59 protein-coding genes, 2 tRNA genes and 1 pseudogene (1 of these 62 cut by a window edge) are annotated in these 57,531 nt (G+C 40.4%); 23 read left to right on the top strand and 39 right to left on the bottom strand.

The genetic code is table 11. The features are described 5' to 3' along the window. The 3 genes in view from AOC35_RS02315 to AOC35_RS02305 are tightly spaced (at most 9 nt apart) and all read right to left on the bottom strand, a layout consistent with a single transcriptional unit that may run on beyond the window. Window positions 1-2,252: the 5' portion of a Z1 domain-containing protein gene (locus AOC35_RS02315; protein WP_108645586.1), read on the bottom strand. 637 nt of this gene lie to the left of the window's left edge; only the first 2,252 of its 2,889 coding nucleotides appear in the window; the start codon lies at window positions 2,250-2,252; its stop codon lies off the left edge, out of view. A gap of 9 nt (window positions 2,253-2,261) precedes the next feature. Further along, window positions 2,262-3,743 (bottom strand): ATP-binding protein, encoded by a 1,482-nt coding sequence (locus AOC35_RS02310; protein WP_245898399.1) that lies wholly within the window; start codon window positions 3,741-3,743, stop codon window positions 2,262-2,264. Next, the gene (locus AOC35_RS02305) at window positions 3,743-5,788 is read right to left on the bottom strand and encodes a sigma-70 family RNA polymerase sigma factor (protein ID WP_159077446.1); all 2,046 of its coding nucleotides are present in this window, start codon (window positions 5,786-5,788) and stop codon (window positions 3,743-3,745) included. The genes AOC35_RS02310 and AOC35_RS02305 overlap by 1 nt, the downstream gene beginning before the upstream one ends. A gap of 352 nt (window positions 5,789-6,140) precedes the next feature. Here AOC35_RS02305 and AOC35_RS02295 point away from each other — a divergent pair, with 352 nt between their 5' ends. Continuing rightward, the gene (locus AOC35_RS02295; RefSeq protein ID WP_108645583.1) at window positions 6,141-6,392 is read left to right on the top strand and encodes a transposase; all 252 of its coding nucleotides are present in this window, start codon (window positions 6,141-6,143) and stop codon (window positions 6,390-6,392) included. A 122-nt stretch (window positions 6,393-6,514) separates the two neighbouring features. Here the strand turns inward: AOC35_RS02295 and AOC35_RS02290 are convergent. The 9 genes from AOC35_RS02290 to thrS form a co-directional block, all read right to left on the bottom strand. After that, window positions 6,515-6,591 (bottom strand) — tRNA-Pro (locus AOC35_RS02290). Between the two features lie 17 nt (window positions 6,592-6,608). Beyond that, window positions 6,609-6,992 carry a MerR family transcriptional regulator gene (locus AOC35_RS02285; RefSeq protein ID WP_084283908.1) on the bottom strand — a complete coding sequence of 128 codons (384 nt, stop codon included), beginning with the start codon at window positions 6,990-6,992 and terminating at the stop codon, window positions 6,609-6,611. Beyond that, window positions 6,976-7,287, bottom strand: a complete 312-nt coding sequence (locus AOC35_RS02280; protein ID WP_084283907.1) for an integration host factor subunit alpha — start codon at window positions 7,285-7,287, stop codon at window positions 6,976-6,978. The genes AOC35_RS02285 and AOC35_RS02280 overlap by 17 nt, the downstream gene beginning before the upstream one ends. 37 nt (window positions 7,288-7,324) lie before the next feature. Then, window positions 7,325-9,808: a phenylalanine--tRNA ligase subunit beta gene (pheT, locus tag AOC35_RS02275; RefSeq protein WP_108645582.1), complete on the bottom strand. Its 2,484-nt coding sequence runs from the start codon at window positions 9,806-9,808 to the stop codon at window positions 7,325-7,327. A gap of 20 nt (window positions 9,809-9,828) precedes the next feature. Then, window positions 9,829-10,887: a phenylalanine--tRNA ligase subunit alpha gene (gene pheS, locus AOC35_RS02270; protein ID WP_108645581.1), complete on the bottom strand. Its 1,059-nt coding sequence runs from the start codon at window positions 10,885-10,887 to the stop codon at window positions 9,829-9,831. Between the two features lie 11 nt (window positions 10,888-10,898). Next, a complete protein-coding gene (rplT, locus tag AOC35_RS02265; protein ID WP_108645580.1) occupies window positions 10,899-11,264 on the bottom strand; it encodes a 50S ribosomal protein L20 in 366 nt (121 codons plus the stop codon). Window positions 11,265-11,287: 23 nt separating this feature from the next. Then, window positions 11,288-11,485, bottom strand: a complete 198-nt coding sequence (gene rpmI / locus AOC35_RS02260) for a 50S ribosomal protein L35 (protein WP_108645579.1) — start codon at window positions 11,483-11,485, stop codon at window positions 11,288-11,290. Between the two features lie 194 nt (window positions 11,486-11,679). Further along, on the bottom strand, window positions 11,680-12,201 hold the full coding sequence (gene infC / locus AOC35_RS02255; RefSeq protein WP_108645578.1) for a translation initiation factor IF-3: 522 nt from the start codon (window positions 12,199-12,201) through the stop codon (window positions 11,680-11,682). 100 nt (window positions 12,202-12,301) lie between these two features. After that, complete coding sequence (gene thrS, locus AOC35_RS02250) at window positions 12,302-14,230, bottom strand: threonine--tRNA ligase (RefSeq protein WP_108645577.1); 1,929 nt, start codon at window positions 14,228-14,230, stop codon at window positions 12,302-12,304. A 280-nt stretch (window positions 14,231-14,510) separates the two neighbouring features. Between thrS and AOC35_RS02245 the strand changes: the two genes are divergently transcribed. The 5 genes from AOC35_RS02245 (at window position 14,511) to AOC35_RS02225 (ending at window position 18,610) form a co-directional block, all read left to right on the top strand. Then, the gene (locus tag AOC35_RS02245; protein ID WP_108645576.1) at window positions 14,511-15,638 is read left to right on the top strand and encodes an ImmA/IrrE family metallo-endopeptidase; all 1,128 of its coding nucleotides are present in this window, start codon (window positions 14,511-14,513) and stop codon (window positions 15,636-15,638) included. A 172-nt stretch (window positions 15,639-15,810) separates the two neighbouring features. Further along, window positions 15,811-16,191 carry an HIT family protein gene (locus AOC35_RS02240; protein WP_108645575.1) on the top strand — a complete coding sequence of 127 codons (381 nt, stop codon included), beginning with the start codon at window positions 15,811-15,813 and terminating at the stop codon, window positions 16,189-16,191. A 10-nt stretch (window positions 16,192-16,201) separates the two neighbouring features. After that, the gene (locus AOC35_RS02235; RefSeq protein ID WP_108645574.1) at window positions 16,202-17,233 is read left to right on the top strand and encodes an HNH endonuclease; all 1,032 of its coding nucleotides are present in this window, start codon (window positions 16,202-16,204) and stop codon (window positions 17,231-17,233) included. Window positions 17,234-17,477: 244 nt separating this feature from the next. Further along, window positions 17,478-18,131 carry a DUF433 domain-containing protein gene (locus AOC35_RS02230; protein ID WP_108645573.1) on the top strand — a complete coding sequence of 218 codons (654 nt, stop codon included), beginning with the start codon at window positions 17,478-17,480 and terminating at the stop codon, window positions 18,129-18,131. Further along, on the top strand, window positions 18,128-18,610 hold the full coding sequence (locus AOC35_RS02225) for a DUF5615 family PIN-like protein (protein ID WP_108645572.1): 483 nt from the start codon (window positions 18,128-18,130) through the stop codon (window positions 18,608-18,610). Before AOC35_RS02230 ends, AOC35_RS02225 begins: the two co-directional genes overlap by 4 nt. A gap of 133 nt (window positions 18,611-18,743) precedes the next feature. On the opposite strand, the gene AOC35_RS02220 is transcribed toward AOC35_RS02225, so the two are convergent. The 6 genes and pseudogenes from AOC35_RS02220 to AOC35_RS02195 all read right to left on the bottom strand — a co-directional run bounded on the left by AOC35_RS02220 (window position 18,744) and on the right by AOC35_RS02195 (window position 24,661). After that, window positions 18,744-19,892 carry an ATP-binding protein gene (locus tag AOC35_RS02220; RefSeq protein ID WP_211307462.1) on the bottom strand — a complete coding sequence of 383 codons (1,149 nt, stop codon included), beginning with the start codon at window positions 19,890-19,892 and terminating at the stop codon, window positions 18,744-18,746. A 384-nt stretch (window positions 19,893-20,276) separates the two neighbouring features. Beyond that, window positions 20,277-21,010, bottom strand: a pseudogene (locus AOC35_RS02215) (fumarylacetoacetate hydrolase family protein). A 247-nt stretch (window positions 21,011-21,257) separates the two neighbouring features. After that, window positions 21,258-23,141: a DUF3857 domain-containing transglutaminase family protein gene (locus AOC35_RS02210; protein WP_108645571.1), complete on the bottom strand. Its 1,884-nt coding sequence runs from the start codon at window positions 23,139-23,141 to the stop codon at window positions 21,258-21,260. A 114-nt stretch (window positions 23,142-23,255) separates the two neighbouring features. Continuing rightward, on the bottom strand, window positions 23,256-23,585 hold the full coding sequence (locus AOC35_RS02205) for a hypothetical protein (protein WP_108645570.1): 330 nt from the start codon (window positions 23,583-23,585) through the stop codon (window positions 23,256-23,258). A 22-nt stretch (window positions 23,586-23,607) separates the two neighbouring features. Beyond that, window positions 23,608-24,099, bottom strand: coding sequence for a hypothetical protein (locus AOC35_RS02200; RefSeq protein WP_108645569.1), 492 nt, complete (start codon window positions 24,097-24,099; stop codon window positions 23,608-23,610). Window positions 24,100-24,172: 73 nt separating this feature from the next. After that, entirely contained in the window at window positions 24,173-24,661 is a 489-nt protein-coding gene (locus AOC35_RS02195) for a hypothetical protein (protein WP_108645568.1), read from the bottom strand. 313 nt (window positions 24,662-24,974) lie between these two features. Between AOC35_RS02195 and AOC35_RS02190 the strand changes: the two genes are divergently transcribed. The 6 genes from AOC35_RS02190 to AOC35_RS02165 all read left to right on the top strand — a co-directional run bounded on the left by AOC35_RS02190 (window position 24,975) and on the right by AOC35_RS02165 (window position 28,453). After that, the gene (locus AOC35_RS02190; RefSeq protein ID WP_108645567.1) at window positions 24,975-25,409 is read left to right on the top strand and encodes a hypothetical protein; all 435 of its coding nucleotides are present in this window, start codon (window positions 24,975-24,977) and stop codon (window positions 25,407-25,409) included. 84 nt (window positions 25,410-25,493) lie between these two features. Continuing rightward, window positions 25,494-26,036 (top strand): porin family protein, encoded by a 543-nt coding sequence (locus AOC35_RS02185; RefSeq protein ID WP_108645566.1) that lies wholly within the window; start codon window positions 25,494-25,496, stop codon window positions 26,034-26,036. Between the two features lie 127 nt (window positions 26,037-26,163). Further along, window positions 26,164-27,132, top strand: a complete 969-nt coding sequence (locus AOC35_RS02180) for a CsgG/HfaB family protein (RefSeq protein ID WP_108645565.1) — start codon at window positions 26,164-26,166, stop codon at window positions 27,130-27,132. Further along, the gene (locus tag AOC35_RS02175) at window positions 27,129-27,455 is read left to right on the top strand and encodes a hypothetical protein (protein ID WP_108645564.1); all 327 of its coding nucleotides are present in this window, start codon (window positions 27,129-27,131) and stop codon (window positions 27,453-27,455) included. The genes AOC35_RS02180 and AOC35_RS02175 overlap by 4 nt, the downstream gene beginning before the upstream one ends. Before the next feature lie 12 nt (window positions 27,456-27,467). Then, window positions 27,468-27,836 carry a DUF4810 domain-containing protein gene (locus AOC35_RS02170; RefSeq protein WP_108645563.1) on the top strand — a complete coding sequence of 123 codons (369 nt, stop codon included), beginning with the start codon at window positions 27,468-27,470 and terminating at the stop codon, window positions 27,834-27,836. Further along, window positions 27,833-28,453 carry a GNA1162 family protein gene (locus AOC35_RS02165; protein WP_108645562.1) on the top strand — a complete coding sequence of 207 codons (621 nt, stop codon included), beginning with the start codon at window positions 27,833-27,835 and terminating at the stop codon, window positions 28,451-28,453. The genes AOC35_RS02170 and AOC35_RS02165 overlap by 4 nt, the downstream gene beginning before the upstream one ends. Window positions 28,454-28,774: 321 nt before the next feature. Here AOC35_RS02165 and AOC35_RS02160 read toward each other — a convergent pair whose 3' ends face one another. After that, a complete protein-coding gene (locus tag AOC35_RS02160) occupies window positions 28,775-29,008 on the bottom strand; it encodes an antitoxin (RefSeq protein WP_108648672.1) in 234 nt (77 codons plus the stop codon). A gap of 431 nt (window positions 29,009-29,439) precedes the next feature. Beyond that, window positions 29,440-29,922, bottom strand: a complete 483-nt coding sequence (locus AOC35_RS02150) for a helix-turn-helix domain-containing protein (protein ID WP_108645560.1) — start codon at window positions 29,920-29,922, stop codon at window positions 29,440-29,442. 101 nt (window positions 29,923-30,023) lie between these two features. Between AOC35_RS02150 and AOC35_RS02145 the strand changes: the two genes are divergently transcribed. Then, complete coding sequence (locus AOC35_RS02145; protein WP_108645559.1) at window positions 30,024-30,347, top strand: type II toxin-antitoxin system RelE/ParE family toxin; 324 nt, start codon at window positions 30,024-30,026, stop codon at window positions 30,345-30,347. Continuing rightward, window positions 30,344-30,628, top strand: coding sequence for a helix-turn-helix domain-containing protein (locus AOC35_RS02140; RefSeq protein WP_108645558.1), 285 nt, complete (start codon window positions 30,344-30,346; stop codon window positions 30,626-30,628). The genes AOC35_RS02145 and AOC35_RS02140 overlap by 4 nt, the downstream gene beginning before the upstream one ends. Window positions 30,629-30,670: 42 nt before the next feature. Here AOC35_RS02140 and AOC35_RS02135 read toward each other — a convergent pair whose 3' ends face one another. Next, window positions 30,671-32,266, bottom strand: coding sequence for a Fic family protein (locus AOC35_RS02135; RefSeq protein WP_108645557.1), 1,596 nt, complete (start codon window positions 32,264-32,266; stop codon window positions 30,671-30,673). Between the two features lie 298 nt (window positions 32,267-32,564). Here AOC35_RS02135 and AOC35_RS02130 point away from each other — a divergent pair, with 298 nt between their 5' ends. Continuing rightward, entirely contained in the window at window positions 32,565-32,801 is a 237-nt protein-coding gene (locus AOC35_RS02130; RefSeq protein ID WP_108645556.1) for a type II toxin-antitoxin system Phd/YefM family antitoxin, read from the top strand. Window positions 32,802-32,987: 186 nt separating this feature from the next. Here AOC35_RS02130 and AOC35_RS02125 read toward each other — a convergent pair. From AOC35_RS02125 to AOC35_RS02095, 7 genes are all read right to left on the bottom strand, one after another. Then, a tRNA-Val gene (locus AOC35_RS02125) sits at window positions 32,988-33,064 on the bottom strand. A gap of 15 nt (window positions 33,065-33,079) precedes the next feature. Beyond that, window positions 33,080-35,056, bottom strand: a complete 1,977-nt coding sequence (locus tag AOC35_RS02120; protein WP_108645555.1) for a RelA/SpoT family protein — start codon at window positions 35,054-35,056, stop codon at window positions 33,080-33,082. Window positions 35,057-35,100: 44 nt separating this feature from the next. Further along, a complete protein-coding gene (locus AOC35_RS02115) occupies window positions 35,101-35,931 on the bottom strand; it encodes an alpha/beta fold hydrolase (RefSeq protein ID WP_108648671.1) in 831 nt (276 codons plus the stop codon). Window positions 35,932-36,337: 406 nt separating this feature from the next. Next, window positions 36,338-37,324 (bottom strand): cation diffusion facilitator family transporter, encoded by a 987-nt coding sequence (locus AOC35_RS02110; protein WP_108645554.1) that lies wholly within the window; start codon window positions 37,322-37,324, stop codon window positions 36,338-36,340. Window positions 37,325-37,350: 26 nt separating this feature from the next. Further along, entirely contained in the window at window positions 37,351-37,998 is a 648-nt protein-coding gene (locus AOC35_RS02105; protein ID WP_108645553.1) for a CoA transferase subunit B, read from the bottom strand. A gap of 34 nt (window positions 37,999-38,032) precedes the next feature. Continuing rightward, window positions 38,033-38,737, bottom strand: a complete 705-nt coding sequence (locus AOC35_RS02100; protein ID WP_108645552.1) for a CoA transferase subunit A — start codon at window positions 38,735-38,737, stop codon at window positions 38,033-38,035. 110 nt (window positions 38,738-38,847) lie between these two features. Continuing rightward, entirely contained in the window at window positions 38,848-39,639 is a 792-nt protein-coding gene (locus tag AOC35_RS02095) for an SDR family oxidoreductase (protein WP_245898398.1), read from the bottom strand. 164 nt (window positions 39,640-39,803) lie between these two features. On the opposite strand from AOC35_RS02095, the gene AOC35_RS02090 reads away from it, so the two are divergent. Then, window positions 39,804-41,498: an electron transfer flavoprotein-ubiquinone oxidoreductase gene (locus AOC35_RS02090; protein WP_108645550.1), complete on the top strand. Its 1,695-nt coding sequence runs from the start codon at window positions 39,804-39,806 to the stop codon at window positions 41,496-41,498. 132 nt (window positions 41,499-41,630) lie between these two features. Further along, the gene (locus tag AOC35_RS02085) at window positions 41,631-41,810 is read left to right on the top strand and encodes a helix-turn-helix domain-containing transcriptional regulator (protein WP_108645549.1); all 180 of its coding nucleotides are present in this window, start codon (window positions 41,631-41,633) and stop codon (window positions 41,808-41,810) included. 126 nt (window positions 41,811-41,936) lie between these two features. Here the strand turns inward: AOC35_RS02085 and AOC35_RS02080 are convergent, their stop codons facing one another. After that, on the bottom strand, window positions 41,937-42,341 hold the full coding sequence (locus AOC35_RS02080) for a hypothetical protein (RefSeq protein WP_108645548.1): 405 nt from the start codon (window positions 42,339-42,341) through the stop codon (window positions 41,937-41,939). A 308-nt stretch (window positions 42,342-42,649) separates the two neighbouring features. Then, window positions 42,650-42,898 carry a type II toxin-antitoxin system Phd/YefM family antitoxin gene (locus tag AOC35_RS02075; protein WP_108645547.1) on the bottom strand — a complete coding sequence of 83 codons (249 nt, stop codon included), beginning with the start codon at window positions 42,896-42,898 and terminating at the stop codon, window positions 42,650-42,652. A gap of 210 nt (window positions 42,899-43,108) precedes the next feature. Between AOC35_RS02075 and AOC35_RS15505 the strand changes: the two genes are divergently transcribed. Both AOC35_RS15505 and AOC35_RS02070 read left to right on the top strand, forming a co-directional pair. Continuing rightward, window positions 43,109-43,249 carry a hypothetical protein gene (locus tag AOC35_RS15505; protein ID WP_170107027.1) on the top strand — a complete coding sequence of 47 codons (141 nt, stop codon included), beginning with the start codon at window positions 43,109-43,111 and terminating at the stop codon, window positions 43,247-43,249. Window positions 43,250-43,379: 130 nt separating this feature from the next. Next, complete coding sequence (locus AOC35_RS02070; protein WP_108645546.1) at window positions 43,380-44,627, top strand: RidA family protein; 1,248 nt, start codon at window positions 43,380-43,382, stop codon at window positions 44,625-44,627. Window positions 44,628-44,706: 79 nt separating this feature from the next. Here the strand turns inward: AOC35_RS02070 and AOC35_RS02065 are convergent, their stop codons facing one another. The 4 genes from AOC35_RS02065 to AOC35_RS02050 all read right to left on the bottom strand — a co-directional run bounded on the left by AOC35_RS02065 (window position 44,707) and on the right by AOC35_RS02050 (window position 48,495). After that, the gene (locus tag AOC35_RS02065) at window positions 44,707-45,891 is read right to left on the bottom strand and encodes an MFS transporter (protein ID WP_108645545.1); all 1,185 of its coding nucleotides are present in this window, start codon (window positions 45,889-45,891) and stop codon (window positions 44,707-44,709) included. Continuing rightward, window positions 45,891-47,000, bottom strand: a complete 1,110-nt coding sequence (gene aroC / locus AOC35_RS02060) for a chorismate synthase (protein ID WP_108645544.1) — start codon at window positions 46,998-47,000, stop codon at window positions 45,891-45,893. Before aroC ends, AOC35_RS02065 begins: the two co-directional genes overlap by 1 nt. A gap of 42 nt (window positions 47,001-47,042) precedes the next feature. After that, a complete protein-coding gene (locus AOC35_RS02055) occupies window positions 47,043-47,498 on the bottom strand; it encodes a CBS domain-containing protein (RefSeq protein WP_108645543.1) in 456 nt (151 codons plus the stop codon). A 130-nt stretch (window positions 47,499-47,628) separates the two neighbouring features. Beyond that, window positions 47,629-48,495, bottom strand: coding sequence for a YhjD/YihY/BrkB family envelope integrity protein (locus AOC35_RS02050; protein ID WP_108645542.1), 867 nt, complete (start codon window positions 48,493-48,495; stop codon window positions 47,629-47,631). A gap of 44 nt (window positions 48,496-48,539) precedes the next feature. On the opposite strand from AOC35_RS02050, the gene wrbA reads away from it, so the two are divergent. Together wrbA and AOC35_RS02040 are read left to right on the top strand one after the other, a co-directional pair. Further along, window positions 48,540-49,145, top strand: coding sequence for an NAD(P)H:quinone oxidoreductase (gene wrbA, locus AOC35_RS02045; RefSeq protein ID WP_108645541.1), 606 nt, complete (start codon window positions 48,540-48,542; stop codon window positions 49,143-49,145). Between the two features lie 53 nt (window positions 49,146-49,198). Next, window positions 49,199-49,528 (top strand): DUF2069 domain-containing protein, encoded by a 330-nt coding sequence (locus AOC35_RS02040; protein WP_245898397.1) that lies wholly within the window; start codon window positions 49,199-49,201, stop codon window positions 49,526-49,528. Window positions 49,529-49,680: 152 nt separating this feature from the next. Here the strand turns inward: AOC35_RS02040 and AOC35_RS02035 are convergent, their stop codons facing one another. Then, a complete protein-coding gene (locus AOC35_RS02035) occupies window positions 49,681-50,097 on the bottom strand; it encodes a hypothetical protein (RefSeq protein ID WP_108645539.1) in 417 nt (138 codons plus the stop codon). A gap of 195 nt (window positions 50,098-50,292) precedes the next feature. Further along, entirely contained in the window at window positions 50,293-51,267 is a 975-nt protein-coding gene (locus AOC35_RS02030; protein ID WP_108645538.1) for a Bug family tripartite tricarboxylate transporter substrate binding protein, read from the bottom strand. Window positions 51,268-51,394: 127 nt separating this feature from the next. Between AOC35_RS02030 and cysK the strand changes: the two genes are divergently transcribed. Next, complete coding sequence (cysK, locus tag AOC35_RS02025) at window positions 51,395-52,366, top strand: cysteine synthase A (protein WP_108645537.1); 972 nt, start codon at window positions 51,395-51,397, stop codon at window positions 52,364-52,366. 26 nt (window positions 52,367-52,392) lie between these two features. Beyond that, window positions 52,393-52,959 (top strand): YggT family protein, encoded by a 567-nt coding sequence (locus tag AOC35_RS02020; protein ID WP_159077443.1) that lies wholly within the window; start codon window positions 52,393-52,395, stop codon window positions 52,957-52,959. Window positions 52,960-53,003: 44 nt separating this feature from the next. Here AOC35_RS02020 and AOC35_RS02015 read toward each other — a convergent pair whose 3' ends face one another. The 3 genes from AOC35_RS02015 to AOC35_RS15500 form a co-directional block, all read right to left on the bottom strand. Continuing rightward, on the bottom strand, window positions 53,004-55,784 hold the full coding sequence (locus tag AOC35_RS02015) for a sensor domain-containing protein (RefSeq protein WP_108645535.1): 2,781 nt from the start codon (window positions 55,782-55,784) through the stop codon (window positions 53,004-53,006). A 54-nt stretch (window positions 55,785-55,838) separates the two neighbouring features. Then, a complete protein-coding gene (locus AOC35_RS02010) occupies window positions 55,839-56,726 on the bottom strand; it encodes a transporter substrate-binding domain-containing protein (RefSeq protein ID WP_108645534.1) in 888 nt (295 codons plus the stop codon). A gap of 209 nt (window positions 56,727-56,935) precedes the next feature. Beyond that, window positions 56,936-57,085: a hypothetical protein gene (locus tag AOC35_RS15500; RefSeq protein ID WP_159077442.1), complete on the bottom strand. Its 150-nt coding sequence runs from the start codon at window positions 57,083-57,085 to the stop codon at window positions 56,936-56,938. Window positions 57,086-57,531: the final 446 nt, after the last annotated feature.

Raw genomic sequence — 57,531 nt, 5'->3', positions numbered from 1 at the left:
ACCCATAAATAACTATTACGTAATTCTTCGTTCCTACCACTAGGGCGACTCAACTTAATACCTTTCTGTGATGGCTCACCCATAGAGGTAATTAAATGATTTGAGGCCGCCAAATTCAAAAGCTGCTTATTCTTTTCTTTAAAGAATGCAATTGTTTGCAATAAGCTTCCGCTAAACGATAAATATAGTGTTTCGGCAGTCCTCATCTTCAGAGGTGATGTAACCATCAATACTGAGTGGGACTTCACCTTAAGACCATAATCAAGAGGTGATCCACCACTCTCAACCATAAGATCAAACTCTTCCCTTAACTCTTCAGCTGCATCGGTTATATCTGCAAACCATCCAATCAAATCCTCAGTTATGTATAGGCGACAAACATCTACATAGCCCGGCCGATAACCAAACCACCGCCCCATCTGCATTAGAGTGTCATACATTTTTGATGTACGAATAAAATAACTGACACATAGTCCTTCGAGAGTTAAACCTCGTGATAACTTATCACCACCAATCGCTATAACCTTTAGACCTTTTTGGACATGGGTAGTGTAATCCAACGCATCCTTAGCGCTCCCATTAATCATCCTAACGCTGATATCAGACAACACTCTTGGCAGAATATTTAGAACCTCATCCCAAATTGGAAATGTTTGAGACAATTCTAAATACTTATCATTAGAGGCGATGTCCTCAAACTTTTTATAGGTTGGAGCATAGTCCTTTAGCCACAGATCCTTTAGCGTATCTATGACCTTTTCGTTATCGATCTTCCAAGTTATTCTCTGTCTAATATGGGCAACATATTTCTCAACTTGGTTATATACAGCCTCTTGCACAAGATTAAATCTGGTTACATGAACCAACATTGAAGAATGTTTATCCTCTTGACCGCGCAAATATCTAACGGCACATGTTAAAAAAAAGGAATTAACAGCATCCTCAAGACTCTTGGGGATGCGATCTTCACCATTGCATAGCGGTTGATGATCCTTCTTGTGCTTTAAGGGTATCCACTTAAGCTCTTCAGCTTCACCCTTGTAAATAATTGAACGTATGACAGGCATCCCACCAATGCGCTCCTCCTCACCTTGGAGACCAAATACTCTTGCAGGGCCAATGTAATTTGATGGGGCACCTAAATTCTTAATGAATGCAGATGGAAATAGGTCTTCACCTTCTTCAACAGTTTTATTTTTTCGATGAATAAAGATATTGGCAAACGGTGTTGCGGTGTAGCCAACATAAGCCGACTTTGAAAATGAATTGAGAATTTTTCGAATGCCCGCATTGATCGCTTTAGGCTGATAATTCTCATCCAAAGTGCCGTCCGAAAAATGAACCTGCTCTCCCGTATCCACTGAAGCATGATCTGCCTCATCATCAATAATCATTAGCGGCAATTTAGAAACATATTTACGCTGATTCTCATCCGTAGCATCAGCAACGTGGTTCTTAATCCATTTGAGCAGCCGATTTAATACGGTTTTGTTCTTTTTAACCACAAACAACCATGGTCGCTCCTCTGGTCGATTTGCCAAATGATTGGCTACTCTAGTATTGAAATCTCCATTATCAAGTCGAGTTGTGAAACAAGCGGGAGATAGCTGTATATCAGAATCAATCTCTCCAACACCAACACCAATTGGATTTGCTGGATCGCCACTCGAAGACGTTTCGTAACCTAGAAATCCTTCCTCTAGGCGTATTTGGGTTTGAGAACGTAAATTATTATGCATGCCCGCCAAAACAATAATTAATTTATATCCGGCGTCTGCAGATTTTGCGACTAATGCCGTGTAGTTACTTGTCTTACCAGATTGAACATGTCCAACGACTAATCCACGGCGATCAAAACCGCCATCTCTTTTTGGATCAGCCAATAAATCTAAAATTTCATCCGTGGTTTTATCTAATTTTTCTACGGCAGGAGCTGAAATCTGCTGTTCAAGCCAAGTTGCATAACGTTGCCAGTATTTCCAATCTTGCTTTCTTTCACCAGTAATCCATGGCTCACTTTTTTTATCAGAAATCGTTGAGTCCGTTCCAATCCATCGACTGAAACGCCGAATTAACTCCTCAACAACTTCATTTAACTCTACTCCCTCTGCCATAGAGGGATCCATTGCAAATGCGAGCTTTATTTTTTCTTGGATTAGTGAGGGAGTAATTAAACTTTTATCCTTAACCCTCATCAGAAGGGTTTGGGTAATATTAATTACGCTAGTTAAATTTTCTATATTTGCGCTCATTTTTAAACTTTATAAATTTGAAATTAAATTAGGGTAAAGATTAAAGGGCTCACTAGATAACAATGTCTTTTTCGCCAACTCTGAGGACATACCACGCCTTAAAGTTAAATCCTCAAATACTGCAGTGAGGACCTCAACCACGCTTTCGGATGGCTGCTCAGCAAAGGCAGTTCTTGGGGTTTCTTTGGCCTCAGCAGTATCAAGCCATATTTTTTGCACGGGGACAGTTTCTTCAATAATCCTCAGTAGTACTTTAATTTGTGGACTCAATTCCCCAGAGGATTCAATGATGGATTTAATAGCAGGGTGATCTGTGTCTATTCGATAACGGATTCCACCTTTGAAAACCTCAGATCTCCACGCATTATGTATTTCCTCTATATGCGTGCTCTTGTTATACAAGCCCCTGTGGGCAAAGACTCTTCTCGCCTTTGCTCTTATATCTTCTGCAATTTTTATTAGCATTGGCCTAATTGAAAGTGGTGGGCGCGCTATTGACTTCCGAATATCAATCTTCCAATCAACATCGGATGTATTTGTAATGTCTAATGATATTCGAGCAAGTCTATGTGACTCTTCTTTAGTCCATGCCCTTCGTCCGCCTAAACCCAGCCAACCACCAGAAACTAAAAGCCGATCATTTCGGTAAACATAGAATCCCTGTTGTGAATTCCAACCATCCGGCCCACCCCAACGCTCATATTCCTCAGTTGTCAGCTGGTCGTTGTGAGGTAGAACATAACCTCTAATCTTAACAACTCCAGAAGCAGTTCTAAATGACGCTTCAGGAGAAGCCATAGTAAAAGAGTTATTACTCATAAACGGATCCCACGGCCTTACTGGTACTTCGTTAATAGTCAGCCTGAGCCTAGGGTAGGAGCCTTCTATAAAGCGATGAAAAATCATGCCCAAGGTCTGATCAACCTTTTCAATCAAATCTAGATACTCTTGCTCAGTAAAGCCGGGTGTGACGATACGGTCCATTACCTCCCACAAAACTACCGAACCATTAGGGGTTGGCATGTTTTCGACTATCAACCCTCCAGAGTTCGGATCAGCACCTTCTAATAAATGCCAGCCCCCGTAAGCATTATTGGCAAGATAGTCTAGATCCCAGCGCAAACAGCTTAAAACACCGTCCTTCATCGAGCCGACTGTCAACCGTCTACACTGGGAAAAGGAGGCTGACTTCAACCCTATTCCAAATCTCCCCAGATCATTTGGGTTTCTCTGGGAGGTAGGATTTTTATCCCCAAGTCTCATTGCTAATTCAAGCTCATTATCATTCATGCCGTAACCATCATCCACCACCAAAATGGAGCTCTCGGTGCCCTTCCAAATAAACTTAAGACAAATATTTTTAGCGCCAGCAGAGACTGAGTTATCGATAATATCTGCTAATGCAGCCCCCGTGGAATATCCCAAGCCACGCAATGTTTCAATCATTGCGGATGCATTTGGTGGTGCTGATCTAAATTTATTTAGTTGCATCACGATTCCGATATAGGCTTATTAGAGATTAATCCTAAGTGCCTCAGGGCCGAAGGACCTTGAAGCCTTTTAAAAGCCTTTGCTTCAATCTGTCTTATTCTCTCCCTAGTTACACCATGCAACTCTCCAACCTCTTCAAGGGTAAGTGGGACTCCGTCATACCAACCAAACCTTTTCTTAATAACTCCAACCTCTTTTGGATCCATACTTTTAAATATAGATTCAAATGATCGTCTTAACATCCAATTTGACAATGCAGACTCATCCTCATGTGAAGGCAATCCTAGGGAATCAAGGCAAATTTGGTCATTTGGGTCCTCAGAATCAATTGAAATCATTGTAAATTTTGCGCTTTTTGCCCTTTGAACCCTCAATTCCGAGATACCTAGCACCTCGGCAATTTTGTTATTCTTTTTATGGAGAGGAACATCAATGAGTGCTCGCTCTACACGATCAATTTTGTTTAGTAAATCCCCTAAATGAACTGGGAGTCTGATCGTTCTTGATTTATCCTGAACCATTCGACTAACCGCCTGACGAATCCACCATGTAGCATAAGTAGTAAATCGAAAACCTCGCTTGTATTCATATCTTTCAGCAGCTTTAATTAATCCAATAAAACCCTCTTGAACTAGGTCAGAAAAAGGAAGATCGGTATATCTATAAACTCTAGATACATGGGAAACAAGCCTTAAATTCGATGTAACCAGCTTATTGCGAGCCTTTAGAGCATCCTCAATATGAGAGGATAAAGTTGCATCTTTTAATTGCCCAAAGAATATTAGATTCTGTATATATTTAAAGTTGATATTAAGGTCAAATAAAAGCTTATGAATTGCATATTGAAATGACTCTTCATTATCACGCTCAACCAAGCCTAAAAATTCTTTAATTTGAGGATCAAATGTATTAGTTTCATTTCGCTCTTCTTCAACTGAATCATCTAGAGGGGTTAATAGTTGATTTTGGATCAAACTATCGTCTTCATCTACCACTTCTACTTTTTCAGAAATCATCTCTTCAATCTCAAGAGAGCCATTCAAGACTTTTTTAAAATCATCCGCAATAATACTTATAGCCAGTCGATTACTTACGATACTATTAATACATTCTTCGTAACTACTATCAATTTGTTTTCCTAGATCAATCTCCTCCTCACGAGTTAGTAGACTTCCTCCCTCAAGTGGGATAGTCAAGCTACGATAAAACCATGATTCATCTTGAAGATTGTTATCGATGAAATAAATTAATTGGTCGTACAAGTCATCTAAATAGTCATCTTCAAGCCAAACCTTAAGTTCTACATCCACATAAAAGAAGTACTGTATTTTAAATTCCAAATCCTCAAAAGCTAAAACTAATGTATCTAAAAAAACCTCATCGAGCTCATCTTTCTCATCTAGTGCTATTTTCTCTAACAAGGATATTGGAATGGCCCCGTTGGAATAACCCAGATAAATTGCCTCTTTTATCAGGGCCTTATCAGAAAAAGATAGCTGCTCTTTTTTCCTGACCCAAGCTATTTTTCCAGGTAATTCAATTTCTATATCAGTCCATTCTTCATCCTGATCAATAGGTTTGTGAGAAAGAATTTTATTCTGAATCCTATTTGACTCAGTGCCAATTTCAATTTCGTGTGAAGGGAGTAGAATTTCGGAATCTTCTAGCCAACCGCTTAAGTCAAAAAATTCTGACTGTGTATGGGAATCAATAGAGTCCTCAGTTTTTGAAAATTGGGCAGTTAGTGCTTGAGTAACCTCAACAAAACCGGCAATTTCAGAGAGTTCAATAGCAGTCTGATGGGCATTATTTTTAATGATTGGATCAGCCCCAAAAGATAATAAAAGGTTTACTACCTCCAAATTTCCTTTTCTGGCTGCATACATCAAGACAGTTAATCCATTTTTATCTTGAGCATTAATCAAATCTCCTCGGTTCAATCTATTAACAATTGCAACAGTTACATTTCCAAGGACGGCAAATTTCAATAAGGAGCTAAAACCCTTTTGATTTGAATCGACATCTTCTAAATTACCATCTGCCAAGATAAAATCATTCCAATTTATATATTTATGGATAATCCTAATACTAACGCAAGCTTGAAAAATCAAATAAAAATTTACTAAAAATTAGATTATTAATAAATATATTTCATTTGAAGCTCATTGATTGAGCTTCCAACATTCAATTGAGTTATTAGAAATATAATCCCAAAAGGATATCTGTGTAATCTAACTTGGAATTGAGGATTGAATCGCTTCCGTTACTGTAGGCAATTATGGTGAAGAGCCAATATTTAGAGAAGTTCCCGATTCTCCAGGCCCTTTATCAAGCGAAGCAGAGGCGCAACTCATTCCTACTTCTAAAAATAGTCCCCGCTAAAAAGGCAAAAAATATATTCCAGAATTTCTACAATTACTCGATCAATTTGAGGAAAGTCCGGCAAAAATCATTACCCAGACAATTCGTTCTTGGTTAGAGCCGATCATTAGGATGTGGCGGTTTTCTAAATCCAATGGCATTACTGAAGGCTTCCATACTAAAATGGAAATGATTTCTAGAAGAGCTTTTGGTTTTAGAAATTTCCAAAACTACCGACTCAGAGTCTTGGCTTTGTGTGGTTGGAGTGGAGTGATTAATCGTGTTTAATAAATGCTCATCCCCCGATTATGGTGAAGAGCCGAGTCTTGGCTTTGTGTGGTTGGAGTGGAGTGATTAATCGTGTTTGATAAATGCTCATCCCCCGATTATGGTGAAGAGCCCGATTTAATTGGTCGGGACGGTGTGATTCGAACACACGACCCCTTGCACCCCATGCAAGTACGCTACCAGGCTGCGCTACGCCCCGACTGAAAATTGATTATATCAGTTTGTAACTTTCTTTTTCTCAGAAGTGCTACTTAGAATACTTAAAACAGCCTCAAGTTCTGACCTGATTTGCCACTGACTCTCTAACTCTTGTAGACGATTCTTCGCCCCATGGATTGTAAATCCTTCGTTGTAAAGTAAGTCTCTAATACGTCGAATCAATACCACCTCATGGTGTTGATAATAGCGACGATTACCTCGCCTTTTCTGTGGTTTTAACTGATTGAACTCTTGTTCCCAATATCTTAGAACATGAGGTTTGACCGCACACAAGTCTCCCACTTCACCAATCGTAAAATACCGTTTTGCTGGTATCGGCGGAAGCGATTGCTGTAAAACGGACTTTAAGTCTTTTACAGGAATTTCACTTGCTTGGTTCATTAGAGTCAATTGCATCCTTCAATTTTTGGCTAGCATGAAAGGTTACAACTCTTCTAGCACTAATCGGAATAGACTCACCTGTTTTCGGATTTCGGCCTGGTCTGGCAGTTTTATTTCTCAACTGAAAATTACCAAAACCGGAAATTTTCACATCCACGCCCCGCTCTAAATTTGTCGCAATGATCTCAAAAAACGAGTCAATCATTTCCTTCGCCTCACGCTTGTTAAGGCCGACATGATCAAAGATCGCTTCGGAAAGCTCTATTTTCGTAATCGTGGTTGATGTGTTTTCCATGGTTTTCTCTATATGTTTTCTTGTAAGAAATTAAATATTACCGCAATCTCGCAGAAAATTGAACAAGAACTTTCTCTAATATCCCTGAAATGACCCCTTCAACCTCTTGATCTTGCATGGTTTGTTCTAAATTCTCGAGGGTCAGTCTAAAGGCTAAGCTCTTTTCATCCAAGTTCATTCCACCTGGACGCTCTTGAGTCGGCCTGAAATCATCGAATAAAACGATCTCTGTCACCAGCTTCGGCGCTGCTGCTTGTAAGGCAGATAAGACTTCACCAGCCGGAACACTCGACTTCAAAACAATCGCTAAATCCCGTTTCACTGCCGGGAAACGACTCAACTCAGAAGTGCTTGGCAGACTCAGTTCTGACACTGCTGCCAATTCCACTTCAAACATCACCGGTGCAGAAGATAGCTCCAAAGATTGCTGCCATTTAGGATGCAGTTCACCCATGACACCTACTTTTTGCCAAGTCGCTTGGTTATTAACTGTAGTTTGTACCTCAATACTAGCCGCGCGACCCGGATGAAAAGCTGGATGATCCGTTAAAGCCACCGTCCTAATGGTCAGAGGTGCTAATAAATTCTCAAGATCCGCTTTCACGTCAAAGAAATCAACGGGTCTGGCATTAATCCCTTTTTGACCCCACTGCTCACTAAATAAACTACCATAAGCAATCGCCCCCATCATCAAGGTCTGACGATTACCAATCGTGGTCGTTTCAGAATCTTCTACCTGTGAATCTTTACTAAAAACGCGTCCTACTTCAAACAAACGCACGCGAGCTGCTTTGCGACTCACATTGGTTTTCAGATTATTTAAGAGAGACCCTAACAAGTTACTACGCATCACAGCAAACTGTTCAGCAATCGGATTTAAGACTTTTACTGCTGATTCATTACCCGCAAATTGTGATTCAGAAGCTTGATCAATAAAGCCGTAGTTCACCACCTCTTGATAACCTGCTGCCGCTAAGGCATGTCTAAAGCGATGGATCGAGCGCTGTTTTTCATTAGTTTCTTTAACAACTAGTGCGGCTTGCGGTGCAATCTCCGGAATATTCTCAAAACCGTAAATACGCGTAATCTCTTCAATCAAATCTTCTTCGATCGATAAATCAAAACGATAAGCTGGAGGTTCTACAACAAAGATTTCTTGTGGAGTACCTGGCTGTTTTCTGGCATAGGCAAAACCTAAGCGATCAAAATATTCAGCGATTTGCTGCGCAGTAATTTCCACCCCCACAATCTTCGCCACTCTCGCCACACGCAGCTCCACTGGCGGGCGCTTCGGTAAGGATAAAACTTGATCAGAGACGGGACCTGCTGCGCCACCACAGATTTGTAAAATCAACTGCGTCAAATAATTTAAATATTTCACCGTTGAGCTAGGATCTACCCCACGCTCAAAACGGTAGGCTGCATCAGTCGAAAAGTTCAAAGCACGAGCACGTCCTTGAATCGCAGATGGCCACCAAAAAGCAGATTCTAAATAGATATCGGTTGTGTCTAAGGTCACCGCACTCGCGTCACCACCCATCACACCAGCCAGACTCTCAATCCCAGTGCTATCTGCTACAACACCAACTGGCAAAATCACGTCTTTGAGTTGTATTGTTTGACCATTGAGTAATTTCACGCTCTCATCAGGCTTGCCCCAACGCACAGTAATATCACCGGTGATTTTGTGTAAATCAAACACGTGAGTAGGCTGACCTACTTCTAACATCACGTAATTCGAAATATCCACTAGTGCAGAAATGCTTCTCTGACCAGCACTCTCTAAACGACGTACCATCCAACTAGGAGTAGTCGCTTTGGCATTCACACCCTTAATCACACGACCCGCAAAACGACCACATAAATCGGCGTCTTCTACTTTTACCTTAACGGTGTCATTACAAGTTTCTTTAATGGGTACGATCGCCAGCGTTTCAAGCGGAGCACCAGTTAAGGCAGATACTTCACGGGCAATACCTAAGACGGATAAACAGTCTGCTTTATTTGGCGTGAGCTTAATCGTAAAAATCGTATCGTCAAGATTCAAATACTCACGAATACTTTGACCAAGTGGTGCATCTGCTGGCAATTCTAAAATCCCTGCATGATCATCACCCAGGCCGAGTTCACGACCGGAACACAACATGCCGTAACTCTCAACGCCGCGTAGTTTGCCCACTTTAATCGCAAAGGGCTTACCACCCTCCTCAGCAGGAGGTAGCAAGGCACCGACCATTGCACACGGAATCTTGATACCAGGACGGGCATTCGGAGCGCCACACACGATTTGTAGTGGTTCCGTGGACAATGCACCAACAGAAACTTTACAGACTCTCAAGCGGTCTGCATCCGGATGTTGCGTGGCTTCTAAAATCTCAGCAATAACGATCGAACTAAAAGGTGGCGCTACGGCGCGGGTTTCTTCTACCTCAAGTCCAGCCATGGTTAATAAATGGCTTAGTTCCTCAGTGTTAATCGGTGGATTAACAAATTGGCGTAGCCATGATTCTGAAAATTGCATAGAAGTACTCCGGTATTTATTTAAGCAGGGAACTGCGCTAAAAATCGAGTATCGTTTTCAAAGAAAAGTCGCAGGTCATCCACCCCATAGCGCAACATAGTTAAGCGCTCGAGTCCAGAACCAAAAGCAAAGCCAATAAAGACTTCAGGATCGAGGCCCATGTTTTTAATCACTTGGGGATGAACTTGCCCAGAACCAGAAATCTCTAACCAACGACCGGCAAGTTTACCGGACGGAAAGGCCATATCGATTTCAGCAGAAGGCTCGGTGAAGGGGAAATAAGAAGGTCTAAAACGCAACTGGAGTGCATCATCTTCGAAAAAGGCTTTTAAGAAATTCGTGTAAATTCCTTTGAGCGCCGCGAAGGATACTTCACGACCAATCCAAAGACCTTCTACTTGATGAAACATTGGGGAATGCGTTGCATCACTGTCCACGCGGTAGGTTCTACCGGGAGCAATGACTTTAATATCCGGCAGCGTATCTAAATTACCATGCGCCGCTAAATGTCTTGCAACCGTATGGCTGGCAAAACGAATTTGCATTGGACTTGTGTGGGTTCTGAGAAGTAACTGTTTACCGTTCTTGTCACTACCTTCTACATAGAAGGTATCTTGCATGGAACGTGCAGGATGATTTTCAGGACTATTTAAAGCGGTAAAGTTATACCAATCGTTTTCGATTTCAGGGCCTTGAGCCACTTCAAAACCGATGGAATGAAATATTTCTTCGACGCGCTCCCAAGTTCTCATGACCGGATGCAAACTACCGACGTGTTGACCACGACCTGGTAAGGACACATCAATAGATTCTTGGGAAAGGCGTAATTGCAAAATCGCCTCAGCGATTGCATTTCTTTTGTCTTGCAAAGCTGTCTCGATGGCGACTTTGGCAGCATTAATCTTGGCACCCTCGGTTTTACGCGTATCCGGGTCCATCTTGCCTAAACCTTTGAGCAACTCGGTGAGTGCACCGGACTTACCCAAATATTTGGCTTTGATATCTTCGAGCGCAGCAGAGTCTACCGCTTCGGTAAAACTCTGCTTGGCCTGTGCGACTAGTTGATCTAAATCAACCATAACAGGCGGGATTACGCTTGAACGGTTAAGACAGTCTTAATCTTTGCTACGAGAGCAGCAAAGGCAGGCTTGTCATTGATCGCCATATCGGAAAGAACTTTACGGTCCATTTCGATCGAGGCTCTCTTCAAACCATTGATGAAGACGCTATAGGATAGATCATACTGACGGGCTGCAGCGTTGATACGCGCAATCCATAGTGCTCTAAACACACGCTTTTTGTTACGACGATCGCGGTAGGCATATTGGCCAGCGCGCATAACTGCTTGCTTAGCAATACGGAATACGTTTTTACGACGACCACGGTAGCCTTTAGCTGCGTCGGTTACTTTTTTATGACGGGCACGTGCTGTGACCCCACGTTTTACTCTTGGCATTTGATTCTCCTAATTTCGATTATTTAAGCGTAAGGCAACATTGCACGGACAGCTTTCACGTTTGTCTCGTGAACTTCTGCTGAACCACGTAATTGGCGCTTCGTCTTAGTAGTTTTCTTCGTTAGGATATGGCGCTTGAAGGCTTGACCACGCTTAATCGATCCGCTTCCGCGAACCACAAAGCGCTTCTTCGCACTGCTTTTACTCTTCATCTTGGGCATGAAATGCTCCCTTTCACTAATTTGTATCGCTCAGGTGGTAATTTTTTACGATTACACTTTTAAAACCCAGCCACACTTATATTGAGTTTTAGCTCAATGTTGCCGATTCAGATGACTCGCATCATCTCAATACTGCAATCTTTTTGGTACTACTTTTTTAATTCTTAATCTTTACTAACATTCTTTACTGCGATTTATTTCTTCTTCGTTGGAGTTAAGACCATCACCATTTGTCTTCCTTCCATTTTAGGGAACTGCTCAACTGTGCCGTGTTCCACTAAATCCAACTTTAATCTTTCCAACATTCTCATACCAATTTCTTGGTGAGCCATTTCGCGTCCTCTAAAACGAAGTGTTATCTTCGTTTTGTCGCCGTCTTCTAAAAAGCGGATCAACATTCGCAACTTCACACCGTAATCGCCGTCATCTGTACCAGGTCTAAACTTCACTTCTTTGACCTGAATGACTTTTTGCTTTAGCTTCGCTTCATGTGCTTTTTTGGCTTCTTGATACTTAAACTTGCCATAGTCCATCAGCTTACATACAGGTGGTTGTGCATTCGGGGCAATTTCAACAAGATCCGTTTCTTGTTCTTCAGCCAACTTTTGCGCATCAAAAATCTTAAAAACTCCTAATGCTTGCCCTTCCATACCAATCAGTCGAATCTCAGGACTCGTTATTTCCCTGTTGATGCGGTGTAATTTATCTGTAGCGATATTACTTACCTCTTTCTATTTTTATAATCAATAACTTAGACAAAACCTCTTCATGCCCAGTCTCTTGGACCTATGGAAATAACTCTTTAGTTTTTTATTCTCAAGCATTCTCTGAATGTTGAGCCTGGTGATGAACATCTTCAAAGAGCTTCTTCTCAAAAGCTTCGATTGACATCACGCCTAAATCGATTCCACCTCTAGCACGAACAGCAACTAAGTTGTTCTCCTGCTCTTTATCACCCACTACAACTAGATAAGGATGTTTTTGAAGAGCATGGTCTCGTATTTTATACGTTATTTTCTCATTACGCAAATCACAATGGACTCTAAATCCTTGTTTTTTGAGAATTTGAGTCACTTTTTTGGCATATTCTGCAGAATTATCAGAAATATTCATGACCACCACCTGCGTTGGAGAAAGCCAAGTTGGCATCGCACCAGCGTGGTTTTCGATCAAAATACCGATAAAACGCTCCAGAGATCCGACAATCGCACGGTGTAACATCACTGGAATCTTACGAGTGTTATCTTCAGCCACATACTCAGCACCTAAACGCGTTGGCATCGAGAAATCAACCTGCATGGTGCCGCACTGCCAAGAACGACCAATCGAATCCTTTAAATGGTATTCAATTTTTGGACCATAAAACGCGCCTTCGCCTGGTAATTCTTCCCAGCTCGAACCGGATAAGCTAATGGCTGAGCGTAGGGCATTTTCTGCTTTATCCCAAATAGCGTCCTCACCTACCCGTTTTTCTGGACGCAGAGCAAGCTTAACTGCTACTTCTGTAAAACCAAACTCTTTATAGACACTGCGCACGACTTGATCAAAAGCAGCCACTTCAGACTGAATTTGATCTTCGGTACAGAAAATATGACCATCATCCTGCGTAAAACCTCGCACTCGCATTAATCCGTGTAAAGCACCTGAAGGTTCATTACGAACACACTGACCAAACTCACCAAAGCGCAGCGGTAAATCACGGTAACTATGTAAGCCTGAGTTAAAAATCAAGACATGGCCTGGGCAGTTCATTGGCTTTAAAGCGTAAGTGCGGTTTTCAGACTCGGTGGTGAACATGTTTTCTTTATAGTTCTCCCAGTGGCCTGACTTTTCCCAAAGAGCGCGATCTAAAATTTGTGGTGCTTTGACTTCTTGATAGCCGTGATCTTGGTAGACTTTACGCATATATTGCTCAACTTGCTGCCAAATGGTCCAACCTTTTGGATGCCAGAAAATTAAGCCTGGAGCTTCTTCCTGGAAGTGGAATAAGTCTAATTGACGACCTAATTTACGATGATCGCGCTTTTCTGCTTCTTCCAACATATGTAAGTAAGCTTCTTGGTCCTCTTTTTTCGCCCAAGCAGTGCCATAAATCCGCTGCAGCATTTCGTTATTACTATTACCACGCCAGTAAGCACCCGCTACCTTAGTTAATTTAAAGACTTTGAGCTTGCCAGTACTCGGCACGTGTGGTCCACGGCATAAATCAGTAAAGTTACCTTCTGTGTAGAGAGAGACATCTTGATCAGCCGGAATGGCTTCAATCAGTTCTGCTTTGTAGTTCTCACCCAAGCCTTTGAAGTGAGCAACGGCTTCATCTCTGGATACTACTTTTCTAGTGATGACTTCATCTTTTTTAGCCAGCTCAGTCATGCGCTTTTCGATCTTTAATAGATCTTCCGGCGTAAATGATCCTTCTTTATAGGAGAAGTCATAATAAAAGCCGTTATCGATGACTGGACCAATGGTGACTTGTACGTTTGGATACAACTCTTTAACTGCGTAAGCTAATAAGTGAGCAGTCGAGTGACGAATGACTTCAAGACCTTCAGGATCTTTATCGGTAATGATGGCGAGGTTACTGTCCTGCGTGATTAAATGACTGAGATCCACTAACTGGTCATTTACACGACCTGCTAAAGCAGCCTTGGCAAGGCCAGAGCCAATGCTTTGAGCAACACCAGCAACGGTTACAGCTTCTGGGAATTCTCTTTTTGATCCATCAGGTAAGGTTACAACAACCATTATTACTCCACTATTGATTGACGAGCACTTGCAATAAAAAAGCGCGATTTACTCTGAGACTATTAGCTTTGAGGTTCTGCGCGCCATGTTGCTCAAGACCACTATTTTAGAGCCTTGGCAAACACAATCTTGATAGTTTAACGAATTTTCGTGATATTCCTTGAATTTGAGGCGCTTCTTCATTTAAAGCTTCATCCATATCCAACAAATCCTAAGAAGAACAGGGATTCATGTTCAGATAAAACTTGATTAAACTTGATTTTGAAAATAAAATATAAAGATGAAACAAATCATCAACACTGAATCAGTGAAGTCCGTCTTAGCATCTAAAGGTTGGGATCAGAAGCGCCTTTCTAAAGAATTGAACGTCAGCTCTCAAGCAGTTACTAACTGGTTAAAGGGAGTTGATTTTCCAAGACCCGATAAGCTGTTAAAACTCTCCCTTACCCTTTCTTTACCATTTTCAGATTTGGTACATACACCGAATGTTGAGCTTCCCGTGGTCGCTTTTCGCAAACGCGCCGGCACCAAAACTACCCAAGACCATATAGAGCGCGCTCAACTCACGGGTGCTTTATTACGTCCCTTAGTGCCCTATTTATATCCCTTGAAATCTTTACGCACCAAAATTAATACCCCTTCACTGAAGTACTTTGATTTACAAAATACAGTAGCAAGCGTTCGAGAAAAGTTAGGAATCAAACCTTGTTCAGTCGTCAGTTATAACCAACTGATTAAGGAGTTCTCAAATAATGATGCGGTGATTGTGCCGGTGATGTGGGGCAATAAATCGAAGCATGAAAATGCTTTACACATTTTGCTTAAATCGGAGAAGATCACTTTCGTATTCCTGAATCTTGATACGTATATTGAGGATTTTAAATTCTGGATGGCGCACGAGTTAGCGCATGTCTTTACTCCAGAATTAGCCGGTACTAATGAGGGTGAGGATTATGCGGATGCTTTCGCAGGTGCCTTATTATTTCCGAGAGAGTTAGCTGAACAAGCTTATTTGAAGGCCATCACTAAACCAACATCATCAAGTCAAATTAAAGTCTTGCAAGAATATGCACATGAATATCAGATTTCATTGCACAGTGTTTTTCTGCAAGTTTGTGGCTATGCTAAAGCATTCAATCTCACCGAACTTAAGGTGGACTCCAAATCCATCCATGCCACTCGCTGCATGAGTCGCGGGCAATTGGTTAGTCATCTTCTATTTAATCCAATGCCACCTGAGCCCAAAACTTACATGGATACATCACATAAAATCTTTCAAAGCTCATTTTTTGATGCCCTAAAAAAAATAATATTAGAAAAAGGTACCGGATTAGGATACCTACAACAAATATTGGATATATCTATTGGAGATGCAACAACCTTACATCAAGAACTAATAGGCAAATAATGGTTGTTTTATTAGATACTTGCGTCTATTTACGCTTAGCAAAGCGAATAACTAGATAAGCCCCAAACGGCATCTCCTCGCTCATAATTTGATCTTTTGATTTGATAAAGTAACAAAAGTAATAGAATCAATAAAAAGCTGCTTTCTAATTTGAGACGAGATTTAGTACCTAATGACTAAAGAATGCCCTTTCTGTAAGTTACCTCCTGAACGAATCATTGATTCCAATGAATTTGGCTTCGTCATTCGCGATGGATTTCCTATCTCCTCTGGTCATACTCTCATTATTCCAAAAAGACATATAGGCTCTTTCTTTGAAATTACTAAAGTCGAAAGAGATGCTCTTCTAACTTTGCTAGACAATGCAAAAGAAACGATTGATACAGAATTTCAGCCAGATGGTTTTAATATCGGCATCAATGATGGACCATCAGCTGGTCAAACCGTCCCACATCTTCATATGCATCTAATCCCGAGATATACAAATGATCAGACCGATCCTAGAGGTGGCGTGAGATGGATTATTCCTGAAAAAGCAAAGTACTGGGATTAATCAATTAAAAATGGTCAGCGCTGAATCTCAAATCGAATTTCTACAAAAAATTCAAACCCTCTTTGAAGACAGTTCATTTAGTGCAACCTATAAATACGCCTTATTAATTACCTTAACAAATCTCGCCATTGAACTTGGTAATGATAAAGAAAAAGAATTAACCATACCAAGTAATAGGATTGCGACCCGCTTTTCAGAACTTTATTGGCCTCAAATAAAAGAATACTCAAGTGGAAAAAATGTTGGAGTACTAAACCAAAATAATGGTACTCAAGCAAAAATTATTTCAATCCTGTTAGATGTTCAAAGGGCAACTGGCTTAGAAAGGTTTTCCGATGTAACAGCACATTCTATTTGGACAAGAAAATTAAACTCCATTGTTTCAACTATTTGGCAGAATCCGATCTTTTACCTTCAAGAAGATGAGAATCAATTCATCTATAAGTATTCAAACAATAAGAGTCTTACCCTTTCCAAAGAGGCACACCTTTGTCTTCGAAAATTCAGCGAATACATTATTCAATATGCAAAAAATGGCTGGATGACGCATCTCAAAACTAATGCTAAAAATCAACAAATTTTAAATTCAGATTCTGATTTAGAGTCATTTTTATTTGGTGCTTCAAGAGATACCCTCATTCAATTGAGACCTCTTCTAATGGACTACCAAGATGGTAGATGCTTCTATTGCTCTAGAAATATCTCACAGAATTCAAAAGCTGATGTCGATCACTTTATTCCTTGGAAAAAATATTCTAGAAACATTGCTGAGAATTTAGTACTTACCTGTCCATCTTGCAATCGAAGTAAGTCAGATATGCTGGCTGGTATAGCTCATCTTGAAAATTGGATGTTCAACGCAGCAACTAATGTTCAAAGAAATAATGACATTCATCATTTAGGATTTTTATCAGACTTGGAATGTAATAAAAGGATTGCAAGTTGGGCTTACCACAATGCAGCTATTGCTAATTCCAATGCATGGGTCATGCAAAAACAATACGAACCCATCAACCAAAAATATCTCATTCTTTTTGAATAATCGTTAAGTCATTAAAAACTTATTTCCTTTATGGATTAATTTTTAAGTCTATTCATGTCTTCAATTACGATTGAATGAATGAATCAATTTTTAATATCAACCATCCTTCTGAGTCTTCAAAAGTATTTCCCTACTTGGGACCAGTTCAACTTAAGACTTGAGCACTTAAGGCAATGCAAAAAAGTAAAACTCCACCCATCTCTCCAACACCGATTGATCAATTACTTTTATAAGGAATCAATGAATGACAAACTCTAGATTTAATGCAAAGCTAGCTGAGGCTGCGTACATTGCAAATATTACTGAGCTTCAAGCCAACCGTATCGTTGAAGAAGCATTTCTACCTAAAGATTTTTTTAATAAAGACAAGGGACTAACCTTTAGTCTCGCCGCTTGTGTCTTAGCAAGCTTTTACTACCAAAAAGGATCCAACTATAAAAAAGGATTTCGGATTAAGGTCCTTAAGCAATTTCTACAGAGAACGCCTAACCTATCGAAGGTGGAAGATCCTGTAGTTTTTAAAACAGAAACAAAGAATGATGATTTCTGGCGAATTACTGTTGATGACATCATGATTGACATGGGTAAAATGGCAATCCCTGTCAGAGAGCGATTTGAATGTCTCCAGAAAATTGTCACATCTCCAGATGTCATGCATGGTGAGCCGGTAGTGATTGGCACGCGCATCCCGGCATTTTTTATTTCATTTTGGGCAAAGGAAGGCTTATCAGTTGCCCAAATCAGAGAAAAATTCCCATCTATTCAAAGTGACGATTTGATTCAGGCGGCAATCATTTGGACCGACCTCAACCCATTTAACGGTCGCCCTAAAAGACTTTCAGAATTAAAACCTCAATGGAAAGTTTTACTATCAACTACTCGGGGACTCAAGTTATGAAATTTTTAATTGATGAATGCTTTACAGATGATCTAGTAATCATTGCTAACAATTTTGGTCCTGAGGCCGCTTCTGTATACGACAAAGGCTTAGTCGGTGCTAAAGATTACGAAATTGCTAAATTTGCTGTAGACAATGATTGGGTTTTAGTAACCCACAACTGTCAAGACTTCAGAGGCATCAATCATGAGGTCGGTATTTTAAACTTGCACGAAATTCATCCTGGCGTGATTTCTTTCATGGCTTATAACAATGACAGGGAGACGCCAATTAAGATGGATATCAAATTACAAAAGCTACTTTTTTTAACTGCAATTGACTTTATTAAAAACCACCAAACATTTCATCTAGAGAACCACGCTATTGAATTTGATTACGATGGGACGGAAGTTAATATTCGCTTCTATCTAGCTCCACATTTTCATCTTATTCCTCGTTTTACAACAATTGGCGATACGGGAAACATGTTGTTTTCTTGACCTAGGAATCTACAGAAATAGACAAGCAATCAATTTAGCCTTGATGTTTAAGACAGCTTTAGGGAGATATCCAATATCTGGAATAGTTATTCTTCCCTCAGCTTTAATTAAGGCTAAATACTACTTGATCGATCTAAGCCTGTAATTCAGATAAATACTTGGCCATATCCTCAATCAGTATTCCACGCGTTTTCTGCGGATATCTCAAGTTGTAAACCAGTTGTATTGCATTTGCCTTTGGAAACTTTTCAGCAAACCGAATCAAGGTTGCGTGTGGCTTATTGTCGCTGCATTTCACCTCAATCAAATCCGTTAGTTGATTGTCTTGAGATATTGCAAAATCAATTTCTTCGCCGTCCTTTGTTCGCAAATAATGCAAGCCTGTTTCTATCCCTTGTGTGTCTCGGATAAAGTCGGCGTGTTTCAATAGCATGTAAGCTACCGCATTTTCTAAACGAGCCCCCTCATCCCCTTTGACGAGTCCTTGATCGAAAAAATAAACCTTAGGTGTTTTCAACAAAGACCTACCAACATTATCAGTCCATGGGTGAATAGTAAAAACCACAAATAGTGCTTTAAGAATATCTAAATACTTACTGAGTGTGATGGGTGAGCAACCAATATCACGCGCAATTGATGCCAGAGATAAAAGAGAGCCGACACGGCTGCGAAGAATTTCAATGAAGATCTTCATCGTATTGAGTTCTTGCAGCCTAGAAAACTCTAAGATGTCTTCTCGTAATAGATCTTTGGAATACTCCAATCGCCACTTATTCACTTCTAGGATTTCCTCTACCAAACAGGGCTCTGGAAACCCTCCCCGCTCGAGCAGATGATCTAGTGCTTCACTAGGACTTTTAGAAGTATTGGCACAAAGCTCTTTGACAGAAATAGGATGCATCTTATAAGCAAAATACCGTCCAGCTAAGGACTCTCCTGCTTGCCGAAAAGTTTCCATGCGTGCACTGCCAGTAACGAGTAGAGACGTCCCCGGTGCTTTAGCATCTGTCACACCTTTTAACCACTGCTTCCAATGGGCCATCTTATGGATTTCATCCATAACGACCAAATCATGTAAGTCATACCAGTCTTGCTTTTGCAGGCGAACTCGATGCTCCGGTATATCCCAGTTTAGATAAAGTGGATTTTGGTAATAAGACATTAATTGTCGACTCATAAAAGTCTTACCCACCTGTCTAGGACCGGTCAAAATAACGAGTTTTCTCTTAATATCTTTGAAGACAATTTGCTCTAAATATCTCTGCATTTGACTATTATACATAGCTATATTAAAAAGTCGCGACTTTTTAATATAGCTATAAATTTTAGGCTTATTAATAATTTAACTTATTAAAATCAATCAGTTAAATAGCGACTTTTATACCGTTCTCAATTGAAAGGGATGTGCTTAGAACTTTATTTTCCAAGCCAGTTGGAAACAACAATGAATTAGTGAGTAATCCTGAGTTGAGCATTCTCATTCAGAATCAAGATCGCCTTTTAAGAAACATTCATCGATGATCTGCACCAGAAGATCCTTACGAACCACCTGATGGATTCGTTTTGCTCAGTTATTCAGTCCAGCGGGACAAACAGGACTTTTCTGATTCAGTTTCAGAGTTCGACTAACTGAGCTGATATTGTCTTTTAAAGTGTAGGTTGATACTTAAACAATCTTCATGACAAGGTCTGGCAATTTCTGGATCTGGCAACGAATTACGTCACCTCGCACCACAGGTCCCACATTTTCTGGAGTTCCTGAATAAATAATATCGCCAGGGAATAATTCATTCGCTTCTGAAAGTTTGACAATCTGTTCTGCTACAGACCAAATCATTTGCTTTAAATCCGCTTTTTGCTTCACAACTCCATTGACCGACAACTGAATATTGCCTTCTTTAAAATGTCCTACTTTTGATACTGGAAACAATGGTCCAATTGGTGCTGAATGATCGAAGGATTTGCCAATTTCCCATGGCTTCTTTTGATCGCCCATACCGCGTTGTAAATCTCTTCTCGTCATATCTAATCCAAGTGCATAACCCCAAACATGATCAAGAGCGTTTTCGAGTTTAATGTCTTTACCACCAATATGAATTGCAGCAACTAATTCAACTTCATAGTGATAATTTTGGTCAGCGTTGGATAAGGATGATCAGCAACGGTATTAGGAGCTACATACTGAATCGCGTCTGTTGGCTTTTGGAAGAAAAATGGTGGTTCACGCGTTGGGTCAGAGCCCATTTCAATAGCATGTGCCGCATAATTTCTACCGATACAGTAAATTCTGCGAACTGGAAATTGTTCTTTTTGATCCGCAATCGGAATAAATACTTGGGGAACTGTAAACATGGATTTTTGGTCAGTTGGATTTGCTGCTGATACACTGCCGGATACCATGGTTGCAGCAGCTGTTCCAAGCCCAAGTTTAATAGCATTGCGACGTGAAATATTATCTTGATTATTCATATTGATCTCCTTTTTTTTGATTATTTAACTTTATACAATAATAATCTACTTACGATACCCTTGGTTTAGGTGATAAGACAATTTAAGAAAAATCTTCAAGAATTTCAATTTGCAATATTGATTTTTTTATTGATTTTTTTATTGCTTATTTTAGTGATGAAGACTGTTGATTCGAAGTTTACTCATACATGATTTGCGCCAACATATCCCGACGAACGACCTGATGGATTCTTTTTGCACGCTTGTTAGGACCTGCGGGGCAAACTGCACTTTTTTGGTTGAGTTTCAGAATTCGGCTAACCGTCACCACATTGTCTTCCAAAGTATAGGTGGATACATATAATGCCCCATATTCAGCGTAATCGGCTCCAGTGGGTAACTTAATCACTTTTACTTTTTTCGGAAAATGAATCTCACTTATCTCTAAGAAGGTGCCAGAAAAACATCGGTAAGGAAAATGGTAAGCATCAGTAATTTGGTTAAAAGGAATATCCGCTAAGTATCCCGATGACAAACCAATCGGTACAGTCATAGCGCCAGGTCCTGGCATGTTAACAATCGGATCTAGATAAAATTTAGACTCTAAACTAAAAGGAGTATTGAGATCACGGCTATTTGAAGGACTAAAGGAACCATTACCTGTTTGTCGATAAGAGGAAAGGTATTTCTTTTCTTCAAGGTTGTCATCACTTCTTCTAAAAGTATAGAAATTCGATCTTGCTTCAAATTCTTCAGAGCCCATATAGTTGATCAAGGATTTACCATAAATTCCTCCCCGTTCATCAACTTGAAAGTAAGCCTTTGAGACGAAACCATTATTTTGATCAGAGGGCTTTGGGGTTCTCCCCATCTTGCCTATTGCAGTTAAAACTACCGGTTTATCCATCTCAGCAAAATCTAATACGCCGTAAGGTGCAATTTCCAGAGTGGAGTCAACAAACTGCTCCCACTTTGGCAGATACGTTATCACATGATTAAACGGGTAAATCGTGCCAAGTTTACCAACCCGATAGGAAGATTCAGAATTAATTAAGGCGGAACTTGAGGGAATACCTTTAGCAAGTAGCAATGCTCGCAAGAGCAAATCATGGTCTTTACAATCGCCATACCGACGATCAATGATTGTATCGGCATCATTTGGCACAATCCCACCGTCGCCTAAAAAGATCGCTACGTACCGAATATTTAAAGATACCCATTGATAAAGTGCGATTGCTTGAGACTGGGGATCATCAATCCCTTTAGTGATTTTTTGGGCAAGCTCTGTTACCTTTTTGGTAACTACTAGCTTAGATTGAATCGAGTTCTCGTAATATTTACCAATCTCAAGCGGCGATTTAAAGCTAGAAAAAATGAGATGAGGACTATGATCGGCATAATCCACCTCACCATTGATTTTAGGGATCGTTCTTAAATGTTGATAATGAAACTTATATTGCTTTTCCCCATTGGGACCATCTGCTTGTCGTCCGCCCGGTATTTTTTTAGCGTCGACTTTAATCATCAAACGGGGATCATGAGAGAAATGCCATTCAAACTGTTGGATCTCTAAACTCGGAGAAAAATACACTCCTTTCTGATAGTTTTTAGCAAATAAAGGCGTGTGAGAAGTGATTTTTACTTTGTAAGTAACTCTAGCCCCAGGGGTAACATTCGGGAAAATGATGATGCGATGCTTTTGATCTGAAAATTGTTGAGCTCCCCCAGAAATATCGTCATCCACTTCTCGAATCGCATTGCTTGCTACAGGTATTTTCTGACCCGAACTTGAAGTTGTATAGGCTTCGAGTACCTCCACCTTTTGTAAGGTGCTATTAAAAGAAATATCCGCTTGGGCAGCGGTATCGATTGCAATCTGAGAGCGAATAAGTTTGGTGATTTCTCGGGTTTCTACATCACTACCATCTGCATAGACATGCGTTTTAATAATATATCGCTCAATGCTTACCGGCGAGTTTGGCTCACTTTTTGCTTGCACTCCTGGCAAGACTGCTACCAAGCCACCAAGGAAGAGCGTAGTCGCAACAATCAGACTCGCCGTAAACTGAAAAAATACTTTCATGACATCACTTTGCTAAATTTGCTACGAATGAATAACCAAAATAGCCACGAAACAATTACAGAACGTAATCGATTAGTGGCGATAGGAATATGAGATAAAACTTGATAGAACAGATTACTTCGCTGAATAGTTGAAATGATTATGCACATAGTTCTCAATCAACTGTCGACGACGACTCTTTGGCCAATCATATTGATCGGCATCGCGAAGGGATAACTCAGGATTGTTATTAAACCTGGGGAATTTACTGCGCATACTTTTCAATCCTAAAATAATCGAGGCATCAATGATTGTATTGACGGCCCAATAGGGAGGCGCTATCTGGCTTTCATTAGCAATGCTTTGTACTTGCAGTGGCAGAATAAAACTGATAAAAAAAACAGCAAAGTTCATGGGAATGTGTCTAGGATGATAAGGTGTTATTTTGGAGAATGTGAGGCTCATTACGTGAGCCTCCTAGCAAAGATTAAAACCCAAATGCCTCCGCCATAGCAATCACTTGCTCTTCAGTCAATCCGGGATGCTGCATGATGCAATTTTCGACGGGATCATAGGGTTCATATTCGCTAGACGAAGTAAGCGAAGTACTTTTAAGTTTTTGACTACGCTCGAGTGCTTCCAATCTTTCACAATACTCACGCACTCCAACGGCGATATCTTTACCAAGTTGAATTGAATCAGAATCTGAATCAGAATCAGAATCTGAATCAATCGGTATTAATAACCGATCCGGGACAGGACCTACCATTTTTGTATATAAGCCTCTATTACAGTTTTCATATACTAAAGGTCTATTATGAGATACCTCAACAGTCCAAACAAAAGTTTGACCGTTAATACCGTACCAACTTTGATATCCTACAACACCAATGATTCTCACAATATTTCCGGTATTTTCTGGCAAATGACAACCTACTAAAACTGCCAAATCGCCGATACGACAACGCAATGTTTCCATTTTCTTTCTCCTATTTAGCTAATTCGACAATATGTCAGGCTTAGCAATTCGGAATAACTCCGCCCCTCCTACATTAATGATTTAAAAAACTTTTGAACTTATTCATCCTTTCATAAGAAAGCATCTGTGTAACAGACTTCTCATAGGCCCAATTCTTAGGCACTGCAATCTTCGCCCTCCTCATACTCTCGGTATCGAAATAGTCATCCTCTTCATGAACTGAATGAGCAATACCGACTCGATTCGTTGCATCAATCTTTTCATACGAAAAATTGATCCATGAGGCATGATGACTTGGCCCAAAGTTTTGGTCAAACAAAATTGCATCTGCATAGGAAATCTCTGGCATGAAATCAGTGATTTTTAGTCCCTTCTTTGCAATTAAAAAATAATGCGATTTAGCCTGGTGATAATCTTTGAAGCTAAAGCTCATTAAATAATCATCTTGGCTCAAAGTATTGCTGTCAGGAATATCGAATAAAAACTGTGCCATTCCACCTTGATAGTTTTCTAGGATGGCTTCCTTACGCACCACAATACAACTACCTTCTACGATGACCATTTATGAATTACCTTATTCAAATCATTATGTATTAAGTTAAAGAATAGTAGGCTCAAAAGATGAGCCACCTTCAAGAAATATTAAAAAATATTTAATTAGAAAAAAATAACAAGGCAAAAAAGCCTTCATTAAACAATCAAATATCGGTACGAAGTTCATAGTCGATAGAGAACTGTTCCTTCATACAGTAGATCATTATTTGAGCGAGCTCGCCACCACTATGAGTTCTCAAGAGGGGTTTACCTGATGCAGTAATACCCTTGAATTTCGTACCTAATATTCGTAGTTAGTAATTATTGTGAAGGGCTTACTTATGGGATTTAATAGCATTCAAGAAAATATGAATATACAAAAAATCAATGAGGTAACTCATCTACTGATAAAAGTAAGAGAAGTTACCAACGAACATCTCCCTATTACCCATTCCATTATTCCTTATCAAATTCTTTTGGTTGTGATGTATCACCATATGAGGAATGAAAAACTATCCGTGAAACAACTCTTCAACAGCGGATCTTTTAGTGAAATGGGTAATCGTTATCACTACAGAAAACTCCTAGAAAATAAATGGATTCACCTTCATGACAACCCAGCTGACTTTCGCTTGAAGTTGATCACTCCATCAGAAAAATTACTTCAAGCATTTAGTGTAATTACTGGAGACTTAGAAACTGCTTTTACCAGCATATTACTTGATAGTAGTCCATTTGACTTACATCCAACCAATACTTCACCACTAAGTTCATAGTCGATTGCAATAGCGTCAAGAACTTAATTCATTAACAATCAGTAAATCTTCACAACAATCCGTCAACCCTGAAAGAGTTTCAAAATGAAAAAAAAGATTATCGTAGCAGCCCTACTATCTTGTGCAATCTCAAGCACCATGGCACAGTCTTCACAGAAAAAAGAGACTGGCCCGTATGTGGAAGTTGGCTTTATGCAAGCTTACTATAAAGATGATTCAGTGAGCATTAATAATGGCTTGGCGGCTTTAAAGGCAGGTTATAACTTTAATAAGAATTTAGCTTTAGAGGGAATGATTGGTGGAAATGTTAATTCTGCGAATTTTTACTATCGTTCAACAAACATTACTGCACAGGTCCAAAATGCATATGGGATATATGGTAAGGGAACTTTAGAAATTAACGACACTGTGTCCCTTTATGCTAAAGTCGGCGCAACAAATGGAACAGTTTCCGCCTCTAGCTACTACGGTAGCGCTTGGACAAGTGGTACAAGCCCATCTTATGGGGTCGGTATTCAAGCAAATATCAATAATGATGTTTATGTAACTCTAGACTATATGTCTTATTACAACCGCGAAGGCATAAGCATTACAGGACCTAGTCTCAATGCCGGCTATAAATTTTGATTTAACTCTAAATACTAAGCCATAAAAACTTCAAGTTACCCGGCTTAGCTCTCTTTATTATTCTTATTTAACTCCATTAAAAGAGTTAGGTAGGAATAGTAAATAACACGATGAATGGTATCGAGTAATGTCTAAATATTTGCTAATTCTTATTGCCCTTTTATCTGGTTGTGCGATGCAGGCACCACAAGTTGATCAAAAAGAAGGCCCTCAATCAATCAAAGCTCAAAAAGATGCCCAACAGCTGATTAAAGACCAAGCACCCTCCACGCCGACCCTAAAACGTAAGATAGCACTTGGTCGTATCACGAATGAAACGGTCTATGGGCGTTCATTACTTAGAGATCAAATGAATGACCCTCTAGGGAAGCAAGTTACTGACATGACAAGTAAAGTCTTAACTGAGTCTGGCGCTTATCTGGTGTTCGAACGACCGGATATTGGTCGTGTCTACAACGAGGCAGCAATGACGGGTAATAAGTTAAATGTCATTGGGGTCGATACCTTAATTATTGGCTCCTTAACAGAGTATGGTCGTAAGACAATCGGTGAATCAGGCTTTGCTTCTCAAATGAAACGCCAAGTAGCTTTTGCCAAAGTCGACTTTCGATTAGTTGACACTAAAACTGGGCAAGTCTACTTTGCTACTTCTGGAGCTGGAGAAGCTTCAAATGAAACCGCATCTACCTTTGGATTTGGTTCACAAGCCTCCTATGATGGGACTCTCGGCGATACCGCTATCCGCCAAGCAGTTACGGATGCCATTGCCAAAATCAGCGCTGTAGTCAATAAACAAGCATGGGCCACCTACATTTTGAAGGTTGATGGAAGCAAGATATTTATTGGTGGTGGTAAGAGCCAAGGAATTAAAGAAGGAATGGTTTTTAATATTGAGACTTCGGGCGAAAAAATCAAATCTCCTCAGACAGGAGCAGAAATCACCTTACCTGGGCAAACCATCGCATCCATGAAAATAACTGCTCTGTTTGGAGAAGGTGAACTCAACGAAGGATCAGTTGGCACTATTTTAAATGGCTCAATTGCGAACCAAAAAATCAGCGATTTACAAATCCGATATGACGGAGTTTCAAAATGAAAAATATCCTTAAGTTGTTTTTTATGATGTTCCTCATCAATGTCTATGTTTCAGGATGTACTCAACTGCCTACTGAAAAACAGAGTATTTCAGATATGAGACCTAGCCTTTCTTTTAAGGCTCAAAATATCGAATTTTTAGAGGGGCGGGTAATGTTAGATAACCTCGATATGGGCCAAGCACGTGAATATCAAGAAGGTTATGCAATGATGCGAATCTTGCCGGGACCTCATGTTTTGGCTATTTATTTAAATGGTCAAAAAATCTATGAAGAAAAAATTTACGCAAGTGACGGCGTTAATCAAACAATCTTAATCCACTAGGTAAGTCTAAATATGCGTATATTTTCAATTTGTTTTATTGTCATGATCTCTTTATTGGGTGGTTGCGCAGTAAAAGGTAAATATAACTGGAATGGATATGACAAGGGGTTATATGACGCTTATAAAGACCCTAGTCAAATAAAGTCATTACAAATCAAACTTCAAGCTACTGTAGATTTGAACGAACAAAATAAACAGATCGTAGCTCCTGGCATGTATGCGGAATTAGGCACTTTATATTTACAAGAGGGATTACCTGATAAAGCAAAAATGTATTACTCAAAGGAGCGGGATACTTGGCCTGAGAGTAAAACTTTAATGGATTTGATCATCAAAAATCTTGATAGTAGACCAAAGCTTATAGAAAAGAGTAACCCATGAAGTATCTTTTAATTATCATCGTTACCATCGGTTTATTTGGTTGTGCTAACGTTCAAAAGAAGGATTTATCCGCATTTACTAATGCCGCACCTCGATCCATTCTAGTTGTTCCTGTCGTAAATAAAACTTTAGATGTTGATGCTCCCCTTTATCTATCGACAACGCTACCCATACCAATTGCCAACAAGGGGTATTATGTTTTTCCAGTGAACACGACGAAGTTCATCTTAGAACAAGAAGGACTCTATGAAGGCGAAAGAATACATTTAATACCAACACCTCAATTAGCAGGAATGTTCGGTGCTGACGCTGTTCTCTATGTAACGATTAATCGTTGGGATGCACAATACATAGTACTCTCAACGACAATTACTGTTGATTTTGATTATCGGATAGTCAGTTCAACTGGAGTTGAAATTTGGCGTGAAAATAAAAAAATGGTTTATCAACCACAGAACTCAGGTGGCGGTATCCTCGGTGCAATCATCACCGCCGCAATTGCAAGAGCGGCCCCAAATTACATGCCATTAGCACAAGCGGCGAATCAGCAAGTATTTCAAATTGGGCCAAATCAATTACCCAATGGTCCTTATGCAACTCCCGATCCAGTAAAGTAAATCATTATCTTTTATCACAGCAGATAATTTTAAGGAGCATCACTTGAGGTTCCTTAAATGAACATGTTGCAATAAAAGATTAGGGAGAGTAATTCCATGAGTACTCTGGAAGAAAGACGATTCTTGCAAAATCATTGACATTACTTAAATCCATAGTAACTGAGACCTTCTTACCAAACATCAAGAAGATGATCTTAAACTTCCAATGTACTATCCAAGTTCTTATTAACTGATATAAATATTTAATTATAAAAAGTATTTTATTGGTAGTACTTTGGATGAGTTAAAGGTTAAATTATTTACTACTTACATTTAGAACAGTTAGGCCTTAATCTTGCTCCGGATTTTTTTATGTGTTTGTTGACGTTCAATTTCAAAGCCTGGTTCCAGAATATCCAATGCCGCTGTAATACCCTCGAATAGGCTTTTCTTTGGCGACAATAAAACTCCACCTGCGAAATGTTGAATAGTCACTTCAGTTCCATTAAAACGATACTTCTTAGGAATCCTAACGGCTTGATTTTTTCCATCCATGAAAATTTTAGCTGTATCCATAAGAACACTATTAATGTTTACCAAATAGGTGTTTTATTCATTTTTTGTAAGCTCATTTCAACACCCTTCGTCTATGAACTTCTGATAAAACCTTAAACATTTCCTTCGAATCTTCAAATGAAAAAGTGACTTCCTCTTTTAGGAACTCACCACGATCTGCTTTCTGAGCAGTCTTTCTAGCCAGATAAAAAAAGTCTTCAAGGCTTTCGGTGCGAATAATTACTTTAAGCATTTTTCCTTTTCAACTATTTTTATTAATTTTTAACTCCATATTGGCTCCTTGGCAATAATTGAAGTCGTATCTTTTAAATTAGAAACGGCCAACCATATCAATTAATTTACTTCATAAAAAGCGTTCAAGCAATTTCACCTACTAATAGTAGGGTTAGGTTGTTTAAAATTAAAAAGTACCTATCATCTTACGCAATCATTTAAAGCCAAGCAATTCTTGGAGAGTTCATTTCATGGGCCCAATCGATAAGATTTTTCCAAATTAATTTTGGTGGGATTTGGTTAAGTTGTGCAACCGCTTCTACAACAGAAATAATTAATGAAAGAGGAGTCTCATCTAGGAAAGTTGCAATATGCGGATAGATTTTCTCAGGCAGAACACCTGTTACAAGAGCAAGAGATAAATCCGTACTGTGTAGAGATGATTTATAACTAACGCTTACTGATACGCAGACCATTTCCAAAGAATTAAAATTAAGTTTAGACTTCAAGGGAATATTATTTAATCCCAGCAAGGTCAATAGACTAATAAATTCATCCCTACCAACATTAGTTGATATGCCTCTTTCTAAACGATAGATAGTTAATCTACTCAATCCACAAAACTTCGCCAATCGCTCTTGAGATAAGCCTAAATGAGTACGACGTAATGCTATTGTTAATCCTAGTTCCCTTGAATTCATTCAGATAGCCTAACAAATTTATAAAGCTTTATTACGCAAATTTGTTACGTCTATTTTGGCTGACACTAGCAAATTTATATAAATACTTATATAATAAATCAATGAGGAAAGAACTGTATTTTATTGGTACCGCTTTAGACGATTTAAGGGATTTACCCATAGAAGCAAGGCGGGAAGCAGGTTATGAGCTGGACTTAGTTCAATGTGGTTACATGCCGTCAGACTTTAAACCAATGCTCAATATAGGTGCAGGAGCTTATGAGATTCGGATTCATGTACTTGGTGAGTGGCGTGTCATTTATGTGGCAAAGTTTTCTAGTGGAGTTTATGTTTTGCACGTCTTTCAGAAGAAAACTGCAAGAACAGCGTTAGCAGATATTGAAAAAGCAAAAAGCCGTTACAAGCGGATACAGGAGAAAAAATGAAAGAAAAAATAATTAAATCAAGTGGTAACGTTTTCGATGATCTTGGTTTCTCAAAAGAAGAGTCAGCGGTATTAAAGATGCGCGCTGATTTGATGGCGAAAGTGAGAGACTCGATCGCGAAAAATGGTTGGACACAATCAGAGGCTGCTGCAGTGTTACAAATCAGTCAATCTAGAGTATCAGACTTAATTCGTGGAAAGAGGGACAAATTCAGCTTAGATATGCTCGTCATGCTGGCTACCCGAGCAGGTAATAAGGTGGCTTTAGAGATTGCAGCATAGGAATTAATGGAACATCTTGTTCGATCAAATAGAATTGAAATGTTACTTTTGATTTCCAATGGAGTACTTACTCACAACATTTATTTCAGGCACATCTTGAAAAGCATTTTCAATGGCTTTCACAATGTCGTCCCAAATACCAGGCTCTTGAAGGATTGGAATTTCTTTACCCAACATATTTGAAAGTTTTCCGTGATTAGACTCTACGGATCGAATGACTCTGTCAATTTGTATATCAGGCATTTCGACAATATCTTTGATTGCTATTCTTGCGTGTGAATGGTTACGCAAGTAACGGGACTCTTCTCGCATATCCTCACAGATTGTGCGTTCCAACACATGCGCTAAATAGATAACATGCTTCGTTAAATCCAGATATCGCCAGGTATGTCTTGCCTTATCATCTCCATGAAATACGAAATTTGAACGAATACCGTCCGAATAGGTCGTATGAGTTTTTGCAAACTCATAAAGACCCTCCAATGAGCGCATCAATGGGCTAGAAATGACATCAAGAACTCGATCATAAGAATGGCGCTCAGTGTGATCGCTTGTTATTAAAGATGATATCGGTAGGATCATCGGTGCTTTCACGACTTGATCACGTCGCAAAATATCGTTGATCAAGAACCGATGCACACGGCCATTACCATCTGCTAATGGATGAATGTAAACAAATCCAAAAGCTACCACTGCGCTACGCATTATAGGAGACTGTCCTTTGGTACGCTCCAAAAAGGTAACGAGTCCCTCAAGCATTAATTTGATGTCTTCTGCAGGTGGAGCAATGTAGTGGACGATATCTTGATACCGAGCAACTTCCCCAACGAACACTGGAGACTCACGCACACCAAACTGTTCTAAAGTCGTACGCTTACCAAGGATTTCAGCTTGCAATTCGGATAGAGTTGCCTGATCTAACGGCCAGGTCCCTTTACCAGTTCGGCGCGATAACACATCAGCAAATCGCTGAATACGATCAGATTGATCAGCTTCACCCTCGATGGCAAAACTTGATTTACTTTCCCGCAGCGTCATCCAAACTGCCGAGCGCATTAATAATTCCTCACCAAATTCAAGTGCTAAATCGCTAATTAGCTTTGATACATCTAAACTCATCGCTTTAACGGAGTCTGCCGTTTTCCGGATAATAGGGCAAAAATAGGTTGTTCCGGGTAGGTTATCGCGCACACGCCAGCGTCGATTTGGAATAGCCTGATCTGGTGAGGCCACCACTAGTTTGGCAGCATCCAGGACATCTATATAACCACCAGCCACTTCTGCATGAATCTCAAGTGTTTTATTAGTCAAGAATTCATAAAGAAAACCAGCTCGCTTAGCGTACTGACCGGATGGCTCATCAGCGACCCAGTCTGATAGCTCTTGTGGATGAATTTTTCTAAATAACTGAGACAGTAACTCAAGGTGAGGGACTTCATGCTTGAGATGAAAAGTCAAGTGCCCACGCAAAGTAGCACTAGGTCGCATACTTTCAACGTAGATCTCTGTAGTAGTATCATCTAATACTTGTGTTGCACGACGACTGCCAATGCGACTAAGGGTTTGGAATGGCATGACTGGATCGATACCGTAATTGGTAGCTAACCATACCCCACCTATTGAATTTTCGTTTCCCATCCACTTATTATGCACAAAAACGATAATATTTGCTAAAAAACATTAATAAAAGATAGTTTTTGCACAAAAACGATCACAAATCATACGTTTACATACTACTGGATGAAGAATATCTCGAACCTAAAATAGCCTAATTTATAACTCGTGAAAAATCACCTCATCATTAATAGGCAATAAGCCTAAGTGCATACCACTTATATTTTGAAGTAAGCTATCGTTAGCAACCCCAAATTAAATTCAGCACAGCAATTTGAAACTTATGTTGAAATCTAAATTAAAGTCATAAAAGGGATTTATTGTGCGCAATTGGCAAATTCAAGAAGCAAAAGCAAAGCTCTCCACAGTATTGCGTGATGCGCAGCTTAAGGGGCCACAAGAAATTATCAATCAAGGTCGCTCAGTTGCAGTTATTCTTTCTCGATCAGATTACGATCGTTTGATGGGGGCTAATCAATCGCTAGTTGATTTTATGCGTAATTCGCCACTTTATGACAATGAAGATGTTTTGATTGAACGTAACAATAGTTTGACGTGAGATATAACTCTATGATTTTTCGTATAGATACCAACGTCCCATTCAAGTTGCGCCGGAAAGTATCTATGAAGATGTTGCGCTGGTTTTCTCAGATATCCGTCACTACGTTTTACATTGAAGACTAGAAATAATAAAAAATGCGAGAACTGTTTAAAGTTCCCGCATCAGATGTATTGCTTAAATAATTGGTAGGCTCGACTGAATTCGAATCAGCGACCCCTACCATGTCAAGGTAGTGCTCTAACCAACTGAGCTACGAGCCTAAAGACGAAATTATATCACTTTCGCTGAGCCGATGTCACGCCTTTTACACTATTGAGTTGTTTCATGGCCTGTGTGATCTCATCTAGACTATGAATTTCGATCGAAAACTGCATACTAGCCATACCTTTACTACTTAGCGTATTCACCCCTACTACATTGATTCTCAGCTTTGAAAACACTTCTGAAATATCCCTAAGCAAGCCGTGACGATCCACTGCCATCAACGCGATTTCTGCCGAAAAAATCGAGTTCGATGACGTACTTTCTGACCAGGCTGACTTAATAATCCGCTCTGGTGCGCGCAGCATTAATTGCTTAAGGGTTTGACAGTCACTTCGGTGGATCGAAATACCCCGACCTCGCGTAATAAAGCCATTAATCTCATCCGGTGGCACTGGTCGGCAACACTTGGATAATTGCGTCAGTAAAGAGTCAACCCCCACTACTAAGACATCACCAGAATCCTTTTTCTTACGACTCGGCTTAATCATTAAATCCACAATTGGCGTTGGCTCAATGACTGGCTCTTTCTCCTCTTTAGCTTCCTTAGCATGCACTTTCGGATCACGTTCCGCTTGCGCGTCAATGGCGTTAAACCAAGCTTTTACTTTTGAGCGAGCGCGGTGCGAGGCTAAATACCCCTTATCTGGTGACAACCAATCGCGAGAAGGCCCACCCTCTTTCACGGTAATAATTTCGACAGTCTGACCACTGTGCAAGACCGTATCGAGCGTCACCATCACGCCGTCCACTTTGGCACCCCGACAACGATGCCCAATATTGGTATGCACTGCATAAGCAAAATCCAGTGGCGTGGAATGAGGATCAATCGCAATCACTCTGCCGAGTGGTGTTAAGGCATAGACTTGCTCATCAATTGCCTGACCTTTTAACTGATCCCAAGCATCTTCTTTCCAAGCAATTAATTGCCGCGCCCAGGCGACTTTACGCTCATATTCCTCGGCCGCACTAATGGTACCTTTTGAGCTGTGTGAGGAAGTTGGGCCATGACTTGGATTGGAGTTACCTTCTTTATATTTCCAGTGCGCAGCTACCCCATACTCAGCCTGATGATGCATCGCTTGTGTGCGAATCTGAATCTCAAACGGCACCTCATCCACATCTTTTACTACCGTATGCAGTGATTGATAACCGTTCGGTTTAGGCCTCGCAATGTAATCATCAAACTCTTTACTTAGCGGTTGCCATAAATGATGAAAAATACCCAGCGACGTATAACAATCTTTCACATCATCCACAATTACCCGCACGGCACTTACGTCATACAAATGCGAAAAGTCGATATGCTTACCCTGCATTTTCCGAAAAATACTATAGATATGTTTAGGCCGACCATAGACCTCTGCCGAGATCCGATTCACAAACAGTTCGTTCTGAATTTTCCCAACAATATCTTCCACAAAACGCTGCCGCACCACGCGCTTACTATCTAGTAGGCTAGCAATTTCTTTATAGGCGACTGGGTTCACAATCCGAAAAGCTAAATCTTCCATTTCCCACTTAATCTGCCAAACTCCTAAACGATTCGCCAGGGTCGCATCGATCTCCAATAACTCCTGCGCCCAACTTTCCTCGACCGGTAGTTTTTCTTTCGTCACCCATCGCAAAGTTTGTAAGCGGGCAACTAAATAGATAAACACCACTCGCAGATCTTGTGAGAAAGCCAACAGCATTTTTCGCAGACTCTCGGCTTGACCACTCGCCGCTTTCGTTCTCGTCGAGTCGAGTGCCTGAAAACCCTTGATCAAGCGGGCTGGTTCTTCCCCCAAACGCTCGGTCAGTTTGGCCAGTGTTTCTTTACTCGTAAGATGTTCAATCGCAATCAGTGTAGAACTGTCAAGTTCTAACATTCTCGCAATCAGCAGCATGCCGGCGAGATGCTGTGCAATCGGTTCATCAAACCAAGCCTTGTCTTCAATGGTTTGGGTTAGCATATTTTGCTTTACAGCAGAAAGATTTAAATCGGTCATATAACCAATTTAAACCAAAACCAAAAGAAGTTCAAAAAAAACCCCTAGCTTAAAAAAAACTTTCTGGCGATGGCAATTTGTTCTGGCAAAATAAAAGCTGGGGCGTGGCCTGCTTGGGCTATTTCGATAGCAGAAACATAGGGATTACGACGGCACATCTCTTCAACCGTATCAGGGGACAAGAGGTCTGATTCCACACCGCGTGCGACCAGCGTTTTAATCTGAATACTATCAAAAGACTTCCATAATGCCAGTTCTCCAGCAGCAGCCGTCATCGGATTTTGCGCCATCAATGGCACAGAAATCTTAGGGTCATAATGCATTATCCACTCTTGATCTTTTTGGATTAATTGTGGCAAGTTCAAATGACGTAGTTGCTCTTGGGTATGACGTCCAAAAGTTTCTGTGATGGAATTAACATAAAGCAATCCCTCCGCCTCACTTTTAAAAGTCACAGGCTTACCTAGATAAGTCATCAGCCGCGTTAAAAAAGCAAACTCGATCCGTGGCCCCACATCATTTAAAAGTAAGCGCCTCACAGGTTGATGCTCCATCCCTGCGAGTACCATCCCGATGAGTCCCCCCATGGAAGTACCAAAAAAATCTAATTGTTTTGGAGCCAGGCGCGCAATTAAAGTAACGATATCACTCACATATTGCGGCACTCCGTAATACATTGGGTTCGTTAAAAAATCAGAGTCTCCTCGCCCAACAATGTCAGGACAGACGACGAAGTACTCATCCGACATCGCCTGCGCTAAGGCAAAGAAATCAGTTCCTCTGCGTGTCAGACCATGCACACACAACAGTACCTTCGGATTTTGCGGTTTACCCCAGGTTCTGTAGGCCATTTGATGCAAGCCGACTGGACTCATACACTGCACAAACTGCGGGGCTGGATTGAGGGTTTCAGAGGAGCTTTGCGAGGGGTTAGAAGCACTCGATACATCACTCTGCGGTCCTCCATTAGAGGCTGCCTGAACTGAATTACCAGCGATTTTAGATAGCCATTTTTTCCACATTGGTGTACTCATTACTTCCCTCACACATACTAAGTTGAACATTGCTAAAAATTAAAAACTGAATCGGCTTAAATCAGTCATTGATTTATCAATTCAATATTAAATACTTTACTCTCAGAAAATCACGAATCAATGATTTAACAGTAAATATTTAAGGTCTTTAGAGTTAAATAAAAAATAGTGCAATCGAGTCCAAAATCAAATCTGATAGAAAGCAAAGTTACTTTAGTTTTTTTATTTGCTTATATAGAGCCGTAACTTAGAGTGCTAGGGCCGAATGCTCCGGCACTTGATCTGCTGGATGGACTTCCGGTTGCAAGGTGACGTGGTCAATCCCGTGCTCGCTTAACAACATCTCACGGATATCATCCATGATTTTTGGCCACTCCGTGATGTGATCAATTTCGATGTGACCAATCAATGCTGGATAGCCCGGTGTCATTTCCCAAATGTGTAAATCATGAATCGCATTCACACCATTGATTTTGACTAAGTCATCGCCCACTTTCAGGAAGTCGATATGCTTCGGTACACCCTTCATTAAAAAATGATAGGACTCTGCCAAAATCGAAACTGTCGATTTAATCAAGAGTAAACAGACCACGAGCGAGAGAATCGGATCGATCTGCATCCAACCCGTATATTGAATCACGATACCCGCAATTAACGCGGCGACCGACCCGAGTAAGTCACCCATCACGTGCACGAGAGCTGCTCTGGTATTCATACTATTGTTATTGCGTGACAACATCCAAGCAACAAAGATATTGACGAGCAACCCGAGCAGTGCGACTAAGGTCACTGTTTCTCCAGCCACCAAATGCGGAGAAATAAAGCGAGATATCGCCTCAACAGAAATCCAGATCACGAGTAATACCATCGCAAGACCATTCACAAACGCTGCGAGTGCCTCAGCTCTGCCAAAACCAAACGAATTTTTAGCACTCGGTGGTCGTTTCGAAATCACCTGTGCCACCACAGCTAGTAAAAGCCCAGCTGCATCGGTCACCATATGACCTGCATCAGAAATCAGTGCGAGAGAGTTGGCAAAAAAGCCAGCGAATACTTCAACTGCTGCGAAGCCCAGCGTAATGATGAGGGCAATCATTAAAACTTTTTGACTAGAAACTTCTTTAGCGTGGGAATGCTTGGCATCCCCCGCTTTATGTGCGTGCAATCCAGCTGAACTCGCCTTTGAAACACTTTTAGGCGATTTGTGGTCGTGAGAATGACTATGATTCAGCATGAATTCCTATAAAGTTAAACAACAATTTACAGTGCAATCTGCAGCTTTGCACCTGTTTTCTCGATCACTTCCTCTTGCGTCACACCAGGAGCTAATTCAATGAGATGCATCCCATTATCATCAATTTTGATGACACACAAGTCAGTGATGATTAGATCAACTACGCGCACACCAGTCAGTGGCAAACTGCACTCAGTCAAAATCTTTAAATCGATCGTACCATCTTTTTTCTTGGCCACGTGATCCATTAGCACCAACACGTTCTTCACGCCTGCTACCAAATCCATGGCGCCGCCCATACCCTTGACCATCTTGCCTGGAATCATCCAGTTAGCGAGATCACCTTTTTCGCTTACTTGCATGGCCCCTAAAATCGCAAGGTTAATTTTGCCACCACGAATCATGCCAAATGAATCAGCTGATGAGAAGATGGAAGAGCCCGGTAGCGTCGTGACAGTTTGCTTACCGGCGTTAATTAAATCAGGATCGATTTCTGCTTCGGTTGGGAAAGGACCAATGCCCATCAAACCATTTTCCGATTGCAACCAAACTTCCATACCTTCTGGCACATGGTTTGCTACTAAAGTCGGCAAACCAATCCCTAAGTTCACATAATATCCATCTTGTAATTCTTGAGCAGCACGTGCTGCCATTTGATCTCTTGTCCAAGCCATGTTATTAATTCCTTTTGAATATCGCTATTATTGGTTAGACGGAAGCTTCACGCACCGTACGTTGTTCAATTCGCTTTTCAGGCGTCGCATTTAAAACTAGGCGATGCACGTAAATACCAGGAGTATGAATTTCATCCGGATCTAACTCACCGTTCTCAACAATCTCTTCTACTTCTGCGATGGTGATTTTGCCAGCCATTGCGACGACGGGGTTAAAGTTTCTAGCCGTTAAACGGTATACGAGATTGCCAGATTTATCTGCTTTCCAAGCTTTCACAATCGAGACATCCGGCGTGAGCGTTCTTTCCATCAAATAGGTTTCACCATCAAAATCTTTGGTTTCTTTCCCAGCAGCAATCAAGGTACCCACGCCTGTTTTGGTATAAAACGCTGGAATACCACAACCACCAGAGCGCAGTTTCTCAGCGAGCGTGCCCTGAGGTGTGAGTTCCACTTCGACTTCACCAGCAATAAATTGACGCTCAAATTCCGCATTACCGCCGACAAAAGAACAAATCATCTTTTTGATTTGACCATTTTCGAGCACAATGCCCAGACCATAACCATCAATACCGCAGTTATTAGAAATCACGGTTAAATTTTTCGAACCGTTATCTTTAATCCCCTGAATCAAGGCTTCAGCAATGCCGCAAACACCAAAACCACCTGAAGCGATCATCACGCCGTCTTTCACCACATCCGCTAATGCTTCCTTGGCAGAACCAAATATCTTATTCATTCTTTGTCCTTTTTAACTCTTAATTAATTTTCTTGCGATTTTCTTAAATTTACTAAACTTGTACATTATCGAACATTTCCCAAAACACCCGCCTTTTTATGGACTTCCGCTTAGGTAATCACCAGGCCATCATCCGCCGAAATAATCGAGCCATTCATAAAGCCAGACTGCTCACTTGCTAAAAGTAGCAAGACGCCGTCTAGATCGCTGGCTTGTCCTACCCGCTTACGGGGTAGCTTTTGAATCAGTTTTTTACCTAATTCCGTTTGCCAATGCTCGGCATTGATCTCCGTTTCGATATAGCCAGGACAGATCGCATTGACATTAATACCGTACCGGCCCCACTCGAGTGCCATGGCCTGCGTCATATGTATTACGGCAGCTTTACTCATACAGTAGGTAGAAATTTGCGATAAAACCTTTAAACCAGCCACTGAAGCAATATTGATAATGCGTTGGGCTGGAGCTGGGTTGCCAGCATCCTGGGCAACTTTTGCCCGTTCAATCATGTATTTTCCGAGCGCTTGACCCACAAAAAAAGCACCGCGTGTATTGGTATTAAAGACATAGTCGTAATCTTTAGGCGTCACATCCACGATTCTTTGGGTACTCGAAACCCCTGAATTATTAACCAAAATATCGATTTGCGGCACTTTGCTGAGGGTATTACTCACGAGCGACTCAATCGAGTTGGTATCGGTCACATCTAAACCTACGCAGTACGCCTTACCCCCTGCGAGGGTAATTTCACGCTCTAGCGCCTCTAAACGATCAAATCTGCGCGCTGCTAGCACAACGGTCGCACCTGCTTTTGAAAGCGTTTTAGCAAACTGCGCTCCAAGGCCGCTTGAAGCGCCCGTAATCAGGGCAACCTTACCTTGTAAATCGATTTGATAAGCCATCATCATTTCCTTTGCATCGTGACCCACGCATCGAACTCTGTTTTGAAGTTGAGCATGAATATTTTCGTTAAAACTGGTATTTTTGAGAAAGTTCAAAATTTAAGATAATGTACACCGAAAATGTCATAATTACACTGTTAATCAACTAGCCAACCCACATATTTATGCTTAGCAATTCAACCCTCAATAAAATCAATCAAGAACTTTTAGCCACCCATGGCCCTAGAGAATCGATGGACTACGATGTCGTGATTGTCGGCGGCGGACCTGCTGGGCTAGCAACGGCGATTCATCTCAAGCAATTGGCGCAGCAAAAGAACCAAGAAATCTCCGTTTGTGTCCTAGAAAAAGGTTCTGAAATTGGTGCTCATACCCTCTCCGGTGCGGTGATGGATCCAATCGCTTTAACGGAACTATTGCCTAACTGGCAAGAATTAGGTGCGCCGCTCAATACGCCGGTGACCGAAGATCGTTTTATATTCTTAACCAAGTCTTTGGGCATTAAAACCCCGAATTTCCTTTTACCAGCTTGTTTTGTAAACCATGGCAACTACATTGTTAGTTTGTCTAACGTGACGCGTTGGTTGGGTGAGCAGGCGGAAGGTCTTGGCGTTGAAATTTTCCCAGGCTTTGCTGCTGCTGAGATTTTGTATGATGATGAGCAACGTGTAGTTGGAGTAGCAACGGGTAACCAAGGTCTTGGTAAAGACGGCATTGCGACTGAGAACTTTCAGATTGGGATGGAACTCAGAGCTAAATACACCATCTTCGCAGAAGGTGCACGTGGTCACTTGGGTAAGCGCTTAATTAGTAAATACCAGTTAGATAAAAATTCTGCGCCGCAAACCTATGCAATTGGTATCAAAGAACTTTGGGAAATTGATCCAGCGAAACACCAGCCCGGCTTGGTTGTGCACACTGCAGGTTGGCCTCTCAAATCCGATACCTATGGTGGATCGTTTTTATATCATTTAGAAAACAATCAAGTGGCAGTTGGTATGGTCGTCGGCTTATCCTATAAGAACCCTTACCTCTCACCGTTTGAAGAGTTTCAGCGATATAAACTGCACACTGCCATTAAACCTTTCTTTGAAGGTGGCAAACGTCTTTCCTACGGCGCCCGAGCTATTACAGCAGGTGGTCTTACAAGTTTGCCTAAAGTCGTATTTCCGGGTGGTGCTCTCGTCGGCTGTGATGCTGGCTTTTTAAATGCCTCTCGGATTAAAGGCTCTCATAGTGCAATTAAATCGGGTATGTTAGCAGCTAAAGCTGCCTTTGAAGCCGTAACTGATGGTCGCGCGCAGGATGAGTTATCTAGTTATCCTTTGCAGTTTAAGCAAAGTTGGTTACATCAAGAGTTATCGAAAGCCAGAAACTTTAAACCTTGGATGGCCAAAGGTCTTCTGACGGGTACTGTAATGGTTGGGATTGAGCAAAAATTGCTTGGTGGCAAAATGCCGTGGACTCTCAAGAACAAACAAGCTGATCATCGTTATATTGAGAATGCTGAATATCATCAGCCGATTGACTATCCAAAACCGGATGGCAAGATTACTTTTGATCGACTCTCTTCTGTCTTCTTATCCAATACGAACCATGAAGAAAATCAACCAGCGCATTTAACGCTCAAGAATATTGACACGCCAGTCAATACGAACCTTGCAAAATATGCTGGACTAGAAGCAAGATATTGTCCTGCTGGTGTCTATGAGTATGTCAATACAGAAGGAATTGAGCGTTTACAAATCAATGCGCAAAACTGCGTACATTGTAAAACTTGTGACATCAAAGACCCCACCCAAAATATTGTTTGGGTAACCCCTGAAGGTGGCGGTGGTCCGAATTATTCTGGGATGTAATTGGACTGGGGATTAGTCCCCAATCAATTGAACTCTGAATCAATAAACTTGGTAAGTAAATAGCTTACCAAGTCATTACCCCTTCAATAGCAAGGTTTTTATTACCGATTATTGTTGATAGAATAATCAGTAATGAAACAAGCACTTAAATTAAAAGCATTTGATATCACCCGTTTTTTAGATAGCAAAGAAGCTTTGGCTGAATACTTGTCACAAGTATTGGAAGATGGTGACAAGAATGAACTTATCCGTGCTCTTAGACATATCGCCAAAGCACAGGTTATGGCTGAAGTTGCGAACGAGTCTGGTTAGCCAGTGAAAGTCTTTATAAAGGATTATCCAAGGCTTAAAAATGAGTTTGCATACTTAATTTGTCCTTACTATGATTCTTCTTTAAGATTTCGAATTTGATCTTTTGTAAATGACCTCGTCCGCCAATTAGCGAACGTCTTCCAATGCTGATTGAATAAATTTCAGTAGCCTCTTAAAGCGACCAAGTTTAATCATATCTCGTGGTGCGACATCTCCAAGCATAGGATTTGGGACCTTAAACCAAAGTATAGTTTTTGTTTCGTTCTTAAAAAAGCTATGTACAAGAGCAATTGCCGTTGCCCACTCAATAAACCGCTCTGTGAGCTCAGCAGGAACTTTACCATCAAAACGAATTGAACCAAAAGGGACACCTGATGCTATGGATATATCCTGCTTTGTGAAACCCAAAATATCTTTAACCCTATCGTAATTAGGCTTACCTGCTTTTTTAAATAACCTTAGTTCATCGGTCTGTAGGATTACTTTGGAAATATCCGAATTAGCCTTAGTTGAAATTGTTTGTGCTGTCATGATCACTTAAATTTACACACTTTTTCTATGTGTTAAGAATTTTTATCCACACTTTATACATGGTTAATATTTGCAATTAGCAAATCATTAAACATTGCTAGTTAAGTTATTTTTAATATCGATGAAAAAATAATGACTTTGACAAAAAAGTTGGCAAACAAAGCGAACTTGGGACCTAAGGTTTAGCAGAAAAGAGTAAGCGATTTCCTTTCCTCTGAACTGCTCCAAAAAGTTGGAATCATCTAACTTGAGTATCGATTCACTTTAGGTCGGGGATGATTTGAAAGCTAGATCAAAAAAAGTCTAGCTTAAAGGTCATCTAAAGACACTCTCATGGTTCCCTGCCCTTTTCTAGAGTCGACGATTGCGTTAAGTTCCAAATCTTCCACATAATCCATCAACGTCTCATAAGCTTGCGCGGGAATACAATAAAAGACTGGTTCGTTCCTATTTAAAATGAGAACAGGCAAGCCTTCACCCGCGGCAACGGTCCGCATTGGATTTTTCTTGAGCTCAGTGATGCTAGCTGACATATCACTCAAGATTATGTAGGTCATCTGTTTTCTCTGTGATTGAATTAACATTCATTGAGAATACTTTACCACCTTGAAATAGTTGAAAAAAAATATGGTCTTTTTTATGATGATGTATGAAAGTTATCTCGAAGACCCATTACATTAATTGTGGTGTTTAGTAACAGATTAAAGCAGGAGAGTCATTACCTTGTGTAAGGTTAAAAAAGAGAAGAAGATATTTTGAAAAAAATGATGTCACTTATAAATAAAACAGGTGAAGTACGAGAACTTTGTGCTGAAGATTTACGCAAATTTAAATCTGCGCAAGAAGTCCTTCCACTATCTTTACAAAAAAAGCTTGGAATTGATGAGTCACAAAAAGTACCCCTGTAAATTCCCATAGGACTTTGAAGTCCCCAAATAGATAATATGGTTCGGAAAAGTTTGCTATCAGTGCTCTGTACATACCAAGCTAATTTCGATTAGACTTAACAACATAAATAAAATAAAAGGGAGATGAAAAATGAATAACCAAGTTCTGAAAGGCTTGAAAACACCAAAACCAATGGCGCACTATTGCCAAGGTGTCCTGCATCGCAACACGATTTATGCCGCCGGACAAATCGCATCAGACTATCAAACCGGTGTGGCTCCTGAAGCTAAACAAGATCCAGCGTTCCCCTACTATGGCTCTGACATTCAAAAACAAGCTAGATATATTCTGCAAAATCTCCAGTCTGTTTTTGAAAGCGCGGGGAGTAGCTTTAACGATGTAGTGAAGTCACAAGTATTTTTAAAGGACTTAAACGATTTCTACTACTTTGACCAAGTATGGAAAGAGTTTTTCCCATCACCACCACCCAGAACTACCGTAGAAATAGGTGGCTTATTAGTACCGGGCTGTAAAGTAGAAATCGACCTCTGGGGTGTGCAAGCTAAAGTGCCACGTCAAGTCATTATTGGCAAAAAAACACCGACTCCGATGGCCCATTACTCACAGGGTATTTTGATCGAAAATGTGCTCTATGCAGCAGGTCAAATCGCCTCCGACTATCAAACTGGAGTTGCTGCAGAGGCCAAGCAAGATCCCGCTTTCCCTTACTATGGCTCAGACATCCAAAAACAAACAAGATATATCTTGAGTAATATTCAAAGCGTCTTTGACGCCGCTGGTTGTGACTTTAAAGACGTGGTGAAAGCTCAAATCTTTTTAACCGACCTAAATGACTTCTATTATTTTGACCAAGTTTGGCAAGAGTTCTTTCAAAAGCCTGTGCCAAGGACGATTGTTGAGGTTCAGAAATTATTAGTGCCGGGATGTCGGATCGAAATCGATTTATGGGGTGTTTTACCGAATACGCCTAAAAGAGAAATTACTCTGGACGGCGATAATCAGCAACAATCCTTTTGTAATGGCGTCATTGTCAATGACACCCTGTACGCCAGTGGCCAAATTGCCTCTGATCATCAGACACCGATGATTCAGGTAGCACATCAGGATCCTGCTTTTCCTTACTATGGCTCTGAGATTCAAAAACAAACCCGTTATGTTTTGAGTAATTTAAAAAAGCTATTTCACGAAGGCGGCTTTGATTTGGCAGACACTGTCAAAGCACAAGTCTTTTTATCCGACCTTAATGACTTTTATTATTTCGATCAGATTTGGAAAGAATATTTTCCATCTCCACCGCCAAGAACAACATTAGAAGTGGGTAAGTTCTTGGTTCCTGGTTGCAAAGTTCAGGTTGATTTAACGGCTGCAAAACCTTGACATATCCCCTCGGCTAAAGGCGAGGGAATTAAGCATTAAAAATGAATACGGCATCATTTAGGGAAGTGCTAAAACTTCCCTAAAAGGCGGGATGGCCGTGAGAGTGCGTAATTTTGATGGACTGCTTGATTGCAAAGTAACCAACCAAACTCGCTATTGCTGACAGTCCAAAGACATGCTCGGCGCCCAGTACGTCCCACACCCAACCTGCTGCAAAGCCACCAATACTGCCACCTAAGCCATAAGAAATCGAAGTATATAAAGCTTGTCCTCTAGCTTGTGTTGGGCCATTAAACCACTGCTGCAAGAATCTCAGACTAGATGTGTGATGCGCGCCGAAGGTCATCGCATGGAAGATTTGCATAAATAATAACAAAGCGAAAATCGGCAAATAAGCAATCGTCGCAAAACGCATTGCAGCTACTAAAAAGCAAGCAATCAGAATCTGTTGCGCGCCAAACTTTTCTAAGAAAAAGCGTTGGTAGTAGAAGAAGAGGACTTCAGCTAGAACGCCGAGCATCCAAAAAACTCCGATAGTCTGAGTTCCATAACCTAGCTTACTGAGATATAAAGAATAAAACACGTAATAACTAGCGTGGGCAAAAATCATGCAAAAGGTCGAGCTAAAAAACCAGATCACTTCCGGTTTTTTAAGGATTGTCAGAATCTCCCCTTTTTGTTTCTCATGCGCCTCATGCGGTGGCTCCCACAACAGCCAGGTACTGACTAAGACTCCACACATGATAAAGAGCGCAACATAGGGTAAGGTCGCGATACCGAATTTTTCAAACCAAAAACCACCGCCTGAGACCGCCAGAATAAATCCAATCGAGCCCCACAAACGAATCCTGCCATATTTGCTCTCAAAGGCGTTTACTTTTTGCAGTGCCCGAATCGTCACCGCTTCACTCAGTGGTGTCAGACTGCTACTGAAGGTGTTCAAAATAAACATCCAAGCAAGTAAGAAATAAAACTGATTCGAAACAAATATTCCGAGGAAGACAATCACACAAAGCACTGCGGTAACGCGCATCAAACCAATCCGGTCTTGGCGATAATCAGCCATCCATCCCCAAGCAAAGGGACCAATAATCCGGGTGAACTGCAACATCGACATCAGAATCGAAATCTGGATGGCAGTAAAGCCAATATCATTAAAGTACAGACTCATATAGGGACTCACAATCCCTAAATAGCCAAAATAAAAGAAGAAAAACGTCGAAAAAATATGGTGCTTAGCCAGCACAGGCTGCGAACCCTGCATTATAAGATTTGCGGATTTTGAGCAGCAATGATCGGTGTGCTCGACTGCACATCCGCGCACTGGGCGCGATGCAGTAAAACATGATCCATGACAACTAAAGCCAGCATCGCTTCCGCAATCGGTGTGGCCCGAATACCCACACAAGGATCATGGCGACCTTTGGTTTGTACCTTCACGGGATTACCAGCCGCGTCAATGGAATCTTTCATGGTCAAGATACTCGAAGTAGGTTTAATGGCAATCGACACGATTAAATCTTGTCCAGTACTGATGCCGCCCAACACTCCACCTGCATGATTCGTGGTAAATCCATCAGGCGTTAAATTATCCCCGTGAAAACTGCCTCGCTGTGATACGCTCTCAAAACCACTGCCGATTTCGACCCCTTTGACAGCATTAATCCCCATCATGGCGTAAGCAATATCTGCGTCTAACTTATCAAAGAGAGGTGCACCCAGACCAACTGGCATACCGGTCGCTTTAACCGTAATTTTGGCACCGCAAGAATCACCCTCTTTACGCAGTTGATCCATATAGCTCTCGAGCTCAGGGATCATCGTTTGATTGGGAGCAAAAAAAGGATTATTCGGAATATGCACCGCGTCTTCAAAAGGAATGGCTAGATCACCTAGTTGGGACATATAACCAATAAACTCAATCCCGTAACGCTCTTTTAACCATTTCTTGGCAATGCCGGCCGCGGCCACCACTGGAGCTGTCAGACGTGCTGAAGAGCGACCACCTCCGCGTGGATCACGAATCCCGTATTTTTGTTGGTAGGTGTAGTCGGCATGACCAGGCCTAAAAGTATCTAAAATATTGCCGTAATCTTGACTACGCTGATCTGTATTGCGAATCAATAAAGCAATCGGTGTGCCGGTCGTTTTACCTTGATAAATACCTGAGAGAATTTCGACTTGATCGGGTTCTTGACGCTGCGTCACGTGCCTAGAAGTGCCTGGCCGGCGACGATCTAAATCAATTTGCAGGTCCTGGGCCGACAGCTCTAAACCCGGAGGACAACCATCCACCACGGCACCAATTGCGGGTCCGTGGGATTCACCAAACGTTGTGGTGCAAAATAGATGTCCAAAAGTGCTTCCTGCCATAGCCTATATTATGGCATTTTATTTCTGAGGCTTTTGAATTTATTATGTAGCCTCTTTAGACGCTTCCTCTGGCCAATCACGAATATAAGCCTTGAGCATCGTGTTTTCAAAGCCTTGTGCTTCTACGACAGTTCTAGCAACGTCATAAAAAGAAATGACGCCCATCAACATTTTATTTTCCATTACAGGTAAATAACGGGCATGACGGTTAAGCATCATACGACGGACTTCGTCTAATTCTGTTTCGGGGGTACAGATGAGAGGGCTCTCATCCATCACTGCGCCGACTTTGATGGCACCTAGTATGCCGTGCGAATGGGCTAAAGTACCAATCAATTCTCGAAAAGTCAGAATACCAACGAGTTCACCATATTGCATCACAATCAGGGATCCGATATCGTGCTCCGCCATGATATGCACCGCAGTGAGGACTGAAGTGTCGGGAGCTACGGTGTAAAGGGTGTTGCCTTTAACGCGTAAAATATCACTAACTTTCATACAGATCTCCTTTGATATTGTTTATTGAAGTCTATTCCGACTTCTATCATCTGTAAAGTCTAATTCACTATTTTGGCGCTAAAACTAGAGACTTATCTTGACTTGCTAAGAAGGAAAAGTATGAAAAATATTAAAAAGATGAATGTGTCGGCGAGAAAAAGTGAGTACGAATTTGTGGCAAACTAGCCGTCAACACTGCCCCAGCTAAAGTAACCCACCAGGTCAGATAAATCCACACTAAAAACAAGGGTCCGATCGCAAAGGCACCATACAAAGTTTTATATAGCGGGACTTGAGAGATAAAAATAGTAAAGCCGTATTTAGTCATTTCGAACATCAGCGCAGCGAATACTCCACCCATCAAAGCATCTTTAGTATTTACTTGCACATTGGGGCCAAAACGGTAGAGCATCACAAATGGCATACAAGTGAGAAGGAAGGGATATATCACATCAAGGAAATTCAAGTGTTGCGATAAACCATAACCCAAACTTTGCGTTGCAGTCATGATCAGTGAAGTCAGGTAAATACTTACGCCTAAAAAGATCGGCCCGAAAGCAGTCACCACGGTGTAAAAAATCACTTTTTTTAGAAATGAACGTTTTTCTTTCACTTGCCAAACTTGATTAAACGATTTTTCAATCGTCATTAGCGTTAAAAAAGCAGTAATAAGTAATCCGAGTAAACCAAAGAGTGTGAGGCCTTTACTATGGTCTGAAAACTCCAAAATGTAAGTAGTCACTTTCTGGCTCATCACCCCGGGGATGAGCGTGGCGCTTAACCACCCTTGAATAGCTTCCCTTAAATCAATAAACTGGGGTAATTGACCAATTAAAATAGTAGCAATTGAGAGCATCGGCACAATTGCCAAAACGGTGGTGTAAGCGAGACTAGCCGCCACTTGATTGATTTGTGCCGAGGCAAAGCGCCTGCGCCAAAAGTAGAAGACGGTGGCTAAGTATTGTATTTTTTTAAATTGTAGGGTAGTTACAAACATGAGCGTTTAGATTTTAGATCTCGAATTTCAATTATCATACAGGTATGCAAACTGTAAATTTATTAGTTTTATATTACTCTCGTCATGGTGCTACGCATCAGCTTGCAGAATTTATTGCCGAGGGCATTGAATCTGTTAGTGGTGCAAATGCCATTTTACGCACGGTACCCAGTGTCTCAGCCAATACCCAGGCTTCAGAACCTGAGATCCCCCAAAGTGGTCCACCTTATGCAGACTATACTGACCTTGCCAACTGTGATGGCTTAGCCTTAGGTTCCCCAACTCGCTTTGGCAATATGGCCGCTGCCATGAAATATTTTTTAGATGGTAGTTCAGCACAGTGGTTGCAAGGCTCCTTAACTGGCAAACCAGCTTGTGTATTTACGAGTAGTAGTAGTATGCATGGTGGTCAAGAAAGTACTTTACTGACAATGATGATCCCTCTTTTTCACCATGGCATGTTACTAATGGGTCTGCCCTATGCTCTCCCAGAATTACATCACACCACTTCAGGTGGTACCCCCTATGGTGTTAGTCATGTAGCAGGGAATGATAACCAATTTGCGATTTCGAAAGAAGAAAGAATTCTGGCCCTTGCACAGGGTCAACAATTGGCAAAATATGCCCAGTTACTTAAACAAGAAAAGTAAAAATAATCATGTCTCTTTTTAAGTTCCCTTTAAATCTTTACCAAAAGACAGCCTTGATCACTTCTGTGCTGCTTTGCATCTTGTGTATTGCTTGGGAGTGGTTTTTAGCGCCCTTAAGACCGCATGGTTCTTTTATGGTTTTAAAGTGTTTACCCATTGTATTGATTCTCCCTGGGCTGTACCGAGGTGCCAACTATCAATTGCAAGCACTATCAATGATCATCTTGTTGTATTTCTTAGAAGGTGTCTCTAGACTTTTCGAAAAAGGACTCAATCCCTGGTTAGCAGGACTTGAATTGATTTTTTCTAGCATCATTTTTTTTGCAGTTTTAAAACATTTAGGCCCGCTTAAAAAAGCAGCTAAAGCAAAAAAAGAAGAGTAATAATCCAAAGATGATTATTCAAGTATTTGAATTCACGCTAGCCCAAAGGACAACTCACTAATCCATTTACTAAACCTTCACTAACCGATTGAAAAAATCAATCAGCTAGTGAGATAGCAGTTTGGTAAACGACTAAGATCTAACTTAGAAAATCAGTTGAGAGTAACTGACATCGAATCAGTACGTCTTCTGTTGTAAGTGATTGGATCTGAGATTGCGTTTTGCTCAACGGCTTGAGTCAAAAGACGAGAAAGCGAGGAAAAATATCCCTTCGCTTGCATCGTTGGTTTTAGAAATTTTTTGCGACCATCAATGTCTTGATGAAATTCGACATAGCCTTTAGTCACGAGATTTTTGATTCTAGAATGCAACGTGGCTCTTGAGCCAATTCTTTCTAGGGAAATCGCTTCATTAACGAGTAAGGACTGATTAGTTCTCCAACGAATTGCAATGGTATTTAATAGCTCAACTTCTATGCTATCTAACTCCGGGAACTCTGGGAGTTTTTTAAAGGCGCTCGACGCCTCAATAAATTGCAAATATACTTCGTACTTGTGACTATTATTCATTATAAATTTTCCAATTATGAGTTTTGTTTGATGGAAATAGAAATAACCTTAATACTAATCTCTATTAATAGTTATTGTATTTATAACGAAATTGCTTGAAATAGCACTTTTCAACTGATTTAAGATGTTTATAGAACTACATAAAAATCATTAATACTAGTTAAAATGTACTACTCTAAATAGTATTAATTCAGATTACTCGGGTTGAACTTTAGCATTAATTACCACTTGTTCCCATTTCTTTTTTTCTGCTAGAACAAAGGATTTGGTATTAGCTGGCGTATCTGCGGGTGAGTAACCACCGAGCTCGACAATACGTAACTTGACATCTGGGTTGTTTAAAACTTTTTTGGTTGCGGCATACAGAGTATCAATAATTGGTTTCGGAGTTTTTGCTGGTGCAAACAATCCAAACCAGGCTGTCACTTCAAAGTTTGGAAAACCTGCTTCAATCATGGTTGGTACATCTGGTAATTCTGGGCTACGAGTTTTACCTGTTACGGCTAAAGCCCTTAGTTTGCCTGACTTAATAAACTGCATGGAACTCGGTAAGTTATCCATCATCATGGTGACCTGTCCACCCATTAAATCGATAAGTGCTGGACCCGCCCCTTTATAAGGGACATGCACGACATCGATGCCAGCCTGAAATTTAAACATTTCACCCGACATATGAATCGATTGACCGCGCCCAGAGGATGCAAAGGAGTATTTACCAGGGTTAGCCTTCGCTAAACTGACAAATTCAGCAACTGTTTTTGCTGGAAAATTAGCATTCACTACAAAAACATTGGGAGTGGCGAGCACCATCGTAATCGGCTCTAAATCTTCCAATTTGTAAGGCAATGTTTTGTATAGACTGTAATTGATCGCATTCGGTCCAATATTACCCATAATAATTGTGTAACCATCAGGCGGACTACTAATTAGTGCTTGCGTACCAATAATGGCTGCAGCACCGGCTTTAATGTCGACCACCACGGACTGTCCAAGCTCTTTAGCTAATGCGTCAGCTACCACCCGCGCTGCGATATCCGTCGTTCCTCCTGCGGCAGCAGGAACGATAAGTCGAATGGGCTTACTAGGATAGGTATCAGCCTGTGAGTTCATCGATATACCAAGTCCAGCTACTAAAGCAGTCATTGCGAGGGTTTTAAATAGGTTCAACATGCTATCTCCAAAAAGTTGGTAAAAGTGTAACTCATGTAGTGTTATCTCTAATAAAAATAATAAATCGACTTTCTTTTGGTAATATTACTCGATAGAAAAACAATTGCATTATTTGGAGAAACTTTAGATGGCCTACTTTACCGACAATTCTCAAACCATTGGCAAAACCCCTCTGATTCGCTTAAACCGAGTGACAGACGGTGCCAAGGCAACCGTATTAGCCAAAATCGAAGGGCGTAACCCAGCCTTCTCGGTCAAGTGTCGGATTGGTACTTCCATGATTAATGATGCACTAGAGCGTGGAGTTTTAACACCAGGTAAAGAGTTAGTCGAACCTACTAGTGGCAACACTGGTATTGCTTTAGCTTTCGTCGCTGCAGCCAAAGGTATTCCTATTACTTTAACCATGCCCGAGACCATGAGTCTTGAGCGCCGTAAATTATTGGCTGCTCTTGGTGCTAAATTAGTTTTAACGGAAGGCCCTAAGGGCATGAATGGAGCTATTGCTAAAGCTGTAGAAATTGCCAACAGTGATCCTAAATATATTCTGTTACAACAATTTAGTAACCCTGCCAATCCTGCTATTCATGAAACCACCACAGGACCTGAAATTTGGGAAGATACGGATGGTAATGTTGATATTTTTGTCGCAGGGGTTGGAACCGGAGGCACCATTACGGGCGTCTCACGCTATTTCAAGAACACCATGAAAAAAGCAATCCTCTCTGTTGCAGTTGAACCCACAACGAGTCCAGTCATTACCCAAAAACTAAGTGGTCAAGAAATAAAACCAGCACCGCACAAGATTCAGGGGATTGGCGCTGGTTTCATTCCTGATAACCTTGATCTAAGTATGGTTGACCAAGTAGAACAAGTTAGCAGTGAAGAAGCGATTGCCTTTGCTAAACGAATCGCGAAGGAAGAAGGAATTTTAGTCGGGATTTCTTGTGGCGCTGCCGCAGCAGTAGCATGTAGATTAGCCCACCTCCCAGAACACGCCGGTAAAACAATTGTTGTGGTGTTACCAGATAGTGCCGAAAGATATCTCAGTTCCGCCATGTTTGAAGGGGTATTTGATGCTAATGGTATCGCTCTTTAATTCACCGCTTATATAATAAGGAAATGATGTACCAAATTGTTGATCTTCTAGTAGGTCTCGCCTCTGCCGTTGTTGCAGGGTCCTGCCTCATGCTCTGTTATTTTGATTTTTTTAAAATCAATCTAGGCCGAGCACACGGGCTTTTTGGCAGCCAAATTGCCTCCTTCTTATTATCAGCAACGAATTGGCTTACATTACCGATTCGAAAAGTAATTCAGAATACTGGTAAAGTGAATTTGGTTTACCTCGTCTCAGGTTATTTGATTGTGGTCGCCAAAATTATCGTCCTATCCCTTTTTAGCCATACCCTATTTAGTGAACTGTCTAGGCTTCTTTTACCGATCTTTTTTGGCGCCTTGATAGAGTATGTCCAATTATTTCTCTCGATTATGTCTGGAATCACTTTTTTATTTGTGATTCTGTCTTGGATTTCTCCAAGCTCACCAAGTTATGCAGTAGCGGCCCACATTTTAGAGCCCTTGCTAGAACAAATCAGAAAGCGGATGCCTAGCTCTGGTGGGTTTGATTTCACGCCACTAGTACTACTTATCATTATCAAAGTGTTACAAATCGTTGTATCCAATTTGCGCTGAGCTTAGATTTCGAAGAAACAAAAATCTGTCAGCCCAGCTTCAATTTAAGATGAGGCTGGATTGGGATTAATCACTTTAGATACGCTTCTCTTCTTGATTGATGAACTGAACTGTTCAATAGGTACTGGCCTTCCAAATAGGTAACCCTGATATAGATTGCAACCTTTTTCTGATAAAAATTGCAATTGGGATTCATTTTCAACCCCCTCAGCAACTACCTCTAATTTTAATGACTGACAAATGGCAATAATCGCTGAAACAATCGCAGCATCATTCACGTCCGTGTTGATGTCCCTAACAAAGGTTTGATCAATTTTTACTTGTTGAATTGGTAATTGCTTTAAATAAGAAAGTGAAGAGAAGCCTGTACCAAAATCATCTAAAGAAAATTCGATACCTAACTGTCTTAACTCATTCATTTTAGGAATCACATCATCTAACTTTTCCATAATTGAACTTTCTGTAAGTTCAAATTTAATTAGTTTTGGATCAACACCATACCTCTCAATCCATTGTTTAACTTTTTGGACAAATGTCGTTTGTAAAGTGCCAGTTTGCAAAAACTGGCGGGCACTGATGTTGATGGAAAGTTTCATTTTATTTGAATGTGCAAGAGGGCGCCATTTTTTCAAATATTGAAATGATTGCTCAATAACCCAATCGCCAATAGGCACGATCAATCCACTATTCTCTGCTAAGGGAATAAACTCATTCGGCAATAGGGGAACTGAATCATCCTTTAAAAACCACCGTAACAACACCTCACCACCAATTAAAGCACCAGAAGAATCCACTACAGGTTGACAAAACAATTTCAACTGATTTTTTTCTATAGAGCTACGCAAAGCTTCTTCCATCGTTACTCTTTGATGTATAGCCTCCTGCATTTTTGGGTTAAAAAACTTAAAGTTATTTCTACCGTCATTTTTTGCTTCATATAAAGCCAAATCAGCTTGTTTCATGATGGTTTCTGTCGATAAGTCTGCACCTTTAAATAAAGTCAAACCAAAACTACAAGTCATATGGTAATAAGGTTTATTTTTCTCAAGGGGGTAAGGTTTGGAAATTTCCTGAATTAGTTTATTGGCAATTTTTTTCGCTTCAAATAATGCTTGATTGACATCAGACCCTAGGCGATCTGCAATCACAACAAATTCATCGCCGCCAATTCGAGAAACTACATCAATCTCTCGCATGCACTCACTTAAGCGCTGGCCAACCATTACGAGTAGTGCATCCCCAAGATCATGGCCTTTCGTATCATTGAGTGTCTTAAACTCGTCTAAATCAAGCATCATAACGACCACATACTCATTATCACGCTTACTTGTAAATAGTGCCTGACCTAATCGCTCTTGTAATAATCTTCGATTTGGCAAGTTAGTGAGAGGATCGTAATATGCAAGCTTATGAATATTTTCCTCATCGATTTTTTTCTTAGTAACATCAACACAAAAGCTCATCATTAAATCATTGGGTAAGCTCATGGTTTTCAGTTGCATTAATAATTTTTCATTCGATTTTGTGTAGAAACTTAGTTCCTCTACTTCCTTTTGATGGATAACAATGTCTTTGAATTGATCAGAAAATGAAGTTTTATCCTCAGCGTTAGTTAGATGGTGAATCGAATGGCCAATCAAACTCTTCTTATCCTGACCTAATATTTCACAAAGAGAAGGATTCACTTCCACGATGATAAAGTCCTTATCAAATACTAGAATTCCTTCTGGGGCATGCTCAATATAGGTTCGATAACGATCTTCACTTTCACGTAAATCATTTTCTAATAAGTTTCTCCTCGAAATTTCTTCAGCTAAGAGATTATTTGAATACGATAGTGCATTAATATTTTGACTTGAGAGCTCTGCGTTCGTTTCGAGTTCAATCGTCTTTTTCTTCATCTTGAAAAAGATTAGCAAGCCAGTAAATAAGATAATCGGCACTAATGATGCGATATATAAAAAGAAATTTGACGATAATTTCCCATAGATTCGGTCTGGGGATACAACCGTTATGAGTTTAAAATTTTCACCAGAAATACTATTTTTTAGGATAAATAAATTTTCTGGATCATCTGGAGAAAAAATAGAGTCTAACAAATACTCATATTGCTTTTTAAAAGGTGTCAATTTTTCATTCGGAATGATTAATATGCGACTTTCTTTTTGTTGAAAGATTTCATTACCGAGTTTAAAGAGTCTTTGATTCGCGTTAAGAATGAAGAATTGATGTAAATCAGGATCTTTTGAATTTACCTCTAGCGGTTTAAAGAGTAAATCTAAGTTTGTAAATGTAACAACTCTCCCTTTTTCAAGACCACGATACATAACGGGTGCTTGTAAGATTAGGTATTTATTAGCTTCATCAATCATGAAGCTTTTTAAAGGCATCTTGTTATCAAAATTAAAATCAGAAGCTTGATTGGGTTGTTTAGTATCAACTAGGATTTTATCGTTTTCGTCGATGTAAATAATTCTTCTATAAATGGGCTCCTCAAACCATTTTAAGGATGCTAATTTCTTCTCAAAATTCGTTTTAATAGCGAATAAGTTGACATTTAACCCATACTCTAGAGACATTCCTAAAGTCTGATTCGTTAAGAAATTATCGATTTCACTACTAGAAGCAACGGATTGAACTAAGCTTTTTTGTTCCTCTATGAAGTTTGCTATGATCGTTGAAGTGTTTTTAGTTTCAAAATAGAAACGATCCTCAGCTACCCCTTTTAATTTCCCCTGCGATTGCAAGAAGAAAATAAGTAAAAAGCTAATATAAATTAATACCAATATTAAAAAAAGCGTAGCGATACCGCGTTTTTTTTGCATAAAGGTATTCAAACCATTGAATGGAGGAATCTTAAACACTATTGCAAAATCCGATTAGTTTTTTGCGAAAAAGTTTGGATAGTAATTCCTGATTCCGGGATAGTATTTGTCAACTAAAAGATCATAGGTCCCATTAGCTTTAATTTGTCTCAAATAAAAATTAAACTCATCTCTCAACAGGGGTGCATCCTTGGGAAAAGCAGTCGCTAAAACTTGATGTTCTGAGATAGGGCCTAGCACTTTAAATTTCCCCGCCCATTTCCTTAAATCTAGTAATAAATCGGGCACATCTAGTAAAGACAACTCGGCATCTTTATTAATTAACGCGGGAACTATCTCATTAATGTTAGGGCTTTTAACATAGGGAATAATATTGTACCCAGTTCCACTCAATCCGTAGTTTGACGGATCTAAGCAGGTTTTTTCCATCACTAATAATGATTTTTTACCGATGAGTTTTTTCGTTTCGTCCACATCATTCACTAGAATTCTAGAGGGAACTATTGGCTTCAAGGGATTGTCTGCTCTAGCAATCAAGACAATTTGTGATGGGAAGGTTGGTTCAGAAAATAATAAAATCTGTTCACGCCATGGTAAGTAGGTGAAACCTGTAGAAATAACATCACCTTTAATAGGAAAATTACCCTCTAAAGAAGATTTGCCGTTACTAATAGATACATTCTTACCTAAAAGATCTTTAACGACTGAATAAAAATCGGTGTAAACCAAAACATACTTTACATCAATGTGTTTGGCAAAGCCTTGCATTAACTCTACGTCAAAGCCGTCGCCTGCTCCTGTAACGAAATTTGCATAAGGAATGCCAAGGTGTCTGATTTCACCTTTAGACTTGATTTCAGGAAGATCCATTGCATAAGATGCAATGGAAAAAACCCCCAATAAGAGGGAGCAAAATGCTATCTTAAGTGTATTTAGCGTCATTTTACTGCACCTTCGAAATGTAATTTATAAGTTTTGTTTAATAATCATACACTTATTTAGCACATTTTCAAACCATTTTCACAAAAAACCATGAATTTTGTATTTCTTTGATAACTCTTAACTATTTGAATTTCCACTACTTAATAATATTTTGCTAACTTCAATCTTGATTTCTTTGCATATACTCAGAACAAATTATTTAACCTTGCTCAAGCAAGTGAAGTTGAATTTTCATTCTCCAACGCTACCGTTGTAATTCCAACCGTTTGATCGAAATAGAGGGCGACGGTTAGTCGCGCATCTGCCACACCACCAAGCATACCGGATCCATACCAAGCGGTTCGAAAAGTTGAGGTCATGTGAGTATTCGTATTCCAAGTTCATCGACGGATTTGACGGTGAGAACATGATTCAAGCTGTATCGCTATGGCCATAGCTGTGCTTTTTGGCGCAAGTTCATGATATTTTTAGTCATTTTCCAATCATTGGAAAGCTTTAGAAATCACTATTTTGAGCCATTTTGTCACTGACTCTTTTAGTGATTTTAAGAAATCTGACTTATTAGGTTTTATGATAGAAATTGATAAATAAATTCAATTATCTAGACTAACTTTGTTCTAGATAGAGACAGTTTAAAATTTCGGACTAGGCCCAGATGAATCAGCCAATCCTATCCAAGGGAAATCCTCATGGAAGAAGCGAATTGAGGTAGTCCTATGTTTAATTACTGTTAATAATTGATCCATTTTTAGAGTTGAATGACACCAATGGAAAGACATGAGTAATAATCAATCACAAATCATCG

The organism is Polynucleobacter rarus (assembly GCF_003072505.1).
Taxonomy (GTDB): Bacteria; Pseudomonadota; Gammaproteobacteria; order Burkholderiales; family Burkholderiaceae; genus Polynucleobacter; species Polynucleobacter rarus.
Note: the sequence above shows the minus strand (reverse complement) of the source record. Positions and strands in the feature narration are given on the sequence as shown.

Excerpts from the sequence above, each read along its gene's own strand:
- pheT (WP_108645582.1), bottom strand. The coding sequence starts at position 9,808 with ATGCAATTTTCAGAATCATGGCTACGCCAATTTGTTAATCCACCGATT.
- AOC35_RS02170 (WP_108645563.1), top strand. The coding sequence starts at position 27,468 with ATGCGTATATTTTCAATTTGTTTTATTGTCATGATCTCTTTATTGGGT.
- AOC35_RS02030 (WP_108645538.1), bottom strand. The coding sequence starts at position 51,267 with ATGTTGAACCTATTTAAAACCCTCGCAATGACTGCTTTAGTAGCTGGA.
- AOC35_RS02230 (WP_108645573.1), top strand. The coding sequence starts at position 17,478 with ATGACAAACTCTAGATTTAATGCAAAGCTAGCTGAGGCTGCGTACATT.
- aroC (WP_108645544.1), bottom strand. The coding sequence starts at position 47,000 with ATGGCAGGAAGCACTTTTGGACATCTATTTTGCACCACAACGTTTGGT.
- AOC35_RS02195 (WP_108645568.1), bottom strand. The coding sequence starts at position 24,661 with ATGGTCATCGTAGAAGGTAGTTGTATTGTGGTGCGTAAGGAAGCCATC.
- AOC35_RS02120 (WP_108645555.1), bottom strand. The coding sequence starts at position 35,056 with ATGACCGATTTAAATCTTTCTGCTGTAAAGCAAAATATGCTAACCCAA.
- AOC35_RS02115 (WP_108648671.1), bottom strand. The coding sequence starts at position 35,931 with ATGAGTCCAGTCGGCTTGCATCAAATGGCCTACAGAACCTGGGGTAAA.
- AOC35_RS02310 (WP_245898399.1), bottom strand. The coding sequence starts at position 3,743 with ATGCAACTAAATAAATTTAGATCAGCACCACCAAATGCATCCGCAATG.
- AOC35_RS02085 (WP_108645549.1), top strand. The coding sequence starts at position 41,631 with ATGAAACAAGCACTTAAATTAAAAGCATTTGATATCACCCGTTTTTTA.
- AOC35_RS02165 (WP_108645562.1), top strand. The coding sequence starts at position 27,833 with ATGAAGTATCTTTTAATTATCATCGTTACCATCGGTTTATTTGGTTGT.
- AOC35_RS02175 (WP_108645564.1), top strand. The coding sequence starts at position 27,129 with ATGAAAAATATCCTTAAGTTGTTTTTTATGATGTTCCTCATCAATGTC.
- AOC35_RS02185 (WP_108645566.1), top strand. The coding sequence starts at position 25,494 with ATGAAAAAAAAGATTATCGTAGCAGCCCTACTATCTTGTGCAATCTCA.
- AOC35_RS02035 (WP_108645539.1), bottom strand. The coding sequence starts at position 50,097 with ATGAATAATAGTCACAAGTACGAAGTATATTTGCAATTTATTGAGGCG.
- pheS (WP_108645581.1), bottom strand. The coding sequence starts at position 10,887 with ATGGTTGATTTAGATCAACTAGTCGCACAGGCCAAGCAGAGTTTTACC.
- AOC35_RS02055 (WP_108645543.1), bottom strand. The coding sequence starts at position 47,498 with ATGAAAGTTAGTGATATTTTACGCGTTAAAGGCAACACCCTTTACACC.
- AOC35_RS02015 (WP_108645535.1), bottom strand. The coding sequence starts at position 55,784 with ATGCAAAAAAAACGCGGTATCGCTACGCTTTTTTTAATATTGGTATTA.
- AOC35_RS02010 (WP_108645534.1), bottom strand. The coding sequence starts at position 56,726 with ATGACGCTAAATACACTTAAGATAGCATTTTGCTCCCTCTTATTGGGG.
- wrbA (WP_108645541.1), top strand. The coding sequence starts at position 48,540 with ATGCAAACTGTAAATTTATTAGTTTTATATTACTCTCGTCATGGTGCT.
- AOC35_RS02135 (WP_108645557.1), bottom strand. The coding sequence starts at position 32,266 with ATGGGAAACGAAAATTCAATAGGTGGGGTATGGTTAGCTACCAATTAC.
- AOC35_RS02225 (WP_108645572.1), top strand. The coding sequence starts at position 18,128 with ATGAAATTTTTAATTGATGAATGCTTTACAGATGATCTAGTAATCATT.
- AOC35_RS02180 (WP_108645565.1), top strand. The coding sequence starts at position 26,164 with ATGTCTAAATATTTGCTAATTCTTATTGCCCTTTTATCTGGTTGTGCG.
- AOC35_RS02200 (WP_108645569.1), bottom strand. The coding sequence starts at position 24,099 with ATGGAAACATTGCGTTGTCGTATCGGCGATTTGGCAGTTTTAGTAGGT.
- AOC35_RS02205 (WP_108645570.1), bottom strand. The coding sequence starts at position 23,585 with ATGAGCCTCACATTCTCCAAAATAACACCTTATCATCCTAGACACATT.
- AOC35_RS02075 (WP_108645547.1), bottom strand. The coding sequence starts at position 42,898 with ATGACCTACATAATCTTGAGTGATATGTCAGCTAGCATCACTGAGCTC.
- AOC35_RS02235 (WP_108645574.1), top strand. The coding sequence starts at position 16,202 with ATGGTCAGCGCTGAATCTCAAATCGAATTTCTACAAAAAATTCAAACC.
- AOC35_RS02090 (WP_108645550.1), top strand. The coding sequence starts at position 39,804 with ATGCTTAGCAATTCAACCCTCAATAAAATCAATCAAGAACTTTTAGCC.
- AOC35_RS02190 (WP_108645567.1), top strand. The coding sequence starts at position 24,975 with ATGGGATTTAATAGCATTCAAGAAAATATGAATATACAAAAAATCAAT.
- AOC35_RS02285 (WP_084283908.1), bottom strand. The coding sequence starts at position 6,992 with ATGAACCAAGCAAGTGAAATTCCTGTAAAAGACTTAAAGTCCGTTTTA.
- AOC35_RS02070 (WP_108645546.1), top strand. The coding sequence starts at position 43,380 with ATGAATAACCAAGTTCTGAAAGGCTTGAAAACACCAAAACCAATGGCG.
- AOC35_RS02140 (WP_108645558.1), top strand. The coding sequence starts at position 30,344 with ATGAAAGAAAAAATAATTAAATCAAGTGGTAACGTTTTCGATGATCTT.
- AOC35_RS02220 (WP_211307462.1), bottom strand. The coding sequence starts at position 19,892 with ATGTATAATAGTCAAATGCAGAGATATTTAGAGCAAATTGTCTTCAAA.
- rplT (WP_108645580.1), bottom strand. The coding sequence starts at position 11,264 with ATGCCAAGAGTAAAACGTGGGGTCACAGCACGTGCCCGTCATAAAAAA.
- AOC35_RS02280 (WP_084283907.1), bottom strand. The coding sequence starts at position 7,287 with ATGGAAAACACATCAACCACGATTACGAAAATAGAGCTTTCCGAAGCG.
- rpmI (WP_108645579.1), bottom strand. The coding sequence starts at position 11,485 with ATGCCCAAGATGAAGAGTAAAAGCAGTGCGAAGAAGCGCTTTGTGGTT.
- AOC35_RS02095 (WP_245898398.1), bottom strand. The coding sequence starts at position 39,639 with ATGGCTTATCAAATCGATTTACAAGGTAAGGTTGCCCTGATTACGGGC.
- thrS (WP_108645577.1), bottom strand. The coding sequence starts at position 14,230 with ATGGTTGTTGTAACCTTACCTGATGGATCAAAAAGAGAATTCCCAGAA.
- AOC35_RS02020 (WP_159077443.1), top strand. The coding sequence starts at position 52,393 with ATGTACCAAATTGTTGATCTTCTAGTAGGTCTCGCCTCTGCCGTTGTT.
- AOC35_RS02240 (WP_108645575.1), top strand. The coding sequence starts at position 15,811 with ATGACTAAAGAATGCCCTTTCTGTAAGTTACCTCCTGAACGAATCATT.
- AOC35_RS02110 (WP_108645554.1), bottom strand. The coding sequence starts at position 37,324 with ATGCTGAATCATAGTCATTCTCACGACCACAAATCGCCTAAAAGTGTT.
- AOC35_RS02245 (WP_108645576.1), top strand. The coding sequence starts at position 14,511 with ATGAAACAAATCATCAACACTGAATCAGTGAAGTCCGTCTTAGCATCT.
- AOC35_RS02050 (WP_108645542.1), bottom strand. The coding sequence starts at position 48,495 with ATGTTTGTAACTACCCTACAATTTAAAAAAATACAATACTTAGCCACC.
- AOC35_RS02080 (WP_108645548.1), bottom strand. The coding sequence starts at position 42,341 with ATGACAGCACAAACAATTTCAACTAAGGCTAATTCGGATATTTCCAAA.
- AOC35_RS15500 (WP_159077442.1), bottom strand. The coding sequence starts at position 57,085 with ATGACCTCAACTTTTCGAACCGCTTGGTATGGATCCGGTATGCTTGGT.
- AOC35_RS02145 (WP_108645559.1), top strand. The coding sequence starts at position 30,024 with ATGAGGAAAGAACTGTATTTTATTGGTACCGCTTTAGACGATTTAAGG.
- AOC35_RS02160 (WP_108648672.1), bottom strand. The coding sequence starts at position 29,008 with ATGGATACAGCTAAAATTTTCATGGATGGAAAAAATCAAGCCGTTAGG.
- AOC35_RS15505 (WP_170107027.1), top strand. The coding sequence starts at position 43,109 with ATGTCACTTATAAATAAAACAGGTGAAGTACGAGAACTTTGTGCTGAA.
- AOC35_RS02065 (WP_108645545.1), bottom strand. The coding sequence starts at position 45,891 with ATGCAGGGTTCGCAGCCTGTGCTGGCTAAGCACCATATTTTTTCGACG.
- AOC35_RS02100 (WP_108645552.1), bottom strand. The coding sequence starts at position 38,737 with ATGAATAAGATATTTGGTTCTGCCAAGGAAGCATTAGCGGATGTGGTG.
- AOC35_RS02210 (WP_108645571.1), bottom strand. The coding sequence starts at position 23,141 with ATGAAAGTATTTTTTCAGTTTACGGCGAGTCTGATTGTTGCGACTACG.
- AOC35_RS02150 (WP_108645560.1), bottom strand. The coding sequence starts at position 29,922 with ATGAATTCAAGGGAACTAGGATTAACAATAGCATTACGTCGTACTCAT.
- cysK (WP_108645537.1), top strand. The coding sequence starts at position 51,395 with ATGGCCTACTTTACCGACAATTCTCAAACCATTGGCAAAACCCCTCTG.
- AOC35_RS02105 (WP_108645553.1), bottom strand. The coding sequence starts at position 37,998 with ATGGCTTGGACAAGAGATCAAATGGCAGCACGTGCTGCTCAAGAATTA.